Genomic DNA, 57,671 nt, shown 5'->3' with positions numbered 1-57,671 from the left:
AGAAAAGCAAATCATTGAACGTGCCCAATCAACAATCGGAACACTCCCCGCATTAAAAAATCGGTTTGATGTTTCACATCTCAATCATCTTAACGATGAACAGCAAAAAGCAGTTCGCTATGTAATGCAATCAAGAAATATGGTCAATATTATCAATGGCGGTGCAGGAACAGGCAAAACCACACTTCTCAAAACCATTGTTCCAGAGATTGAAAAACAGGGTAAAGAAATCTTTCTGTTTGCACCGACAGCAGAAGCATCAAGAAACGTCTTAAAGAATGAGGGATTTGAGCAAGCCGATACATTATCAAAATTATTAATTGATAAAACAATCCAAGAAAAGATCAAAGGTCAAGTTGTATGGATTGATGAGGCAGGACTGATCGGCGCGGATGATATGTTGAAACTTTTTGAGCTTGCACAAAAATTAGAATTGCGTTTAATGCTCTCAGGCGACACGAAACAACACACAGCCGTGCAAAGAGGCGATGCGTTACGCCTTTTGCAAGAAATCGGACGTGTACCTTATGCTTCGGTTGATACGATTTATCGACAGAAAATAGCTGAATACAAAACCGCCATCCATGAAATCAGTCAAGGCAATATCATGCTTGGATTTGAACATCTTGATAAAATGGGCGCAATCCATGAAGCTGATTACGCAACAATTAATCAAGCCATATCAGATGATTATTTAGAAGCCAAAACCGAGAAAAAATCCATGTTGGTTATCACGCCAATGCGAGAAAAAGTCAAAACACTCAACCTTGATATTCGTGATGTTTTACAAGTAAAAGGATATATTGAAAAGAAAGAGCGCAGTGTTACAGTCTTTGATAATTACCATTACAGCGTGGCACAAAAGCAAGATACCAGAAATTATTATCAAGGGCTCATTATTCAAAGCCATTTCAACCTAAAAGGAATAACTAAGGGGAGTGTGTTAAGAGTTGTTGATATCGGGGAGAATGAAATTATAGGGGAGGACAATCAAGGCACAAATTTTACGCTTAATCTATCCGATGCTAAAAATTTTGATCTCTATAAAACCCGAGCAGTTAAACTCGCCAAAGGCGATGAAATTCGTATTAATAAAAACGGGCGTGATCTTAATGGGAAACGTCTTGATAACGGAACAGTTTTAAACATTAGGGGCTTTACATCAAAAGGCGTTGTTAAAGCATATCGAAATTCGGGCAAAAGACGTGTTGAATATTTATTAGATAAAAGACACGGAAATTTTGATTATGCTTACGCCAGTACATCTTACAGCGCACAGGGTAAAACTGTTGATAAAGTTATCATTGCGCAACCCGCATCTGCTTTTCCTGCAAGCAATCAAAATCAATTCTATGTCAGCGTTTCTAGAGGTCGTGAGGCGGTCACAATCTATACCGATGATAAACAAGAACTTCTTAACGCGATCAAACAATCTGGTGACCGAAAAGGTGCGTTGGAGCTGGTGGGGTCATAAGTGGTTATAGTTGAAAATCTTTACCAATTGCGGAAAACCGTAAATTTTAATGCATTGCATTTGTTAAATTGATTAAAATTATAATTTAAAATGAAACAGATACTAACAGATTTAAGCATTGGAGTTCTTGCAGGCTTAATAATACTAATTGCTCAAATTATAATAAGAACGATAATTAAAGTACGAAGAAGAAAAGGGCAAAATGATTCAGAACTATCAGCACTAATAACATTAGGAAGGATAATGTGGATTGGCTTATTTGGTATTATTATTTATGGTTTTATCACTAGACCTATTTTTTCAAAACAACAAATGCGTGATGAGGTAGCAGTACTCAAAAAAGGACAAATGATCTTTTATGATATAGATTTAAGACATGGAAGCAAAGATGTAATTACTTTAGAATTTGAAGTAATAGAGGGAAATTCTGTAGATGTTAGATTAATACCAATGCCGCCAAAAAACACTACTAAATTAAGTAATGAGCATATTCCTAGTTTTTCCATAAATTCTGCACAATCTGGTAGTAAGTCAGTCAGAGTAGAACCTGGGTTATGGTCTATAGTAATTAATCCAGTTTATGACGGTACATCAAGCATAACAAAAGTTGATGTTAAAACTTACGTTTCGAGATCAAGGTTTTTTCAGACAATTAATCAGACTGTACCTCGCTAATATAAATTTAAGAAAATCAAATATGAAAAAAGTGTCATTACTACTTTTTGTAACTATTATTCTTATTAGTTGTAAAGAGATTAAGTATAAAGAAGAAGTATCAAATCTAAATATTGAAATCAAAACAGAAAAAATATCTAATCAAGAAATTAAAACTTTTATCACGACTAATTTTCCTGAAAATACTGCCTTTACAATAACTGTTTCAAGAGATTATAAGCGACAAAATAATGGAGAACAATATGCAGGTGAATTGTATTATACTTATAATTCTAATGTAAAAAATAGTTCAATAGAATTCACATTTGATATAGATGACATGAAATGGATAAATGAATATAAAAAAATACAAAAGCAGAATGCTGAATTTGATAAATCTTTGACTGATATTGATTTTTCTTCAATCAAAGATTCAATTGAAATAAATGTATTATTTACACCAAAGGCACAACAAAGTAATAATGTTAAGGAATTATTGGGTGTGAATGGAGAAAATCTCAAAGGAAAAGGAACTGAGGATAATGGAAGTTTCAAAATTTTCACTAAGACCATAAAAATATATGATAAATTTAAAATTCAATTCTAGGGAACATTGTCAAATAACGTACTCACAAACCAACCCGTTTTATAAATTCATATAAATGTTCCATTGATATATATGACACAATGAGTGAAAAACTATTATCTCAGTCATACTAGCGAAACCGTTTTACGGAAAAGAGTATTATCTCATTGTTTCTTTTTCTTACCTTTGATAGATATAATTAAATAAAAAATAATAGTAAAATCTAACTTATTATAAATAACAAATCATTTTTCGTGAAAATTATTTAGTTAAAGTTCGGATAAAAAAGTAATTTACAAATGAGCTCACATAGCGCTATTGGACCAGCATTAGGATATTATTATCAGGCAATATATGCGTTGATATGTCTTTTGGACTCTCAAAACGATGATGCTTTTGTTAGCTTGGAGACCTTAGATGATGTTTATCATGAAGACGGTGATACAAAAAATTTAACACAGTTAAAGCATAAAACGATTAGTTCTAAGATTTCTATAAAACATGATGACTTATGGAGCACCTTAAAAGTCTGGTGCGATTTTATACAATCAAATGATCCAAGAGATGGTATTTTTACACTTTCGACTGTCGCATCTGTTAATGATGATAGTGTTTTAAATGTTCTTAAAGAAGAATCAAGTGATAGAGATGAACTTGAAAAAGAGCTACTCAATGAAGCGAACAGAGTTATCAGTGAAAGAGTTAAAGTAAAAAAAGAAAATCTTGATTTACGGAAAAAAGGAGAAAAAGAAAAGCTATTACCTTATGGTAAAAAGTATAAAGGCTGTGAAGCTTTTACTGAATTAAATAAGCAAAAAAGAAAAAACTTATTAAAAAATATTAGAATTAATACTGATACATTTTCTATAGATCAATCACAAAATGAAGTGATTAAAAAAATTAGAAAAAGCACAAAAAAAGAAAATCAAATTAGCCTTGCAGAAGCAATCATCTCTTGGTGGGACAGGGAGGCGGTAAGGTCATTAACTCGCGAAAGAAAAGAGTGCATATATTTTAGTGAATTACAAGAATTTATTTCCAAAAAAAATTCAGAGTTATATAGTGATGGTTTTACAGATGATATTGATGAAATGGAATTACCTGCTCCTGATTGGAATCATAAAATTCATTTAGCACAGTTAGATATAATTGAAGCTTCTGAAACTCAAAAAAGGCGTTCTTTTAATACAGAAGTTAAAGCAAGGATTCAAAGAGAAAATTGGATGAAGAATTTTTCTCTTATTCCCAAGTTAAAAAAGTATGATGAAAAATTGATAGATGAATGGTCTTATAAATTTGATGAAGTGGATAAGAATATTTTAGAAGAAGAGAAAAAATCAGTAGGAAGATCTTTGCTAGACTGGAGTCATACAGAAGCCATCAATCAAGTTAAAAGTATTTCAAGAAACTATAGAAATCCCGATTTAATTCGAGGTAGTTATCAAATGCTATCAAAAGATAAGAGAGTTGGTTGGCATCGTGATTATAAATCATTAATTTCAGAAGACGAAAATGAATAAAATTAGTATAGATGTTTTTGCTGAAACTAACCCAGCATTTTGCTCATTGATAATTTTTAATTTTTGTAAAGGATATCATAGTGAAGCAAAATTGGGAGTTCCTTTCCCGCTTCTTATTCTGCCTTTACCACTTGTTTTATCTTATGAAATAGAAAAAACTTTTAGAGGAACTAACATAAAAACTGGCTTTTTTAGATGGATAGAGAATAATCCTGAAATACAATTAAATCTCACATCAAGAATAAATGAATCCAATGAATTTTTAAAACCAGCAATTGAGTTTGCCATATTTAAAAAGACTCTTCATTTGGATAGTTCAGGATTGTTGATTCCTATAGAAAAAAATGTTGGGAAAAATAAAAGCCTTGAACTAGAGAGTTTATTTAAATCGGCTGATAGATTAGGCAAATGGTTAGGGCAAGTGAATTCTATAAAAACAATATATAATCATTTAGGGCTTCAATTATGAGTAGATGGAATATTAGTCATGTAGTATATTATAGTCAACATGGTCAAAACAGGCTCTTAGAATTTGAACCTGAAAACGTAACAATTATCACTGGTGCTTCTCGAACTGGTAAAACATATATAATTGAGACTATTGATTATTGTTTATGCTCTTCCAGTATTGCTCTTTCCAATTTAATTAAAAAGAAATTATCTTTTGTTGGTATTAAGCTAATAAAAGGAAGTACAGAAATATTGATTGTTAGAGAGATTTCTCAAAAATCTTCTAATGCTTCAAGTAAAATGTTTCTTGAAATTGGTAATGATATTGAAATACCTGAAAATTCCAAAGATTTAAAAGGCAAGATTAATTCAACTCAAGCAAAACAATTACTGTCTGAGCGTTTTGGTTTAATCAATTTTAAGGACTACCAAAAAGATGAAAGTTCAAAGATAAACAGTATTTCTATTAGACAGTTAACTCCATATCTTTTTCTTGATAAAGAAGTAATTGATAGTAGAAAAAATTTACTTCACGGATTAGACGATGTCAATTCAGCTAAGCATATAATTCCGTCATTACCTTACTTTTTGAATGCGATTGACCTTGAAGAGTTACAGGCATTAAAAAAATTAAAAGGCTTAAAAAGAGGTATTGAGACTGAAGAAAAGAAAAAATCAACATTTGAACAGTTTAAAAAGCAATCCATTGAGAGTTTAAAAATGCTTTTTAATGAAGTTGTTCAGGTGGGGTTATTAAAAAAAGAAGAGTTTGTAGATGATGTAAACTCAATAAAAAATACTTTAAAAGGTGTGTTGAACTGGCAACCTAATAAGATTATTTTTGAAAATGAGAAATTACTTTATGAATTACAGTCTTCTAAATCTTCAATTTTATCTGAGATAAATAGGCTAAAGAGAAAAAGAACTTTAGCCATTCAAAATCAATCAAGTAGTTCAAAATTTAAAACTGTAACGAAAAAGCAAGCATCAAAATTGAACGTAATTGATTTATTTAATTTAGAAAGATCTAATTGTCCTATTTGTGATTCTCATTTAGAGAAAACGTCTGATATTATTTCTCAAATAGAAAAATCATTTGACATACTGAAAAAAGAGAGTGTAGTTGTTGACGAATATAAGCCGAAGTTGGATGGCTACATTATTGAGTTAGATGAACTAATACAAAAGAAAACCAAAGAAGCTTCTAAACTTGAATCACAAATTCAAAATTTAATTAAAGAATCAAGTATTGCAACTAAACAAAAAAACAATAATGATATGATATTGAGGACTATAGGGCGGGTTTCTTATTACCTCGATAATTTCAAGGAAGCAGAAGAATTTGATTCATCTAGATTGACTAGATATAAAGAGGAGTTTGATGCAATAAATGAAAATTATAGCATTGAGCAAAGACAAAAACGAATTGAGGAAGCAGAAACTTTTATTTCTAATAATGCCACAAAAAATTTAGCTTATTTACCTATAGACGAACATTACAAAGATGATAGTATTAAATTTACATCTAAAAAGCCAACAATTGAGCTTTACAATAATGACTCTGGAGCAATAGAAAGTTTTTCATCAATTGGTTCAGATGAAAACTACCTTAGTATTCACTTGGCTTTGATATTTGCGTTTCATAAGTTTTTTGAAATAAAAAAGAGCCCAGTTCCAGGTTTGATAATTTTAGATCAAGTTAGTAGACCTTATTATCCAAAAGACCAGATAGATCAAGATATTATTATAGATGAAGATAGAGAAGCGTTAAATAAGCATTTTGATTTTATATTTGATCAAGTTGAAAAGCAAAATGGCTTGCAAGTCATAGTTTTAGAGCATGCATATCTACATAAAAATGAAAGGTATAAAAAGGCTACTAAATATAGATGGCCTAGAGATGGAGAAGAAAGGTTAATTCCTCAAGATTGGCCAGATATTGAATAAAGTTTAATATCATATTCTCATTTTTTCTTTACATTTTTTCAATCTTATGCTACTGTTCGCGCATAAGTAGACAACCAAATTTAGTTAAAAATTATTTTAAAAAAGTATTTAGAATCAGCGGGTTAAAAGAGGTAAATATTCCTCGTAATTCCTTCTAAGCAATAGGTTGCAGGTTCGAGTCCTGCTGGGCGCGCCATTTTTTACGACTTCATGTGCGTACATATTGTTTTCTAAGTATCTATTATTAAAAGAAATTTTTATGACCGAATTTCTTTTATAGGGGGTATTTGCCTTTCATGCAAAAACATACGATTTCATCAAATAACAGACCAAAAGTAGACAAGTACGTAGACAAGTTGAAAAGACACAGTCAAAAAAACAGCTCAAAAACTTCCATAATACTGTCAAATTTAGCGATTGAAAAACTCAAACCTTTACCTGTAAATACAATTTATTGGTTTCGTGGATTAAATGGTTTTGGTATTCGTATTTCACCAAAAGGAATAAGAACATGGATTGTCCAATATCGCGTAGAAAATAAGAATAAAAGAATGAGTATTGGTCGATACCCGCAGATGTCGCTTAATGAGGCACGTAAACGGCACACTGATATTAAATTTATTGTTGAGTTTGGTGGCGATCCTTTAGAAGAAAAGCGATTGATTAGAAAGAACAAGAAAGATGACAAAACTGTTTCTTATTTATTGGATTTATATGTGGAGCATTCTAAAAAGGCAGGAAAAAAAACATATAAGAATGAGTATTATATTATTCGCAATGGATTAGGGGACGAATTATTGCAAAAACCGATAGCTCAAATCACACCAAGAGAAATTTCGAATGCAGTTAGAGCAAAGATTAACAATGGTAAACCAAGTGCAGCGAGGCACTTATTGAAATACACCAAGCGATTATTTAATTATGGAGCAGGGTTATTTCTACTTGAACAAAATAATAATCCTTGTATCGGACTTAAAGTAGATGTGCCAAAGAGAAAACGACAACGTCACCTTAGCCCTAAAGAAATCTATAAATTTTGGCATGGTCTTGAAAAACTTCCCGTATCGCCAAGTTTAATACTCGCTATTAAGTTTTTACTCTGTACAGCGTCTCGTTCTGTTGAGGTTCGAAATATGCAATGGGATGATGTAGATCCATATAGTCGTGTTTGGACAATGCCTACATCAAAAAATGGACGGATGCACCGTGTTCATTTAAGTAACTTAGCTATGACGCTGATTGATGAGGTTAAACAATACACAGGACATAGTGATTGGGTCTTTGGTAGTGCAAGATATAACGGTAGGTGTCAAATTATTGACAAAACAATTAAACCATTTAAAGTATGGACACTTTCACAAGTTTTTAGGCGTCATTTTAAGAAATTTCAGATTAGCAAAGAATTTTATCCGCATGATCTACGACGAACAGGAGCAACTATTGTTGCGGGATTGTTTGGTCGGCGTGATTTTGCCTCTCTTTTACTTAATCATACTATGTCAGATGTGACAGGAATTTATGACCATTACTCTTACGATAAAGAGAAAAAAATGGCAATAAACGCTCTCAACAAAGCCATTGAAATTATTATCAAAAGTCCAAACGTTGAGAGCGTGCCAAGTTTTGAGCAGTTACGCGAAAAGGTTTTTAATAAAGCTAATCATTCGACTGTTGATACGAAACAGGATTTTCAAGCCAGTTTTTCAAATCCTGTATCTTATACGCTTTCCTATATCCATGATGGTTAAGTCTGTAAAGTTGGGGGAAACGTTTTTCTTTACGCATGCGGTATTGCGTGACTTTATCCAATGTTGTGGCAATTTCTGCTGTTTTAATCGACACAAACGCATTCATGGATAAAAGCAGTTCTGCAACAACTTTTGATTCCTGTTCGGGGTCTATCAATATCACATCATTATTATTAATCGTTTTAATCATATCATTTCCTTTGGTTAAAGATTTACGATGAAATAAGACATACAAAATATTTTTTAAAGCCACTACGCACAGGCTTTTCACACAATGATATGAGAAGTTTTATGTGCGTATTACACAAGATTTTGTGTGCATATTCTTTGCGACAATTTTCAGTTACAAAATTGTCGAAAGGAGACAAAACTCATGAAAATAAATTACCCTTATAAAACCCGCGATGACTTTTTAAAAGATGTTGTGAGCCAGCTTGTCACAAGAAGAAAGGAGCTTAATCTTACCCAAGATGATGTCAATGATATCTTAGGTGTTGCAGATCGCCTGGTTGGCAAGTGGGAGTGTGGTGTGCGAACACCAACAGCATTTCATCTACATTGTTGGATAGATGCGTTAAACTCACATATCAAAATTCTTGATAATGCCAACGATAACGAACCACCAAAGAAATAAACAAAAAAATAGCCTCTCAAATCCGAGAGGCTATTTTCTTAATAAGTTGGTTTATTTACAACTCAAATTTCACAATCTTCTTTTCAATTTCTTCTTTGCGGTGAAGTAATGTGTCTTGTAAATGATTAGTCACAAGTTGGATAAGATTGGTATTCGTGGTTTTAAATTCTTCGCCATTTTCATCACGAATTAAAAATACACATGAGTCGCCATTATTGTATTTGAACTTAGTTAAGCTCGTTAAAGTTGTCATGAGCCGTGTGCGTTGATTGGCTAAACCGTTAAGTTTCTCAAAGTTATTCATACGGTCATGTAAACTAATTGGTTTTGTGACTGGTGGAATTACTTCTTGAACAAGTTTCTTAGTTGCAGATGTTGCTTTTGCCTTTTCGGCTGTTTTTACGGCTCCTGTTGATTGCGTTTTTTTCGCTGTTCCATTTTGTTTTACTGTTGCTACTGCCATAATTTTAAATTTTTAAGATTAAACATTGTTTTTAAGTTGAACCCTTTTGGCATGTTGGGTTTCGAACAATGCTTCATCTGCCGATGCGGAGGTAAAGGTCAAGACAACATCGGTTATTTTTCTTTTTAGAAAAATGTTCGTGTTCCCGCAGGGTTTGGTCTTGCAAGCGCGCAAAGGCAAGAGGCGATATTTGCAATTGATCGATAACACCACATGTCACTAAAAGTGTGAGATAACAGTGTTTAATTGGGAATTTGGAATGCGTTAAAGCAACGAGTTAAATTGAATTGATGGAAAAACACTTCAAATGCGGAAAACCGTAAGGAGATGAACTAAACTTAGCTTAAATTTCCTATTATCAATTTAATAATAAAAATGAACGAAGATACTGCTTATAAAATTTTAGGTGTAAAACCCAATAGTGATTTTCAAGAAATAAGAAGACGATATAAATTATTATCTAAAAGGTATCATCCCGATAATATTGATACTGGAGACCATAATAAATTTATAACAATTTCTGTTGCTTATACAATATTGCAATCAAGCTTCCTTAATGTTAAAAGTAAGAAAAAGGTAGATGATGATATTCAACTAGCTATTGATTTAAAAGAGAACTTAGAGATTTATTTCAGTGAAATAGAAGAAAGATATTATGATCTTCGTTCACAGCTAGAAAATGACTTAATTGATTACATAAGGAGAAAAGTTCATTCAACGGGTTCTTCTAAAGAATTAAAACAAGTAATTAAAAAAGATATTGCTTACAAGATTATTGATACAAATACTAGATTAAAAAGATATTTTAAAAGAATAGAGAAAGCGACTAAACTAAATAGTGCTGACTTATTATTTAGTTTATTTAAGGATATGTATGCCGAAAGAAGAAAATATTGGCTCCTAAATTTATATAGAAATCCAATTTTACTAGGAGATGCAGTTGCAGTTTCATTTGTTTATGCTGTAAAAGAATTTCCTTTTTTAAGAGAAACATTCCCAAGTTTGTTAAAATTAGCAAATTTGTGGTGGTTTCCCCTTTCTATTGCTTTGATAGGAGTATTGGCTTTGTTGCTACAATATATCCTAATGAACCCAAGAAGACAATTTGTAACTCCTTCATTTTCTATAGGCAGTACTCATAGTTTAGTAAAAGATAGAGCTTCTGAGGCTGTTGAAACTTATGATAAAGCATTCACATGGGGTGGGGCGGCGGCAGGAGGAATAGCAGGAACTTTTCTACTTCCCGGGATTGGAACAATCATAGGAAGTTGGCTAGGTTCTTTGCTTGGCGCACTTTTCAAATCTTTAGATGATATCAAATTTGAAATAATCTATAAATTTTCTAATGAAATCCAAGACAGGTTCAAACAATTAGATGATATTTTTGATGACTGGATTGAGCAATCAAAAGAGTCAATTACAAAAGCGACCTTTCAAAGTTATAAAAACAATTTAAAGAAAGTAACTCCATTACTAACTGAAGAGAATGAAACAGTTAAGTTATTGACTGGTTAAAAAATAAAACCCAAAATGTTTTAGGTATGTTTTAGGAAAGCAAAAAAGCTAAGATTCAGAATCTTAGCTTTTCTAGTGTTTATAGGTGTAGCGAGATCGGGAATTGAACCCGAGACCTCCGGGTTATGAATCCGACGCTCTAACCAACTGAGCTACCTCGCCTTGTTTGCGGGTGCAAATATATAAACTATTTTTTTTTGAGCAAATATTACACAAAAATTATTTTTTTTGTTCTTTTCTTTTAAACTTATCAATTAATGTATATATTGTCAAAACATAATCAAGAAATACAGTATGTCAGATAAAATTAAATACGAAATTGAGTTCCCTATACAATCTTCACCACAGCTTTTGTTCCAATATTTGTCTACACCTTCAGGATTATCCGAATGGTATGCAGATAATGTGAATTCCAGAGGAGAGGTTTTTACCTTTATTTGGGACGGTAGTGAAGAAACAGCTAAGTTACTAGGGAAAAAAAATAATGAACGCATTCGCTTTCAATGGGAGGAAAATGAAGATACATCGTATTATTTTGAAATGAAGATCGTAGTTGACGAAATTACGAAAGATGTCTCCCTTATCGTAATCGATCATGCAGATGACGATGAAGAAGTTGAAGAAGGAAAAAGACTTTGGGAAAACCAAATTGCAAGTTTGAAACAAGTTTTAGGTTCTCGCTAAGAAAAACCATTTTTAAAAAGTATATTTGCCTTGAGAAAATCAAGGCTTTTTTTATGATTAATTTTAATGGAAACATCAGCGACGAAACAACGACCTTAGATGTTGAAAATAGAGGGCTAAAGTACGGAGACTCATTGTTTGAAACCCTCAGAATTGTTGCTAACAAAATTCTTTTTTGGGAAGATCATTATTTCAGATTAATGGAATCCATGCGAATACTAAGAATGGAAATTCCAATGAACTTTACGATGGAATTCCTAGAAGCAGAAATTCTTAAAGTGTTAGCAGCGAATGATTTGAAAAATGCACGTGTACGTTTTACAGTATATAGAGGAAATGGCGGATTGTATTTGCCAACTTCTAATGATATAGAATACATGATCACGGCAAATTCGCTAGCATCTCCATTTTATTTACTTTCAGAAGAAGCCTATGAAGTCGATTTGTACAAAGATTTTTATGTCAACAAAGGATTGCTTTCTACGTTAAAGACCAATAATAAAGTTATAAACGTATTAGGAAGCATTTACGCGAAAGAAAATGACTTGAACAACTGTTTGTTAGTAAATGAAGATAAAAGCGTCATAGAAGCTTTAAATGGGAATATTTTCTTGGTAAAAGGAAACACAATCAAAACACCACCAATTACCGATGGATGTCTGAAAGGAATTCTAAGAAAACAATTGATAGAAATTCTAGAAAAAACATCAGATTATGAATTGAAAGAAGAAAGTATCTCACCTTTTGAAATTCAAAAAGCAGATGAATTTTTTATCACGAATGTAATTCGAGGAATTGTACCCATCACAAAATACCGCAAAAAACAGTTTGAATCTACCGTTGCGAGAGATTTAATAGCAAAATTGAATGTCAGAATTCGACTAGGAGCGTAGCTTTAATTGTGACTCGGATCTTCAGGCGCATTTGACCAAATCAAATATTCGCCTCCAAATTCCATCATTTTATTACGCCAAATCGATTTGCATGATTTTGAAATGATTTCTTTCTTAAATTCATTTTCAACAATGATCCAAGAATTAGAATTCAATTCTTCACTCAGTTGATTGGCATGCCAGCCCGAATAGCCTAAGAAGAACTTAATGTCATCTTGCTGTAGTTTATCTTCCTCCAATAATTTAATAATAGAAGAAAAATCGCCGCCCCAATAAATCCCCAGCGAAATTTCTATACTATTAGGTACCAAATGTGGTATTTTATGAATAAAATATAAATTATCTTGTTCTACAGGTCCGCCATTATATACTTTAAACGTGGTTTTAGCGTTTGAAAATTGCGGAATTAAGTCTGAAAGATCAACATTTAAAGGTTTGTTTAAAATAAAGCCAATAGATCCTTCATCAGTGTGGTCAGCAAGTAAAACAACTGATCTGTTGAAAGATACGTCTCCAATAATAGATGGTTCAGCAATTAAAAGATGTCCTTTATCGGGTTTTAAGGCTATCATTTATGATTTTTTAGGTTAACTAAATCTATTAAAAAAAAACGGAATAATCAAATACAGTGCTTTTTTAATACACTTATAAAAACGAAAAAGCACTCAAATTTGAGTGCTTTTTGTCTAATTTATGTATAAATACAATTAGTTTACTGCTTTTCCTAAATCAGATCCTGCTTTAAACTTTACTACTTTTTTAGCAGCAATTTGGATAGTTTTTCCAGTTTGTGGATTTCTTCCTTCTCTTGCAGCTCTTTCTGAAACTGACCAAGATCCAAATCCTACTAGAGAAACTCTGTTTCCATTTTTTAAAGCTCCTTCTACATTTCCTAAAAATGATTCCAATGACTTCTTTGCTGCAGCTTTAGAAATTCCTGCGTCAGCAGCCATTGCGTCAATTAATTCTGTTTTGTTCATAATCGTTGAATTATTAATTGTTGGTTAAACATTATTTTTAAAAGCACTACAAATTTATACGGATTTCTTTGCCATGCAAGTAATAGCGCGGGAAAAGCGGGTTTTTGTTAATAACTTATTACGATTGTTAATAAACACAGCTATTTTTTATTGTTTTTCTCTCGTATCAGTAAATATAAGGGTTACGAGACTTTTGCCTCTTTTTCGAAAGTAAAACCGTTCAATAAAGCGCTAATTTCCATGGAACGCTTCCCCGGAAGCTGTAAAATACTTACAATGATGTACCCTTCTTTTACCGCGATTTTGACTTCCTTTTTAGTGCTAATCACACTTCCAACAGGAATTGAATGCGATTCCAACACCTTTGCAACTTCATATATCTTTATATTATAGGTGTCCTCTCCATTATATAAAGTTGTCCAAGAAGCAGGATATGGACTCAAACCACGAATCTTATTATATATATTGTCTATAGTATCAGTCCAATCAATTTTACAAGTTTCTTTATGAATCTTATAAGCAGTCTTTACATCTTCTGAATTTGGCTGAATGGTCGTCGTAACTTCATCCTTTTCTATCTGTTGAACTGTTTTAACCACCAAACCGCTTCCAACATTCATCAACTTGTCATGTAAAGAACCTGCATTTTCTGTTGGGTCAATGTCAATTTCTTCCTGAAAAATCATCGCGCCCGTATCAATCTTTTCATCAATAAAGAAAGTTGTCACGCCCGTTTTTGTTTCTCCATTTATAATTGCCCAGTTAATGGGTGCTGCACCTCTATAATTAGGAAGTAAAGAAGCGTGCAAGTTAAAAGTTCCGTATTCGGGCATTTGCCAAACCACTTTGGGTAACATTCTAAAAGCAACTACGATTTGTAAGTTTGCGTTTAATGCTTTTAATTCGGCTACAAATGATTTTCGCTTCAAGTTGGTAGGTTGCAATACATTTAAGTTATGCTCCAACGCAAACTTTTTCACAGCCGATTGATGTAACTTGCGTCCACGACCTGCAGGTTTATCGGGCGCAGTAATGACACCAACCACATTATAATTGGCGTCCAACAATGCTTTTAATGTTGCAACCGCAAAATCGGGCGTACCCATAAAAACGATTCTCAAATCTCTCATATATTATATGGTATAAGTGTTTGTTTCTGTTAATTTAATTTTTTCTGCCTCCAAAAGTAATTGAATTATCTCTAATATGAGGTTTTCTCTGTAGGGTAAAACAACGCAAATTTCTGTTGAGGTCATCGGCTTTTGTCGCAATACTTTTAAAACATCATCTCTTACGAGTAATTGCAAATCATTATTTGGAGTTGCAGTTTTTTGAGTTTTACATACAGAGCAAATTCCGCAAGCAGTTTGTGTCTTTTCTCCAAAGTAGGAGAGAAGCTGAATATTTTTACAAGTTTCTGTATCTTTTATGTATTTGATGACAGCTTGCACACGTTTCTTTTTCAATTCATTTTGTTGTCGAACTTCTTTTGCGATCGGATGAATGGTTTTATCATCTTCACGTGCGACTAAAAAAGTGACTTCGGCATCGGTTTGCAATTCATCCAGAATAATGATTTCATCTTTTGCCAACTGCTGAATGGTCTCGTTAATTTTACCTTTTGGAATGCCTAACTTTTGAGCTAAGAAATGTGTGTTGATATTTATTTTCTGTTCAAAAGCACCGCCATACGTTCGTAAGATGGCTTGAGTAATTAAACTTACGTTCGCATTTTTATCTAAATAATTCATGAGATTGAATTGATCTACGATGAATTGTAAAGAAGTCTTCCGATGAAAGTTCTGCGAAAGCTGAATCACGCTATGTCTATCGAGTAATTGTAACGCTGTATACGTTTTTTGTGTTGGAAATTGATATGCTTTGCAAAATTCATAAAAAGCCAAGGCATGTTTGGTATCATAACCTTCACCGTAGGCAACTTGGAAGAAGCTACACAGTTTTCTAAACACAAGTTTTAAAAAATCGATGCTTGGTAAGTTATGAATAAACTGTTTTTGTAAAATATCAATATCATTGGCATCTGTTAGAATAATCGCGTTTGCATATTCGCCATTTCGTCCTGCACGACCCGCTTCTTGATAATAATTTTCCAAACTATCAGGCAATTGCACATGAATTACATTTTTTACATCAGGTTTGTCAATCCCCATTCCAAAAGCATTTGTGGCCACAATGGTTTGTACTTTTCCGCTCAACCATTTTTGGAGATTGCCTTTTTTTTCTTCTGACGAAAGTCCACCATGAAAAAATACACTCGTAAATCCTTTTCGTGAAAGTGCTTCATGAATACTGATGGTGCTTTTTCGATTGCGCGTATACACTATACATGATTGTGGATATTTGCGCAAAGTTTTTTCGATCGTCAAGATTTTGTGTTCAGTTTCTAACACGGTATACGCTAAATTTTCACGTGTAAACGACTGTTGAAACTTCTGAACCTCTTTTAAATGTAAACTTGCTTCAATATCATTGACAACCGTTGGCGTTGCAGTCGCAGTAAGTGCAATGCAAGGTATGTTTGGCAATAATTCACGTAAGGTATTGATGTTTTTATACGCTGGACGAAAATCGTTTCCCCATTGCGAAATACAATGCGCTTCATCAACAGCAATTAAATTGACAGGCATTTGCTTGATGCGTTCCTGAATGATTTCCTGCTGTAAACGTTCGGGCGATAAGTACAAAAACTTATAATCGCCATACATGCAATTGTCTAGCAAATCGCTCAGTTCAGTCGTTTTCAATCCGCCAGTTAAGGCAATTGCTTTAATTCCATTGGCTTTTAAATTCGCCACTTGATCTTGAATTAAGGCAACTAAGGGAGAAATCACAATACAAATTCCATCCATTGCCAAGGCAGGAATTTGAAAGCATACCGATTTTCCACCGCCAGTTGGTAATAAAGCTAAGGTATCTTTTTGTTGAATAACCGCGTTTATAATTTCTTCTTGCAAAGGACGAAACGAAGTATGTCCCCAATATTTTTCTAGAAGTGCAAGCGGTTTGGTCATTCGTGAGTATTAAGTGTATTTAGGATGAATGAAACACGTTCTGAAACCGTTCCGAAAGGGACATCAATTAGTTGATAACCATAACTTTCATACGCCGTTGTCAAATACTTCTGAATGGTTTCTGCCTGTTCAAAACTCTCGTAACGTTCATTGTCTTGCTCGTAAATTTCTTTCCACGGCGCTAGCATAAAAGCCACATCATACAAATGTTCTTTACAAGCATCTCTAAACATATCAGGATATTCATCTCCTGTATAATCCATGTATGCAGCTACATCCGGAATTCCACGGTCGTAAAAAGCGAACGAATTCTTGAGTGCTTCGGCATCTTTGAATTGTTGAATTCTACCTTTTAATAACAATTCGCTAAACAGCAAAGGTTGTGTTAAAAATAGTTGTTCAATGCCTTTCTTCTGTGCAGCAGCTGTTACTTCTCTCGAAATTTCATGGAAGCAAACATGTCCTTTTTCTTCCAAAGCTGTAATCAATGTAGATTTTCCTGTGCCAGGTCCACCAATAATAAGTACTCTTTTCGTGTTCAATCTGAATAATTTATGGGGTAAAATTACGCAAAATGATAGGAATATGAAATTTTTTGTTTTTGCTTGATGGTTCGATTGTAAAAGAAAATCACATAAATAAATTAATTCGTCTATACGGTTTTGTAAACCTATAAGAATGGAAAAACTCATAGATAATATTTTATTTATGTTTTATAAAAACGCAATTGATCTTTTATAAAACACCAATTACATTCCTTTTTTTATTGGCATCAACACATTTACTTTGATTCAACATTTATTCAAAATATGTACTGTCATAAAAAAATATTTCAAAAGAAAAAGGATGTTGAGTTAACGAGAAAAACTTCTACCCAAGTTCGGAAAACTAATAGAGCAATCTAAAACGAGAAAACAGCAAAACAATATTTCATTTTTAGTATGCGCTTAAAGAGAGTTTACAAAAATGGATTGCTAAGAATCAAACAAGAATATAGCTATATCACATTTAATATTAACATTAAAAAACACACATTATGAAAAAACAAAATTTAAAATCATTAAAGCTTAATAAGAGATTAGTTTCCAATTTTCAGTTTACACAATTAAAAGGAGGTTACAAAGGTACAGAAGATGTTACTAATTGTATGGGAGTTAATTGCCCAAATGAACAACCAAAAAGTCTTGATGGCTGTGACACTTTTGGAACACATACAAGTAGAAACCCTGAAGGAGGAGTACCTACTAATTGTGATGTTGGTGGTTAAAAAACGTTTTAAGCGAACTTCGGTTCGCTTTTTTTCTCTCTATTCTAAAAATACATATACATACAATTAGAAATGCTTTTAAAATATAACCATACCATATTTAATATTAAAATAATCATTATGAAAACAAAAAATAATTTCCTCTTAATAATATGCTTAATCTTAGTAAACTTTACTTATTCTCAAACAAATATATTTCCAGATGATGGGAATGTAGGTATTGGGACTATAACTCCAACAGCAAAAACAGATATTATTCTTCCTGAAGATGCAACAATGGAATCAGGTTTAAGAATAACGAGTCCATTTACATTTCTTGCTGGTAGTAATATAAATACATTATTACATCTACGAAAATCAGGATTTAACCAAGGCTCATATTTTAGTCAATTTGTAGTAAGAACTAATGGAAGAGTGGGAATAGGAGAGGAGAATCCCAATAGTAAGCTTCATGTCCATAATGGTAGAATTCAAATTACAGGAAACAATTCTTATGGCGGACCTATGATGGTCTTTGGAGGTGATGTCAGTGCTCCAAATGGTCAATGGGGAATAGAGTATATGTCTAACGGTGTTTCAGGACTTAATTTTTGGAAACCAGATGGAAGTACAAATGGAAATAATGGAGGTGGTTTTGGAAATCATTTTTTGTTCTTGGCAGATAACGGAAAAGTAAGTATTGGACTTGATCCAAATAATCCAAACAATTTCCCAAGAGCTACTTTATCGGGAGATTACAACTTATATGTAGGAAGAGGAATTTTAACTGAAAAAGTGAGAGTAGCCGTTAGATCAAGTGATGATTGGGCCGATTACGTTTTTAAAGATGATTACCATTTATTAACACTTTCTCAAGTCGAAAAACACATTCAAGAAAAAGGACATTTACCAAATGTTCCAAGCGCAGAAGAAATTGCAAATTCAGGAATTGATGTTGCTAAAATGGATGCCAAACTCATGGAAAAAATAGAAGAGCTAACACTTTATGTGATTCAACTTAAAAAGGAAAATGAAGAAATAAAAGCCTTATTAAAAAATAAAGACATCAAATAATATTGAGCAATTATGAAAACAACATATAAAATACAAGTTGTAATTTTCTTGCTCTTGTTTCAAGTTTCTTTTGGTCAAAATACCTCAAAAGAAGGTAGAGAGAATCCAAATGAACCCTATCAATTTATTTTGGGAGAAAATAATTTTACCGATATAAAAAAAGAAGGCTTAGAATTTTACAAAAAAAAGATTGAAACTTATGGAATTGAGCGAGTGGCAACAGAAGGTAGTCCATACATTGATTTTATGAGATTTATTTCAGATTGGGAAATAAAACTAGCAAGTTATGATTATAGTTTGAAACGTTATTTTTCTTCGTTAGATAGTAAATCAGATATTAAGGATTTACCTGTAAAAGGATGCGAATGGGAAGAATTTGGACCAGTAGTAAAATCTTCTGGAAGTCAATCAAATCCTACTACAGGAACTGAAACTCGTTTAAATGGAATAGGTCATACCGAATTTATTAGAATAGATATGAATGATCCATTAAGTATGTTAGTAGGATCTACATTTGGTGGTCTTTTTTATAGCAGTAATGGAGGTGAGTTATGGACTTGCGTTAGCGATAATTGGGATACTTCTGCAGTGGCATGGGCAGAATTTTCTGAAGCCTACCCTGGTACTATCGTGGCTGTTTCAACATTAGGAGGTGACCTTAATGGAAAATCTCATCGTTTAGGTGTTGATGGGGCAATTTTAATTTCTAGAGATTATGGGCAAACTTGGCGTAAATTACTATCTGCTGAAATAGTATCTTATGGTAAGATAAATAAAGTAATCTTTAATCCAGATAATCCAGACGAAATTTTTATTGCCAAGTCCAAAGGGTTATATAAGTATACCGATATTAATGATCCTAATAACCCGAATAATTTGGAAGAAGTATTTATTCCTTCATCTCCAAATGGTTTTAGTATGATTGAATGCCTCGATGTAGAAATTGTAAAATCTGACGAACTATTTCCAGATGGAAATTTTTTTGCAACTAGTTTTCAAATAATAGAAAATTTTGGTTCTGCAAGCGTCTCTAGTGTAAAGACGTATGTAACACAAAATGGTTGGCAAACAAGTCAAGAAGTATTTAGTTCCATTGAGAAAGAAGCAGCGACATTTGAATTTTCCCCATCTAATTTATCCTCAGCCGCAGATCCATACAAAGCAAAGATCCATTGCAATATTAAGACTAGCAATTTGAAACAAGTTTGGTCTTTACGATTGTTTAATCTTTCAGAAGATATGTTACAATCTGAAAGTGAAGGTTCATCAAATTTCGGTGCTTGTTTTGCTTTTGCTGTAAATCCATTTGATGATAAAAAAATTATTTATTCTTTTCAACTAGGATTATCTGGAACCAATAATGGTTTTGTTAATAATATAGGGAAACCTACAAATAGCGGACTACATGATGATAAAGAACATTTTTTATGGCATCCACATCCTCAACATCAAAATGAAGTATGGGTGGCGCATCATGGAGGCATATCCAAATCTGTTGATAATGGTGTAACATGGGAAAGTAAAGACTTAGGGCTAGGAGTTGGCATGGTTCAAAAGTTTGATCATAGTGAAAATGATCTGAATAAAATATTACTTTCTTTAGATCATGATGGTACTACCAGATTAAATAGTTCGTATAACCAACCGAACTTAACCCATGACTGGAATATGTTCTCTGGCATATCAGATGGAGTTGGTGCTACTATAATAGATGAGGATGAATATCAATTTTATTTTGCCAGTGGTCAAACAGGAACAACAGATTTTGTTTCGGCAAATTATTATGCTCCATCTGTAGATTTAGATTTTCCATCGGCTTATTCAACTAATTATAATGGATGGTATGAACCTGCTCAGGATGGAACTGTATTATATACGCATGGAGTGGAGAATAATGTTAACTTTGGGAATGTTTATAAAACTGAATTGATTCCTGGAGTTATTCCAACAACTAGAACCAAAATATCTAACTTTTCTCAATTTTTACCCAATGGTAACGACCTTGTACTAACACAACTAAGTGCTTCACAAAAAAATGATAATGTTCTATTTGCAAATGGTGTAGAATTTACTCCAAATGGAGGTAACCAAGTGTTGTTCTATTGCAATAAAGCTAATGATTCAGATCCTCAGGTAGCTATGAATAGCTGGGTTGAAATTAAAATGCCTTATGACACAGGACAGCCTATTATTAACACAGCGTTCGGAAGTGTAAAAGAGAGCCATTATATAGATGACAGGTATTATTTTACCACTAGCGGTAATACTGATGCTTCTTATTCAGAGTATAGAGCAGTTATGCTTGATATAAATAGTCAAGGAGATATGATATATACTGACATTACTGGTAATTTACCTAAATGTGGTGTTAAACATGCAAATGATTATAATATCGCCATTGAAAAAGGTACTCACGAAGGAATTTATGTGGTTCAAGATTGTGGTGTTTATTATTTACATGGAAGTGATTTAGATGCAGGAAACTACAACTGGACAATAGTAGGAACTGGTCTTCCTAATATTGAAAAAAGAGGTATAAAACCATACTATACACTAAATAAGTTGCGAGTAGGAACTTTTGGTAGAGGACTTTGGGAAGGATGTTTTGTTTGTCCAGAAGACGAAATATTTTATGAGTCTGGAACGTATGGTAACTCATATGTTTTTAAAGAAGCTCGTAGACAAATTCATTCAACTGCAACAATACAAGTTGAACAAAATGTGAAATACAGAGCTGGAGATTTTATTGATTTAAATCCAGATTTTATTGCTCAAAATGGAAGTGTATTTGATGCATTTATCCATCCCTGTGAACCTAACAGGTCAAATAGTTTTAAGGATGAGCCTATAAGTCCTTGGGAAAATTTAGTCTATAACTCAGATGAGAGTAAAAGTAGAACCTTAGAGGCTGCATCAGAAAGTCTTTCCTTGTTTCCAAATCCAGCCAAGGATATAACAACAATTTATCTTGAGAATTTTGATGGGCAATATCAGGTAGAAATAATTAATTTTCAAGGACAAAAAATTGAAACCTTTGAAATGAAAGCCCCAAAATTAGAGCTTGATGTAAGTAATTTGAGTAAAGGAGTTTATTTAATTAAAGTCTCGAACGGAGTACATACTCACACGGTTAAACTACTTAAGAAATAGACGAATTAATTACAAATGTAAGTGGATAATAAAAGCTTTGCTAGTCACTAGTTGCTTGGTTATGACTTCTTCTTGATATTAGTTTATTCCTACACAAAGGTAATTCTATCCGTTTTTTAAAAACAAGCAATTTCTACGGATAAAAAAACGAATAATGATAGCATCTTTGAATTGTTGTAAAGATCAAATAATGAAGTAGTTATTCTCTTCTTTGGTTTTTGCAGGCGTAACCCGAAAAGCCAATTTTAAATAGAGTAGGAAACTTTAAAATTATAAATTATGAACAATTTTGTTATAGCAACGAATTCAGACGGACGTGTAGAAGCTTTTTATATTGATGAAGCTAAAAACGTAGCGCATACTTGGCAGGTAGAAGTAGGAAATAAATTAGTATGGTCTCAAGCAGAGGCGCTTTTCGGAGTTGTAGGAGGTTCAAAGGTACCTCTAGCTGGAGCTGTGAGAGTAGCTGCAACAACGGATCTGCAAGGTCAAATTCAAGTAGTTGCTGTTACAGAAGCTGGCGAATATTTTATATGTTATCAAATAGATGGAGTATGGAATGGCTGGTTTCGAATTGAACAACAATAAATAAGATTATAATAGAATATAAATTTAGTTTAAAGACAGGTTGCATATAATACTTCAGTATTTTGCAATCTGTCTTTAGTTATTGTTTGAAGGAAATAATGTGAAATCATTAATAAAAGTGATCTATTACTACGATAGATTTTTTTAAGAGTTTATTTACTTCCGTTAGATTCGAAATTCACACCTTTATATGTGAAAACAATTCAAGCTAACTCAAATTTCTCTTTTTTGTGAAGGAGAACTCCAGTTTTTAGTTTTCATAATCGTTTTTACTTCGTCGTAGGATAACGGATAAAAGTCATGACAATCAACACCAATATCAAAACACAAACGATCTTCTAAGTCTGGTAAATTACCGTGGCTATGTCCATATAAATGCCAACTTCCTCTCGAATCACTTCTCCACACGCGCATGGCATAATGAAATAGAATGATGTTCTGATATCCGTTTTTACAATCAGCATCTTTCACCTTCAATTCAAAATAATCTTTTATCCAAACAAATTTATCAGGGTTTTGTAGTGCTGGCTTTTCATGATTTCCCACAATTAAATGAATCTTTCCATTCAATTGATCTAAAATAGAAGCAATATTTTCCTTGTAACCATAACCAAAATCTCCTAAATGATATACAGAATCATTCTTTTTAATTTTTTCATTCCACCTTTCAATTAGTACTTGATTCATTTCCCGAACATCTTCAAATGGACGATTACAGAATTTTATAATATTATCATGCCCAAAATGATGATCGGATGTAAAAAATAGTTTCCCCATTCTTGTTTTTTTATCAAATTAAATCAAAAAATCTTGATTCTAGAGTTTTTAAAACGAAAGTGATTTAAAATTCAATACAAATCATCTTATAAATAACCTTTTGCAAGTCGTGAAACTTTACCTACATTTGAAATATACCACTTTACCTATGAAAACTAACATTACCTACATTTTATCTTTATTCTTTATGCTCAATAGTTTTGCACAATCGTACACATCGTATCGAACAGGAAGCGCAACAAGTATTGAGGTTATTCCGTTAGGCGGATCGTGTCTCATGGGCGGCGCATCCGAGTCAGATGAAGCCATGCAATGGTTTTTACAACGTGCCAATGGAGGCGATGTTTTAGTACTTCGCGCCAGTGGGTCTGATGGTTATAACAATTATATGTATTCAGATTTGGGTGTAACGGTGAATTCTGTGGAAACGATTGTTTTTAATAACAGTACCGCAAGTACTGATGCCTACGTGCTTCAAAGAATTCAAGAAGCAGAAGCCATTTGGTTTGCTGGTGGCGATCAGTGGAATTATGTGTCGTATTGGAGAGATACAGAAGTACAAAATCTAATTAATCATGCCATAAATTTTGAAAATTTAGCCATTGGAGGAACGAGTGCAGGAATGGCAATTTTAGGCAGATTCTATTTTTCTGCTGAAAACGGAACAATTACTTCTGCACAAGCCTTGGCGAATCCGTACGCAACAAATCTGACAGTTCCGAATACACCTTTTTTAGGCAATTGGTTTTTGAATGATGTCATTACTGATACACATTATGATGATCCAGATCGTAGAGGTCGCCATACTACATTTTTAGCACGCATACTAATAGATTATGGAAGTGCAGGTTTTGTAAATGTAAAAGGAATTGCGTGTGATGAATATACAGCAGTTTGTATTGATGAAAATGGTGGCGCAAGAGTTTTTGGCGATTATCCATCTTTTGATGACAATGCCTATTTTATTCAGGCAAATTGCGAACTTACAGACATGACTCCTGAAATCTGTGAACCCAACATACCACTAGACTGGAATAGAGGAGGAGAAGCGTTAAAAGTATACAAAGTAAAAGGAACCACAGAAGGAAGTAATGCGTTCGATTTAACGGATTGGCGTACTGGAACTGGCGGAACTTGGGAACATTGGTCTGTAAATAACGGAACACTTGTAACGCAACCGGGCACGCAAATCAATTGTATATTAAGTGTAGATGAGGTAGCGGAAGCTGCATTGCAAATCTTTCCAAATCCTGTAAAAGATCAACTTTCTATAATTTCTGAAAAGCCATTGCAAACGATTATTTTACTGGATAGTTTTGGGCGAATTGTACTGCAAAAAGAACTCTCAAATGTACGTGAAACAACGGTTAATGTAGCACAACTAAGTTCAGGAACGTATTTTTTGAAAGTTCAAGTAAACAATACCATCACAATCAAAAAAGTAATAAAATAGAAGAAACTGCAAAAGTTTTCTAAGAAGCAGTATCTTTGCCGTTCACTAAGAAAAAACGAGAGCATGAGTTTAAAAAACGACCCTGAAGCGTTTTATGCAAAACTAAAAATACAATTAGAAGATACCACACAGTTTCCAGCATTATACATGTACAAATTCATTGTGCCTTCTAGTGATGAAAAAATAAAAGAAGTACACCAAATTTTTGATAATCTTGGTGCCGTAATTGATACTAAGAAGTCTTCAAAAGGAACGTATACAAGCGTTACTATTACTGCAAAGATGAAAAGTGCAGACGCCGTTATTGAAAAATATAAGGAAGCAAGTCAGGTAGAAGGTATAATTTCTCTATAACTACGAAGTTATCTAGATTTTTTTTACTATTTTGCAATCACAAAATAATCTTCACACGAACTTTATTTTACTTCAATAACATACCTTACAAATACATTTTATTTTGATTGAGCAGCTAGAGTATAATACAGAACGTCATAGATTGATTATTCCTGAGTATGGACGTCATATTCAAAAAATGATCAACATTGCCGTAGCTACAGAAGATGCAGCAGAGCGAAACAAGCAAGCAAAAGCCATTATTGGTGTTATGGGAAATTTACAACCACATTTACGTGATGTGCCTGATTTCCAACATAAATTATGGGATCAATTATTCATCATGTCCGATTTTAAATTGGATGTAGATTCGCCATTTCCAAAGCCTTCTAAAGAAGTATTGCAAGAACGTCCAAATCCACTTGGATATCCACAAAACTTTCCAAAATATCGTTTCTATGGAAATAATATCAAGCGAATGATTGATGTGGCAAACAGCTGGGAAGAAGGCGAAATGAAAGAAGCTTTAGAGTTTGCAATCGCCAATCATATGAAAAAATGTTACCTAAACTGGAACAAAGACACTGTTGAAGATTATGTAATCTTTAAGCATTTGTTTGAGTTGAGCGATGGAAAAATTGACTTAGCAGCTAAAGAGGAAGACTTATCAGATTCTTCAAATCTTTTGAAACAAAAGAAAAAGTTTTCGAACAAAAATCAACAACAACGAAATAATAAAAATCGTAACAACAGAAAACGTTACTAACAAAATTCATTATCATATTTTATGGGGACTTTTAAGATTGAAGGTGGTCATCAGTTAAAAGGAAGTATTCAACCACAAGGTGCAAAAAATGAAGCATTGCAGATTTTGTGTGCAGTTTTATTGACACCTGAAAAAGTGACAATTAGTAATATTCCTGACATTGTTGACGTCAATAAATTAATCATGCTTTTAGGAAACTTAGGCGTGAAAACTCAAAAAAACGGACCAGGATCCTATACGTTTCAGGCCGATGATATCAATCTTAAATATCTAGAGTCAGAACAATTTAAAGAAGAAGGACGCGGACTTCGCGGTTCTATCATGATTGTTGGCCCTTTATTAGCACGTTTTGGAAAAGGATATATTCCGAAGCCTGGAGGAGATAAAATTGGTCGTAGAAGACTCGATACACACTTTGAAGGTTTTATAAAACTCGGTGCAAAGTTTAGATACAATAGAGAAGATTATTTCTATGGAGTAGAAGCAGAAAAATTGCAAGGAACGTACATGCTTTTGGATGAAGCTTCTGTAACTGGAACTGCTAATATTGTCATGGCAGCTGTTTTAGCTGAAGGAACTACAACCATCTATAACGCTGCTTGTGAGCCGTATTTACAGCAATTGTGTAAAATGCTGAACCGAATGGGCGCAAAAATTAGCGGAGTTGGTTCAAACTTATTACGTATTGAAGGTGTTGAAGAATTAGGCGGAACAGAACATAGAATGCTTCCAGACATGATTGAGATTGGAAGTTGGATTGGATTGGCAGCAATGACACGAAGCGAACTAACAATCAAAAATGTAAGTTGGGACGATTTAGGTCAAATTCCAGATGTATTCAGAAAATTAGGAATCACAGTAGAACGTCAAGGAGATGATATTCATGTTCCTGCACATGCTGATGGGTACGAAATTCAAAACTATATTGATGGTTCTATCTTAACCATTGCCGATGCGCCTTGGCCAGGATTTACACCAGATTTATTAAGTATCATATTGGTGGTAGCTACGCAAGCACGCGGAAGTGTTTTAATTCATCAAAAAATGTTTGAAAGCCGTTTATTCTTTGTAGATAAACTAATTGATATGGGTGCAAAAATCATTCTTTGTGATCCGCATAGAGCCAGTGTAATTGGTCATGACTTTAAATCACAGTTAAAAGCTACGACAATGGTTTCTCCAGATATTAGAGCGGGAATCTCATTATTAATCGCGGCTTTATCTGCCAAAGGGACTTCCACAATTCACAATATTGAACAAATTGATAGAGGTTACGAAAATATAGACGAACGTTTACGTGCTATTGGAGCAAAGATTGTACGTTTGTAACTAAACTCGTTTCAAAAAAATATAGGAATGAATCATTTTATGAAGATAAGATGATTCATTTTTTTATGGAAATATGTGAACTATTACACTTTCGTGATCATAATTTCTACACGTCTATTTGCACCACGATCACGTGTTCCTTTTTCTGGAAAGCGAAGCGGTAATTTAAAACCATAGCCTTTATAACTAAGGCGTTCTCTAGAAATTCCTCTGTTAATAAGGTATTTGTAAATAAAATGTGCCCTGTCTACAGAAAGCGTTTCCATGCCGGTGTCACTATTTAACGCATCAGAATCGTCGTTTCCGCCACAACAAACATGACCTTGTACTTCTACATGAATATTTCTGTTTTTCTTTAAAAAGCGAACCAGTTTTTCAAGTTCTTTTTTGGATGATTGTACAAGCGAAACTCTTCCAGTTTTAAAATTGATTTTTCCCATAGAATACGAAGTGCCTACACGTAATTTTTTAACTGGAACTACGTATATACTTTGTTTTTTCTTGACAATTTTTGGTTTGTGATCATTTTTAGAAACAACAATAGATACCTTTCGATGCATTTTAACACCAACACGCTCGTTTCGTTTCTCTTCTTCAGTAGGCAATTCACCTTTAGCTTCTTTCTCAATAGAATTAATTAACGAATTGTAATTGTCTTTAAGGAAGGTTGTGACAGAAGTCGCTCTGCTTTTTGATAATTTAAGGTTGAAATTTTCGGTATCTACAAAATCAGTATAGCCTTTAACAACAAAATTGTAGGTTGTTGTGCTATCTAAATCTGCAAGTTCTTGATTTATTTTTTTAGCATGTTTGGTAGATACTGTAAACTTTCCGGAATCGAAATAAATATCAAACGCAATATCTTGCGCATTACAAAAACTGATACTACACAACAATATGATAAGTAGTTGTCTCATGGGTTACCTTTTGGGATCAAAAAGGTACAAAATTATATCAAAAAATAAGGGTAACTAAATAATTAGTTACCCTTACCAGTCTTAAAAATGGTTTTTTTGAATCTAATACACCTAATTTAGATTCTGTAATATAACCTTATTAACAACATGAATTACACCATTCATTGTCTGAACGTCAATGACAAAAGTCACTGGTTCTATTGTGATAGTTCATAGAATCATTTAAATTCTATCAACTTTTTAATTGTCAAAATATTGAGTATAGAACTAATTCGGAAATCGTTCTTTAGTTGTATACTATTCTAAACTTGGTAAAATTACTTTATCAATAGCGTGAATTACTCCATTCACTGCCTGAACGTCTGTTACTATAATATTACCAGTTCTTCCGTTTAAATCAGTAAACGTTGCACCGTTAGTAGTGTTGATTGTAAAATCAGCTCCTAATGTGCTTACCATCATACCATCAGTTAAAGTAGATGCTAAAACATTTGCTTGTGCTACAACATGTGTGTTTAAAGTAGCTTCTAAAGTAGCTGTTGGAATATCAGCTAAAGAATTTACACCATCTAACTCAGCTACTAAATCAGTAAATGCTTGATCTGTTGGAGCAAATACAGTAAATGGAGCTGGAGAAGTCTTTGTACTTAGTGTTGCCACATACGTAAAAGAACTTTCTCTTGTCAATGCTGCTACTAAAGATCCAAAAGTTGAATCTGCTGTTGCAAATGTTACTACAGTAGGTAAATCAATTACTGAGTTTACAGCATGAATTACACCATTATCAACAGAAACATTGGCTGTTGTCACAGTAGAAACTCCATTTAAAACCACACCATTACTTGTATTTACATACATGCTTAATGTGTTTTCAGTTGTAGCTTCTATAGCTAATGTTTTAATGTATCCTGTACTTAAATCTGAAGAAGTGTTGATTCCACTAACAACATGATTTAATAAAACTTGTGTTAAAACATCCGTTGGCACTGCTTCTAAATTAGCAAAACCATTAGCTGTTAAAAATGCGTCAAATGCAGCATTGTTTGGAGCAAACACTGTGTAATCAGTTGTTCCTGCCAATACTCCAGTTAAGCCTGCTCTGTCAAGTGCAGCTCCCAAAGAACTAAAATCAGAATTTGCAGCTACAAAATCTGCGATAGTGTTACTCGGGGCAACTACGTTATTATCATCATCGCTACACGAGGTTAGGGTGAATAATGAGATAACAAAAGCGACAAGGATAAATGTTTTTTTCTTTTTCATAACAATTTATTGCTTTTTGTGATTAATTGTTTTTAACGATCACACAAATATAATTATTTTGTTTAAACAAAATTAAAAATAGTTAAACAAAAATGTTAATTGTTTGTTAAATAAGGTAAAACGTTAAACAAAATACGGTTTGTTTTAGCTCTCAATTCCGCTCTTGTAGGTTGCTAAACAGCGTTCACGCGCATGCTTATGTTCCACAATTTGAGTTGGATATGTAAATTCTTGATAATCGGGAACCCATTTTTTAATATAGACATGTGCTTTATCAAATTTTTGAACTTGCGAAGTCGGATTGAAAATTCGGAAATATGGAGAAGAATCGCAGCCAGTTCCGGCAACCCATTGCCAATTTCCAACATTTTGTGCCAAATCAAAATCCAATAGTTTTTTAGCAAAATAAGCTTCGCCCCATCTCCAATCAATTAATAAATGTTTGCATAAAAAGCTGGCGGTAACCATTCGAACTCTATTGTGCATATATCCAGATTCATTGAGTTCGCGCATGCCAGCATCAACAATTGGATATCCAGTTTTTCCTTCACACCATGCTTTATAATCGGCTTCATTATTGCGCCACTTGATGCCATCATATTTTGATTTGAAATTGTTTGTGACAGATTTAGGAAAATGCCATAGAATTTGCATAAAGAATTCTCTCCAAATCAATTCTTTTAAGAATGTATTTTCTTCTGATAACAATCCGTTTTGCACACATTGTCGTACACTGACTGTTCCAAAACGCAAATGTGGACTTAATTTAGAAGTACCTTCAATAGCTGGAAAGTTTCGAGTTGCTTCATAATTTTCAATGATATTCTCGGCCATTGTATACGGAAGTACTTTAATGGAAGAAGTCGTAAACCCAATTTCTTCAATGGATGGAAAGTCAAACGATAACTTTGCAAAATTTCCATAATGCGCAGCACAATCAACGCTTTTATAGTCGCTATCCTTAAGTGCTGCCAACCATTTTTTTGAATATGGTGTGTATACCGTATATGGTTTTCCGTCTGCTTTTACAATATCACCACGTTCAAATATCACTTGATCTTTGAAACTGTGAAATGCAATGTTTTTTGTAGTCAAAAATTCTGTTACTTGTGTATCTCTTGCAATCGCATACGGTTCGTAATCGTGATTGGTGTATACAGCAGTAATATTGAATTCTTCACTGATTTTACGGAAAATTTCAAGAGGATTTCCATGTTGTACCATCAGCGAAACACCATAGCTTTTTTGAAGCGTAGTGTGTATTTTTTCTAATGCTGAATGAATAAAAGTAACACGGGCATCGTCTTTTGGTAATTTATCCAAAATGTCTTTGTCAAATATAAACAGCGGAATGACTTTATCACCAGAAGTTAAAGCTTTGTGTAAACCAATATTATCTTCGATTCGTAAGTCTCTTCGATGCCAAAAAATCGCGTAATTATCCTTCATAGGTTCCAAAGAGTTCAGTTAATTTTTTAGTTCGGTATTCAAATATTTCTTTCAGTTTTGGCTTCACTAAAATAGGATGCATCAATCGTCCCAAGAAGCCAAGCGGAATTTTATAATCAATAATATCTTCCATTTCTACACCACCAGGAATTTCTTTTATAAAATGCTTGTGATGCCACATAGAATAAGGTCCATAACGTTGTTCATCAACAAAGTAATGCTGGTGTTCAACATGTGTAATTTCGGTCACCCAATGAGTTTTAATATTAAAAACGGGCGTTACAATATATTGTATAATTTGACCTGGATACATTTTCCCAAGATTTTCCGTAAGAATGTCAAAACGCATATACGCAGGTGTAATGGTCTTTAAGTTTTTTGGATCCGATAAAAAATCCCATGCCTCTTCAAGAGATATGGGAAAGTTTTGTTTGCTGTGTAGTCTGTACACAATTCCTTTCGTGCTAAATTTTTGCATAAAACATTAATTAGTATATAAAATATAGCCGTTTAAAGAGTTGGCGACTATCAGCCATAAAAAGTAGGGCAGTATAAATATTGTATATATTTTTAATTGTGGTCTAAATTTAATTGTCATGACGGCTATCAATCCGAATAAAACAATCAAATTGATCATTCCTAAAGATACGTCGTGCTGATTGAAAAAGACATAATTCCAACTTACATTCAATACAAATTGTATGGCAAATAAAAGTAATATGATTTTGTTGTTTTTTGCTTCTGTGAGTTTTGCCATATAGATTGAAAAACAAATCATTACAGTTGTCCAAGCAAAACCAAATACCCAACCTGGAGGCGTCCAAGGAGCTTTGTCTAAGTTTAGATACCAATCTGTTCTTGGACCATCATTCATTAATATAGTACCTATCCATAATGCACCAAAATTGATGATTAAGAAAAGGACTAATCGTACGTAAAAATTCATATTTATAGTTTTAAACTCACAATTCCACAATCCATTGTAAATATTTGTCCTGAAGTAGATCGTGCTTTATCAGAAATCAGAAAATCAGCCATATCAGCTACTTCTTGTGGTTGGAGGAATTTTTTTAAAGGATGACGTTCTGATATATTTTCAATCATTTTATCATTTCGTAGCAATTTGCTAGCAAGTCCAGTATTGGTTACCGTTGGCGCAATTGCATTGACACGAATTGTTGGGGCAAACTCTGCAGCCAACGTTTTTACCAAACCTTCTACAGCAGATTTTGCAGCAGCTATACTCGCATGAAAAGGCATTCCTAAATGCGTAGCAACTGTGCTGAATAATAATATATTTGGATGTGTACCTTTCTTTAAAGCTGGTAGATATTTTTGAATTGCTTTTACGGCACCGATGACATTGATTTCATAATCATTTCTGAAATCGTCAATTTTAAGTCGTGATACAGGCTTTAAGTTGATACTTCCCGGACAATAAATTAGTGTATCAACTGCTTCAAGGTCGGGAAGTTCATCTTCAAGGATATTACAACTATAGTGCGTTAAGTTATTGGAAGTTATTTCTGGTGCAGTTCTGCTAATATTGATCACATTGTGATGATTGATTTGGGAATTTACTATAGCAGCGCCAATACCTTTACTACCTCCAATGACTAGAATATTTTTCATTTAAATGGGTTGGATAGGTTATTTATCTTTAAATAATGCATTGCAATGCTAACAATTAAGAATCATTAGCATTGCGTAACATCTTTTTTGGGAAAATTTATCGTAAACGTTTCTCGTATTTTCTTTTAAGTGTCGTCAAACGTTTCATGATTTCCATAATTGCAGGATCTTTTTTCTGCTTATAGATTTCATTCAATCCTAAGATCAAACGTTTAGCTTCACGGCTTGCAGTAATTTTGTCGCTTCTTGATATGAACTTTGTTTTCTCAAAGTCCGTTACTTCTGAAAAAATAGTTGCCATAATTTAATTGTTTAAAAAGTTTTGTAATTCTAGAATTTTTTGGGGTGAATTAAAAGCACCACCATAATATGATGTAATTGTTGTAGAAGAGTCATCTTTTACTCCTCTAGATGAAACACATAAATGTTTTGCATCTATAATTACAGCTACGTCATCAGTTTGTAATATTTCGCATAATTCCATCGCAATCTGGTTGGTCAAGCGTTCTTGAACTTGAGGTCGCTTTGCATAATATTGAACAATTCTGTTAAGTTTCGATAATCCAATTACCTTTCCTGAGGAAATATACGCCACATGTGCTTTCCCCATAATAGGGACAAAGTGATGTTCGCAATTGGAATAAAATTGAATGTTTTTCTCAATAAGCATTTGATTGTATTGATATTTATTATCAAACAATGCTACTTTTGGTTTGTTTTTTGGGTCAAGCCCTGAGAAAATTTCTTCTATGTACATTTTAGCAACTCGTTTAGGAGTTCCTTTTAATGAGTCGTCAGTTAAGTCAAGACCTAACGTTTCCATAATTTCTTGAAAATGATAGGCAATTTTTTGTTTCTTTTCCTTATCTGGCATTTCGAAAGCATCTGTACGCATGGGAGTTTCCATACCTGTAAGTAGGTGTTCATCCCCAATTTCATGATGATCAAACCCATTTAAAGAGATGGAAGATTCATGTAATTGGTTTAAAACGTCAGCAGTTTTCATATAGTTTTTAAAATGTTTAATTATTTATTTATAAAGTTAAACAAAATAAGAAACAAAAAAAAGATTCTTCCCTCTTTTTATTGATACTTGTATAAAAAAAAATTATGATTGGGTTATCGTTTCGAAATCTTATTGTTGTTAATAGTGCGTTGACGCGAGCATTTGAAGCGTCCTTTGATAAAATCACGCTTTTTTTCATGCTTGGTTTTACGACCTGAAACACGCTTTCTCCACATTTTAAAACTCGATCTTTTCATATGTGTACGCATCAAATCGATAACATCTTGCTCTTTGAGTCCAAACTGAAACTGTATGGCGTCAAAAGTAGTTCGGTCTTCCCAGGCCATTTCTATAATTCGATCAACCTGTATTGGGTCTAAGTTGTGTTTCATCCTTGATAATAATCTGTAGTATTGAGTACGGTGTTTTTTTGTGTCTGCATTTTTTCTATAAATGCTTTGTTCTCTTTATAGAGTTTATTTTTTTGGAATTGAATAAAGTTTCCATTTGCATGAATGCTGAAAAAAGAGGAATTGTAAATCTGCAACCTGTAATAAGGAATAACCCAAGAAAAGCTATTCAATTTTTTATGTATGTGCACTAAAATACCTTTAGGACGCAATTCAATACTTCCGTAATTCAAATCGTCTACAGTATTTAAGTATTGTTTCATTTTTGGACTCACATTGTTGATAATCATTCGTTTTGAGCCAATTCCTTTCATCTTGATACGTTGCATAAGCGAAAAAGCTTCTCCTAAATGTGAATCAATTAGTTTTGCCGTTTCTTTATTTCTGTAAGTTGTGTTGATAATCATTACGAACTTCTTTTGCGGTTTTTTAAAGTATGCTTTTTTAAAATTCTGAAGTTTTCTTCAATCACTGTCGTTTCATCTTTCATATTCCATAAAATATCACTGGCGTATTTTCGTGTTTCTTGCAAATTGACAATGGGTTTTGGATAGTTTTTACCCACAAAAAAATTAGCCATTTGTTGTTCCATAGGAGTCATGCGAGAAGGTTCGTGTACAAAAGCAGTATCCAATTCGGCTAATTCGGGAACCCAAGTTTTGATAAAAACACCTTCTGGATCATGCGCAATACCGTTTTTTGTCGGATTGTACATGCGCAATAAATTAATTCCTGTTTCTCCAGCTTGCATTTGAATCTGCGGAAAGTGTATGCCAGGTTCAAAATCTAAAAAATATTGCGATAAGGTAACCGTTGCTTTTTGCCAAGGTTGCCATAAGTTGTGTGTAAAAAATGAAACTACGAGCGCACGCATTCTAAAGTTTAAATATCCAGTTTCTTTCAAACATCGCATGCAAGCATCCACTAGTGGATACCCTGTTTGTCCGTTTTTCCAAGCTTCAATATAACGTTCAGAAACTTGCTTTTTCAGTTTTTGATATCCTTTATTCAAACTCAGAAACTCCATTTCGTCTTCCATTTCAAATTTTTGAATGAAATGTGCTTGCCAGCGCAATCGAGAACCAAAAGATTCCATTTGTTTTTTATGAATGTTTTGATCAATACAGCGCACCGTTTCTTGAATGACTTGCCGTACAGACAAATTTCCCCAAGCTAAATAAGGCGATAAACGACTACAGCTTCTTCGCGCTAATAACGGTTTTGAAATATGTGCATTGTAATTTTTCCCACGATCTCTAAAAAATGTATTCATATACTTAAGCGCCATCGTAGTTCCTCCTTTTTGAAAAGGAGTATCAGGATTGGTTTCTAAATCTGGAAGCTGAAAAAAAGTTGCCAAATGTGCAACTTCTTCTTTGGTAAATAATTGATCTTTTTTTGGACGAAAGGTGAGGAGTGATTGATTCATAAAACCTTCCCAGAGTTCAATCCAATTTTCACGATCTTTCAATCCTCTAAATACACCGTTATTTACATTTTCCACCCAAGTGATCATATTATTTAATAGAAAACGCTTGAGTCCTTTATCACGATCATAGGTAACTTTTAAACCTGTTTCTTGATGCGAATATAAGTGTGTGATTTTATAGGTTTCCTGAATGATCTGCAACGTTCTATTTATATTTGATCGTACAATTAATATCTCACTATTATATGCAATCAAAGAATTATTTAAGTCGATTAATGATTCTTTAATAAAGTTCCAGTGTCGTTCACTGTAGTGCGGATCATTCAGGAGAATATCTTCAAAAACAAAAACAAACAACGTTTTTCGTCCGGAAGAAAGCGCGTTGTGAATGGCTTCATTATCTTGAAGTCTCAAATCACGCTTAAATAAGACGACGTTTATTTCTGTTTTGTTTTGAGTATTCATGTATGTTATTAATCTTTTTTGACAAGTTTGTTAATCATTCCATTGAATATAAAACCGTGAAACGGCAATACAGCATACCAATACAAGCGTCCCCAAATTCCTTTTGGTCTAAAAATAGCACGTTGTAGTAGTTGATCATTTTCTATTTTAAATTCTAACCAAGCCTCTCCTGGTAAACGCATTTCTGCGAATAATAACAAGCGTTTTTCTTCCTTATTGGCATATAAAACTCGCCAGAAATCTAATGGATCGCCAGCATTCAATGTTTTTTGATCTCTGCGACCGCGACGCAATCCGATGCCGCCAAACATTTTGTCTAGATAACCGCGAATTTTCCACAAATAAGTTGCATAATACCAGCCATTTGTGCCGCCAATTGCCCATATTTTATCAATGGTTTGTTGTTCGTCAATGACTTTTCGTCGTTTAATATCTTTAAAGCAACCATATTCCGGAACTTTGATGTAGCGTGAAATTTTTTCGCGAAAACGTCCGCTTATCAACGAATCTTTCCAACTAGAAACGACACTGTTTTGCTCAATTTTGATGAATGCTTTTTGTACAGCTTCTTTGTATGACATTGGTTGAATGTCCAAGATTTCATTGATATTGCTTTGCTTACCAATGACTTCGACTTTCATGCTATCCACCAAGTTTTTTGCAAGCTTATAGGAAGTTGTGGTGATAAAATACAACCAGTACGAAGAAAGTTTTGGAGTCATCACAGGAACAGAAATGATGGTGCGCTTTAACTTCCGAACTTCTGCAAACTGCAACATCATGTCTTTGTATGTTAATGTATCTGGTCCAAAAATGTCGTATGACTGATTTTGCACTTTTTCATTACCAATCGCTTTGGTCAAATATTCCAATACATTTCTAATGGCAATAGGTTGCGATTTTGTTTTAATCCACTTCGGCGCCACCATAATTGGAAGTTTTTCTGTGAGATCACGAATAATTTCAAATGAAGCACTTCCGCTTCCCACAATAATTCCTGCACGAAATGTTGTCAGCGCATACGATTTTGACGCTAATATATTTTCTACATTTTTACGAGATTGTAAATGCTTGGATAACTGTTGATCATTGACAATTCCGCTTAAGTAAATAACTTGCTTTACTTTGGTCTTTAGCATGTAAGTTTTAAAATGCACAGCACAATCGCTTTCCAATTTTTCAAACTTCATAGAAGATGACATGGAATGAATTAGGTAGTATGCAACATCAATATCGGTTGGAATTCGGTAGAGACTTCTCAAGTTTAAAAAGTCAACTTCAATAACATCAATACGATCGTGCGCAATGATTTCTTCAGGAACACGTTGTTTATCTCTCACACAGCAAACCAGCGAATGTCCCATTTCCAATAAAATTGGAATCAGTCGTTTTCCGATATATCCTGTTGCGCCTGTGAGTAGAATTCGCATAATTTCTGTTATTTGGGACGTTGGTACGGATAGCGTGTTTGTTGTTGTGGTATTGCATATCCGTCAAGTCCGTTAATGGTAGCCGTTGCTGCTTTCGCAAGATTTATAAAACCATCCGTTTCTAAAATATCGTCATTAATATGTAAGTGTTCAATTTTACCAATGACTAAAATGGTATCATTTTCTTCAATTACGTATTCATTCATATACCGCATGCCAATTTGCACATGGCAACCTTTTACATAAGGTGCTGCAAAACCATCTAAATATTCAGTTTCCAATGCTGTTTGATCGAACTCTGAAACCTCTTTTGGATATTTCGCAGAAGTATGATGTGCATCTTGCGTTATATTGTGATGAATATGATTGATCGTATATATTCCTGTTTTTTTTATGTTTTCATACGTATTCCTTGGAACAACTGCAGGTCTTGTAATAAATCCTAATAATGGCGGATTGGAACCTAGATGTGTCACAGAACTAAACACAGCAACGTTTGTAAAACCATCAGCTGATTGTGTGGCAATTAGATTTGCTGATTTATACCCAGAACAACTATTGATCAAGTTGATTCGGTATAACTTTTCCATGGCATCAATATCTGTTCTCGTGATGGTGGCCATTATAGATTTTTAAAATTATTAATGATTACATTTTCTGCTTTCAAGTCATGTAATAAATTATAGAGTCCAAAAAACGTTCTATTCATATAAATAAAATGTTTAGAACCTCTATTTCCATTCATACTGCGTAATTGTGTATTTTTTGCATAACGTTCACCGATATCTGCAATTTTTCCGAAAAACTCTTCATCCGAAAAGTCAAAAACTTCGGTGTTAAAAGGAGTTGTAAACAATCCTAGCAACTCGTGAAACATCTCTGTAAAGAATTCCAATTCTTCCTTAGAGTCATCTTCGCGAAGAATTTCTAATTCGTATAATTTCTTCGTAAACAATGCTGGATCATTGATCGTTTTCTGATCTGCTAACTCAAAATAAGGAACGTAGAAATCTTCTGGAATGGCTTTCATACAACCAAAATCCAAAGCAATCAATTCATGATCTTTAGAGACTAAGAAATTCCCAGGATGCGGATCTGCATGTACTTTGCGATATTCATGAATTTGAAACATATAAAAATCCCAAAGAGTTTGTCCAAGTAAATTGGCTATCTCTTGATCGGTATTTCTAGCGGTAAACTCAGATAAATGCTCGCCTGTCATCCAATCCATCGTTATGATTCGCTCCGAAGAGAGCGAATCATAGTATTTGGGAAAAAGTAAATTTGGCAAATGTTTACAAGCTTCCGAAACATCTTTACTTTGTTTAATTTCAAGTAAATAATCCGTTTCTTCAATCAATTTCTCTTCCACTTCTTTAAAATATTTATCAGAACCTTTTCCGGTAATGTTAAACATTCGAATCGCGATAGGTTTTACAAGTGCCAAGTCAGTGGAGATGCTTTTCGCAACGCCAGGATATTGGATTTTCACAGCAAGTTTTTTCCCGTCTTTTTCGGCAACGTGTACTTGTCCTATACTAGCGGCATTTACAGAAGTGGAATTGAATGTGTCAAAGATTTCATTTGGATGTTTGCCAAAATATTTTTTAAATGTTTTTATGACTAAAGGAGGCGATAATGGTGGTACTGAAAATTGTGATAATGAAAATTTTTCCACATACGCACGTGGTAAAATATTCTTTTCCATACTCAACATTTGCGCTACTTTTAAAGCGCTTCCTTTTAACTTTTTTAAGCCGTCATAAATATCTTCTGCATTCGATTCGTTCAATCGTTCTTTTGCTTTTTCTTCAGAATTTATGAGCTTATCACCATAATATTTTAAATAATTCACGCCAACTTTTGCACCTGTAGTTACAATTTTACCTGCGCGTTGGATTTTGGTGATTGGAATTTTATCGATTGTTTTCATTAAGCTCTAATGTCTAATTTTTCTTTTAGGATGAATTTCCCAAAATCTATAATACTTTTTAATGGTGTATTGTCAATTAAATCGAAACTTGCGTTCACAGACTTTTCAATGTATTGATCTGTTTTATCAAAACTTGGCGAGGTATCATCTAACCAAAATTTCATGGTCATTAAAAATTGAATCCAAGCCGTTTCATTGATCGCTCTGTTTTGAAACTTTTCTATACGTTCCTGATTTAAATCAAGAGTTTTCAAATCTAAGTTCTCTACAAAATCAGTAAATACTGTTTTCAAGCCTTTTAACAATTTCAGAGATTGAAGCTGATTTTTGCTAGCAGTCAAACTATGTACTACATAACTTCTATTGGCAGTTACTTGCTCAAAAAAGGTATAGTAGAAGCTTAATAATTTGTTGCGTGCATCAAAAGTTGCAAACTCTTCACTATGCGCTAAAACTTCAATAGTATTTGTGCCAAATGTTGTAAAGATGTTTTCTTCTAATGCTTTAAAAGAACTGAAAAATTCGTAAAACTTTGCTTCGTCAAAATTATTGTCTTTCGCAAAAGAATATACATTTTTAGGTGGCGCTCCATGTTCTAAAATAGAGTCCATGTAAGCGGAAATAATAAAAAGAGGTGTAATATTTTTTTTCTTTGCCATGGTGTATTATTTAAACAGTATAAAAATACAAATACTGTTTAACTTATTTTTGAATTAGTTGAACAAAAAAAATGAAAGCATTGTTAAAGTTTTCTTAAAAAGGATATTAAGAAATTTAAATATGGATAAGAAATGAAATGTTTTTTGTGGCTAACAGTCAGAATCACAGCAGTTTTCAGCTTTTACAAGCTTGCAACTTACGACAGCTGCCAACGCTCCTAAAATTGGCGCAACAATGTATAACCATAAATGTGTAAGCTGTCCAGAGACTAATGCAGGACCTAAAGAACGCGCAGGATTCATAGAAGCTTTGGTCATTGGACCTGCAAACATAGCTTCTAAAAGCACGATTCCACCAATAGCAATTCCTGCCATAGTTCCTGTTTCTTTGCTTCCCGTAGATACATTAATAATGGTAACCATTAAGAAAAAGGTGAGTAAAAATTCTAAAATCAGTGCTTTCCATGGCACTATGGAAGGTATTGTGGCACCGAGTGTTTCGTTGCCAGGCCAAAACATATATACAAGTAAACTAGCACAAATAGCGCCCAAACACTGTGATAAAATATATTTTGGAACTTCTTTCCAAGGAAATTTTTTAGCATACGAAAAGGCAATCGTCACGGCTGGATTAAAATGTGCACCAGAAATCTCTCCAAATGCATAAATCATTCCCATGACAATCAATCCCCAAGTAATAGCAACGCCAGGATGCGTAATTTCTCCAGTAATATCATTGACAACCATCGCTGCGGTTCCGCAAAAAACCATGGCAAATGTCCCTAAAAATTCCGCAATATAATTTTTCATGTTTGGCGTTTTTTTATAAAAATCAAAAATACTATTTCTTATTTTAAGTATTTGTTAACATTTACTCGTAAGGTTTCTGCGTAAATTCGTCGAAATATAAAAACTCTAAAATAACAATACAGATGAAAAAACTACTTTTGGCATGTTTCTTAGCAGCAGGAATTAGTGTTCAAGCACAAATAGAAACGCCTCAACCTAGCCCAAGCGCAAAATTGACGCAAACTGTTGGATTAACTGAAGTAACTTTAGAATACTCTAGACCAGCAATGAGAGGAAGAAAAATATTTGGAAACTTAGTTCCTCACGGACAAATGTGGAGAACTGGAGCCAATGCAAATACGAAAATTACATTTAGTGACGATGTTACTATTGGAGGAACTTCTGTAAAAGCAGGATCGTACGCTATTTTTACAACACCTGGAGCAAAAACTTGGGAAGTTGTAATATATAATGATACTAACAATTGGGGAACTCCAAGAAATTGGGACGATGCTAAAGTAGTAGCGAAAGCGGTTGCTCCTGTAAACACAATGCCTTACAATACGGAATCATTTACAATTGATATCGCAAACCTTAAGAACAATGGTGCTGACCTTGTTTTCATGTGGGAGAAAACATTAGTTGTTGTTCCTTTTGTAGTGCCAACAGATAAAAAAGCAACTGCAAGCATTGAAAAAATGATGGCTGGACCTGGAGCAGGAGATTATTTTTCTGCAGCTAGATATTACCTAGAAGAAGGAAAAGACATGGACAAGTCTAAGATGTGGATTGACAAAGCGATCGAAATGACAAAAGATCAACCAAGATTTTGGTACTTAAGACAACAATCTTTAATCTATGCTAAAATGGGTAAAAAAGCAGATGCAGTTAAAATTGCTAAAGAATCATTGGCATTGGCTGAAAAAGCTGGAAACAAAGATTATGTAAAGATGAACAAAGAATCTATCAAAGAGTGGTCAAAGTAATTTGAGACTCTTTTACATACAAAATTGCCTTTCCAAAACGGAAAGGCTTTTTTTATACAGCGTATTTCTGGTACAATTCTCCGTGTTTTTTGTGTGTAGTTGTTAAAAATGAATTAATTTCATAGTCTTAAAACAACAACCTAACAACATGAGATTTTATTTACGAGCGCTGCTTATAGTGCTTACTATTACTATGATATCAACTTCCTGTTCTAATGAACAATTGGATGATACTATAGTACCGACAACGCCAGTGGTTACGAATGAAATTACACAAGTAATTCTTGATTGGAATCAACTTTGGTGCGAATTAGATAGATATGCAACGGGCATGCGACCCAATGCATCTACACGTGCATTAGCCTATATTCATTTGGCAGCTTTTGAGGTTTGTGTGGAAGATATGATTAGTTATACGTCTAATAAAGATCGATATGCAGAACTTGAAATTGATTTTTCGCAAAGACAACCGAATGTAAATGTAGCCATTGCTTTAAATGCTTGTTATGCAACCGCGATGGATCATTTTATGTATAATGTGCGACCAGATATTGATGCAAAGATTGCAATTCTGCGCCAGCAAAAAGAAACAGACCTAACCCAAGGAATTAGCGCAGATGTGGTTTTAAATTCTCAAGAATGGGGAAATTATGTAGCACAACAAATTATTGCATATAGTTTGACAGATACGGAAGCGGAAACGCAAATTTTAAGTCCGCAACCAACTTCATACGAACCGCCAGTTGGTGAAGGATTTTGGACATATAGTGATGAAGCTGAACGCGGATTGTTTCCATATTGGTCTTCTGTACGTACGTTTGTAATTTCTACCGAAGAAACGTCTACAATTCCGCCAGCTTTGGTCTACAGTGAAGATACTTCAAGTGCTTATTACACTGCTATGGAAGAAGTATATGATGCAAGTGAAGCTGCACGAACAACTGACACAGAAGGATTGTGGATTGCTGAATTTTGGTCTAATGATGTAGAAAATTTGATGATGAGTCCGCCAGGAAGACAAATTTCTATTGCCAATCAACTGATTACGCAATACAATGTAGATCATGAAACAGCATTGATTATCTTATTAAAATTAGGTTTTTCATTGAATGATGCTGCCGTTTCTACATGGGCAGATAAGTATGAATATATGGTAATGCGTCCAAGTGTGTACATTCAGGAGTTTATTGATCCAGATTTTCAAACGAATTTGTTTCCGTTCATTTCTTGGCCAAATCCAACATTTCCGAGTTATCCATCTGGACATTCGACGTTTGCTTCCGCTGCAGCGGGAATTTTTATTCACCATTTTGGAGACAATACCAACTTTACTGATCGTTCACATGAAGGAAGAACTGAGTTTCGTGGCGATCCAAGAACCTATGCAACATTCTCCGATATGGCAGCAGAAAATGCATTTTCACGTTTGCCTTTAGGAGTTCATTTGCGAATAGATTGTAGTGAAGGATTGCGCTTAGGATATGAAATTTCGGATGCGGTCAATAATTTTGATCTTTCGCACTAAGGATCAATTGATAAAAAATAAATACAAAAAGCTTTCTAACATATAGAAAGCTTTTTTTTGTTTTTAAAATATTGATTATTAGTAGTTTGTTTTCTTTTTCAAAAATTGAAAGATCTCTTATTATGACTCCAGATTTTGTTATTATTTTGTTAAAACAAGTCTTTTGCACAAGTTTTATTTTTTTTCAGTCACTAAATACAAAGTAACCCATACGATTGGTGTACTATAAAAACAAACTCCAAAAAATATAACTATGGACTAGAATTCTACTCTTTTCAACATTTTATAGCGGCCGAATATGTGTTTGAAAAGGCAAGTACTTCAACGAAACATTGAAGTGATGCTTTTTGTTTAATTAAATTCACACCTAACTATGGAAACAGTAAATTTTAGAATTGTACTGCTTTTAGCATTGCCTTTTGTATTTTTAAATTCATGCGCCAATGATGCAGATGACATCATCACGGATACTTCTTCAGAAAACCCAATAATTGTAACGGATATTACAACACAAACCATTACCGAATGGAATGATTTATGGCTAGAGTTGGATCGATATGCTTCTGGGATGCGACCAAATGCAACTTCAAGAGCATTGGCATATATTCACTTGGCTGCGTATGAAACCGCAGTCGCAAATATGGATGGTTATACTTCCAATACCGATAGACTTCAAGGGTTTAATATCAATTTTAATAGGAGAGAAGATGATATTGACCTAAATCTAGCACTGAATGCTTGTTATGCGACCGTAATGGATCATTTTATGTATAATGTACAAGCTGATGTAGATAGTAAAATAGCTGTTTTACAGGATGCTAAAGAAACAGCACTTTCTCAAAATTTGACAAATGAAGTTGTGCAAAATTCTATTGAATGGGGAAATTACGTGGCACAACGTACAATTGCGTATAGTCAGACAGATACCGAAGCGGAAGCTCAAATAGTAGATCCGCAACCGAGTTCGTATGAACCGCCAGTAGGAGAAGGATTTTGGACCTATAGTGCCGATGAAGAACGCGCTTGGTTTCCATATTGGGCATCGGTACGAACTTTTGTGATTTCTGCTGATGAAACCTCAAGTATTCCGCCACCAATATCATATAGTGAAGATACAACGAGTGATTTTTACGCAGAAATGCAAGAAGTATATACAGTAAATAATACTGCCAAAAGTACAAATAATGAGCAGTTATGGATTGCAGAATTTTGGTCAGATGATGTAGAAAACTTGATGATGAGTCCGCCGGGAAGACAAATTTCGATCGCTAATCAATTGATAGCTCAGTATGATTTGGATTTTGAAAATTCGTTAGTATTATTATTAAAACTAGGCTTTTCATTGAACGATGCTGCCGTTTCTACATGGGCAGATAAATATGAATATATGGTGATGCGACCTAGTGTGTATATTCAAGAATTTATCGATCCAGATTTTCAAACCAACTTGTACACGTTTATTTTTTGGCCAAATCCTTCTTTTCCAGGATATCCATCAGGACATTCTACTTTTGCTTCTGCTGCAGCAGGCGTTTTTATTGATGAGTTTGGAGACACTATCGATTTTACAGATCGATCGCATGAAGGAAGAACGGAGTTTAATGGAACACCGAGAACGTTTGATACTTTTACAGATATGGCTGAAGAAAATGCGTATTCAAGAATTCCATTAGGTGTTCATATTCGGATGGATTGTACCGAAGGATTGCGTTTGGGTTATGAGATTTCTTCCGCAGTAAATAATTATGATTTATCCCAATCTACACAGTAGTGAAATTGTTAAAATAAAAAGCCTTTCCACAAGTACGGAAAGGCTTTTTTTATAAAATTATATTTTGAGTTTATTGACTACAATTGCCATTAATGATATCTTGTGGAGTGGGATTGTAGGCGTTATTTTCTATGAATATTTCAATATTTGGATCCGTTCCATTACCGTTTACAAACAAGTTTTGTAATGCACAAAGGTCTGTTAAATCAGGATTAGGAGCTGCAGCTGGAGGACTATTTGCTCCATTGAACCTTACTCCAATATATATTTGTGCAGAAATTGAATTGGGTTCAACATATACAAGATTTTCCAATCCATTTAGACTCATTAATCCATTATTATCAGCGATTCTGATAATTTCTAATGCTGTAATTTGTTCTAATCCGACTAGGTTTGTTAATGCGTTATTACCTTCAATAAATAATTTTTCTAAAGATGTTAAGTTTTGTAATGCAGAGATTGAAGTCAGTCCATTATTATAATCAACTTCTAATGAGCGTAAACTGGTAATTCCTTCAAGACCAGCTAAGGATACTAATGAGTTACATTCGGCAACAGAAAAGCCAACATCAATAGTTGTTAAATTACTCAATCCTGTAATTGATGTTAAGGCAGGATTGGTTACAATAACTAAGTTCCGAACGTTTGTCAAGCTAGATAATCCATCTAAATTTGTTAAACTTTCATTATTAGTGATGCCAGAAAAACCATCAATCGTTGTTATATTATGTAGTCCATTTAGATTTTGTAACAAAGGGTTGAATACAACATCCAATTCACCAAATATATTTTCTAAGGTTGCTAAAGGAGTTAAATCTGTAATATTTGTAGATCCGTCTAAGGAATCACGTATAAGTAAATTACCGTCAATACTTGTAAAACCAAACAAGCCAAAGTTATTTACATCTTCTTGACTTACTAAGACAACATTTCCATTGTAAGTACCACCTGTATCATCACAAGTACTTATGGTTCCTAAATTCACAGCATTGCCATTTACGGTAACGTTATTTATAATTGCCCATGTTCCTGTATCGAAATCTAACACTTGAATAATAATTGTTTCAGGGGAACAATTTAAATATGCAATATCAATTGTGCCATCGGTAATACTAAATGTATTTGCGCTGTCTATATAAACATATCCATTAATAATTGGATCACCATCACAATTTGTAGCGATTCCAGTTATGGATGTAGAAGTAACTTCTTCAGTAAAAGAAATATCAACAGTAGTATCAGTGGTATAACCACCAAGTGTTTCAGAGTGTATTAGTTCAGTGTTGCAGGTTTCGCTACTACTGTAAATGTTTATTGAAATTTCTTCATTGTTAGGCACTAAGCCACATTCTACATTGTAAGCATATATATCTCCTGCATAGATTATCTGATTATTGGACACGCGTGTAATCACTACATAGTAAGGTATTGTAGCGTCTGTATGTAGTGGATTTATAGAAAAACAAAAGTCAATGGAATCAAAAGGAATATCGCAGTTCCACCATGTAAAGTGTGTTACTTCTGCCACATATTTGTTTCCTTCTTTTACGGCTTGCCCTTCTTCTTTCCAGTATCCGTTTTCTTCATCAAAATACCATAGATTTATAGTTTCTGGCGCAATATTGGTTTGACTTTCATCCACTGGAAATTCAATCCTTGCTGGAGTATTACTGTTGATATTTAATGCTTCTCCAGCAGGAGAAAAAAGATTTACAGAAAGCATTCCATACGTTTCTAAAGCGCTGGCTTCATTGGTAGCTGTTTGTGCAAATAAACTTCCAGGCATTTGTGTAAATGTTTCTTCTGAATTTGGAGTTATATAGTGTAAAACAACGTCTACAGGACCAGTATACGCTTCTCCAGTTGCTGTAGTGAAATCGCCACCAAAATTGACTTCTGCACCATTTGGTAAGGATACTTGCGAAGTTTCTCCAGAATTAACCGTTGCAACAACATCTTTTTGAAAAAGTACAATGTTTATAATATTTACACCATCCGTTTTTGGTAATACAACTCTGGAACCGTTGATGTAGCCTTCTTTTTGCGCTTTGATGTACGCGAAATTTTCAAACACATCTACATCATTTAAAATAAAAAGTCCATTGTTGTTTGTTAACGTTGTTGTATTTCCAATTATGATTTGTACGTTTTCTAATTTATTTCCAGATGTATCGGTAATGGAACCAATGAATTTTGCAGTAGTGGCATTTCCGAAGTTCTCTGTTTTGAATTGTTGATCCCTGACAGCTTCTGTTTCTGAACTAGTAGTATCTCCTGTAGTATTGAAGTCGTCATCTTTACAATTTTGTATGCAAAGTATACATATCAATGCAAAGATTAGTTTGGTTAGTTTTTTCATAGTTGTTTTCTAAGGTATATATTATGGATACATAAATCTTGAAAAGGTTGCGTTAAAAACTAACCAAACTCCTTTTATAGTATATTATTGACTGCAATTTCCGTCCATAAAATCTTGCAATGTAGGATTGTACTCGTTGTTTACAATGACTGCACATTGATTGGCTCCATTATTATCCCACTGACCAGCATTTATTAATGTTTGTATTGCACAAAAATCAGTCAAATTTGGATTAGGACCATCAATGTAAGCATCACAAAAATTCTCCCATTGTGATGCTCCAATGTTTATAAAATTGAAACCACCTGGAGATAATGTTACTAAATTGTCAAGTCCGTTTAAGTTTTCTAATGCTTCATGATTTATTATAATCAGGCTTCTAACTTCCATGAGCTGTTCTAATCCTACTAAAGTAACAAGCGTGTCATTATTATTAAGATATAAATCGAGTACTTGTGTTAAACTTTCGAAAGCAGCCATTGAGTTTAATGCGTCGTTATCTTCTATCGTTAAAAATCGAAGTTGAGTAATGTTTTCAACGCCTTCTAGAGACATCAAAGCATCGTTATTGGAAATTCGTAAATCATTTTCAGTAGTTAATCCTAAAGCATCTATACCTTGTAATGAAGTTAAATTTGAATTGTTCATAATTCGTACTTCTGATACTACAGAAAAGTTATTATGAATGCCTGCTAATGATGTTAATCCATTATTTCCATCAATTGTTAGACTAGTTACACTTAACAGATTTGTAAATCCTGCAAGCGATGTTATCGCAGGATTATTTTTGATTAAGAGTTGATATCCTTCAACACTTGAAATATTTTGTAAACCTTGAAAGCTAGTTAGGTTTTCATTGCCTATAATTGCCAATCTGCCTGTAATCTCTGTAATAGAAGCTAAAGGAGTCAAATCTACAATATCTGTCAAGGCATTCGGATTTCCAATAATGAAGTCCCCATTGACTCCAGTAAGTCCAAAAGCACCAAATTCATTGACTTGTTGTTGACTTAATAGTGTAACGTTTCCATTAAAAATACCGCCAAAATCATCACACGTACTTATAGTGCCTAGATCAAAGTTTTGCGAATTAAGTGGGACATTATCTATAATTGTCCACTGATTTGCATCAAAGTCAAATAACTGAAGTGTCGCAGTTTGCGATTCGCAATGTTGTAATCCAATATTAATAGTTCCATCTGTGATAGAAAATGAATTGTATTCATCGACATACAAATATCCGTTGGTAATTGGGTTTCCATTACAATTATTGGCAGTTCCAGTAATATTGGTTGTTGATAAATTTGATCCTTCAGTAAAGGAGATTTCAGTGGAAGTGTCGGTAGCATAACCACTAAACGTTTGTGTATCTATGAGTTGCCCGAAACAAGAGCTCGCGACTTGAAAGATAGAAACAGTAATTTCTTCATTTATTGGAATTAATCCACATTCAAATCCTCCTGAATAAACATTCCCAGAAAATATTAATTGATTGTTTGAAGCTCTATTTATATTTACATAATAAGGTGTGCTTTGCGTAGCGCCATTAGGAGCTAGATTGAAACAAAATTCAATAGAGTCAAAAGGAACATCACAATTCCACCAAGTAAAGTGTGTAACTTCAGCAGTATAGAAATCGCCAGATTTTACAGCTTGACCTTCTTCTTTCCAATACCCTTGTTCTTCATCAAAATACCATAGATTTATAGTTTCTGGCGCAATTGAAGTTTGTGTGTAATGAACAGGAAATTTAAGTGTTGCCGGACTGGTTTCTTCTATGTTTAGTGATTCTCCAGCAGGAGAAAATAAATTTACAGAAATCATTCCGTAGGTTTCTAAATTGCGTGCTTCATTAGCTTCGTTTTGTGCTAATAAACTCCCAGGCATTCGCCAGAAAGTAGCAACAACATTCGGAGCAGCATAGTTTAATACTACTTCAACTTGACCATTATAAGTGCTTCCGTCTTGTCTTACAAATCCACCACTAAAACTTACTTCAACTCCATCGGGTAATGTCACGGTAGAAGTTTCTCCTGAATTGACAGTTTCAGTGACTACTTTTTTAAACATCACAATGTCAATTTTATTAGTTCCATTGGTTTTAGGAATCACCACGCGTGAACCGTTTATGTAGCCTTCTTTTTGAGCTGTTATATAGGCGAAGTTTTCAAAAACAGGAACATCATTTAAAATAAAAATTCCGTTACGGTCTGTAAGTGTTGTAGCATTTCCAATAGAGATTTGTACATTTTGAAGCAGATTGTCAGCGTCATCTACAATTCTACCAATAAATTTACCTGTCGTAGCATTTCCAAAGTTTTCATCTTTAAATTGTTGATCTCTCAGCGATTCCGTTTCCGTTCCTGGATTATTTCCAATTCCGCTGTTAAAATCATCATCGTTACAACTTTGTAGGCATACAATGCATGCGAATGCAATAATTAGTTTGTGTATTCTTTTCATAGTTTTGGTTTCGGTTTATACATCAATGATGTAGATAAACACAAAAGGTTGCGTATAAAATACAAAAAACAGTATTATTTGCTTACAATTACTGACTGCAATTGCCATCAAGAAAATCCTGTAACGTAGGGTTGTAGGCATTATTTACAATAACCGCACATCGGGAATTTCCATTTATATTCCACTCGTTACTATTTATTAACGTTTGTATAGCACAAAAATCGGTCAAATTTGGATTAGGACCATCTATATAAGCATCACAAAAATTCTCCCATTGTCTTGCACCAATATTTACTATGCTCAAAATATTTGGAGTTATGGACACTAAATTATCAAGTCCATTTAGGTTTTCTAAAGCATCATTGTTTGATATTAATAAGATTCTAACTTCTGTTATCTGTTCTAGTCCAACTAATGTGGTCAGTGCATCATTATCATTAATATCTAAATCTACTATTTGTGTTAAATTTTGTAGAGCGGTTAACGAGTTTAATGCATCGTTATGTTCAATACTTATAGATTGTATTTGAGAAATGCTTTCAACACCTTGTAATGATTCTAATGCATCATTATTAGAAATTCGTAAGTTTTTTTCAGAATTCAATCCAAAATTTTCGATTCCTAGTAATGAAGTTAAGTTGTTATTATTGAAAATATTAAGATTCAGATCTATTGAAAAAGTACTTGAGAAACCAACAAGTGATGTGAGCGCATTATTATTATCAATAGTCAATGTATGAATACTTGACAAACCATCAAATCCAGCTAATGATGTTATTGAAGAATTGTTTTTAATAAGGAGTTCATCACCTTCAATATTCGTAATATTTCCTAAGCTCTGTAAACTTGTTAGATTTTCATTTCCAGCAATTTTCAAATCACCAGCAATATATACTATAGTCGTTAATGGGCTTAAATCGACAATGTCTGTGTTATTATTTTCATTTCCAATAGTTAAATTTCCATTGATAGAAGTAATTCCAAAAGCACCAAATTCGTTTACCTCTTGTTGTGTTGATAATATTAGATTCCCATTGAATATTCCTCCAGAAGCATCGCAAGCACTTATATTTCCTAAGTTAATAGGTTCTTGAGTAAGTGTTATGTCTTCAATGATAGTCCATTGATTAGAGTCAAAATCAAATAGCTGAATCGTTGCTGCTGTATCGTCGCAATAAGGAACTGATATATCTATAATTCCATTATCGATCACAAAAGTATTTATGTCATTTATATAAATGTAACCGTTGGTGATAGGGCTTCCGTCACAACTAGTCGCCATTCCGGTAATATTTGTAACTTGATTTTCTTGATGTGAAAAAGAAACATTGATAGTTGTATCTGTTGCATATCCGCCAAGTGTTTCAGTATGAATTTGAGCGCCTCCACAAATCCCTAAGGATCTGTATACTTCAACTCTAATTTCTTCATTTCTTGGAATTAAACCGCATTCAATTCCTTCATTGGCAGTCATAACTCCATAATATAAAATTCCAGAACCTACCGCACGTTTAATAATGACATGATATGGTACTGCATCATCCGTGTTTGTTAATGATAATGAAAAGCAGGCATTTATGAAGTCTAATGGTAAATCGCAATTCCACCATGTAAAATGTGAAACTTCGGCGACATACATATTTGAGAATCGTACAGCTTGTCCTTCTTGCTTCCAAAAACCTCTTTCTTCATCAAAATACCATAAAGGTATAAAGTCAGGAGCATTAGTTGTTGTAATAGGAAATTCAAGCGTAGCACGGTTGAATTGATTTATATTTAATTCTTCTCCAGAAGGAGAAAATAAATTGATAGACATCATGCCTAAGGTCTCTAAGCTTACAGCATTGTTTTCTGTAGTTTGCGCGAATAAACTTCCGGGCATACGCCTAAATGTATTTACTGAATTTGGTTGTAGATAGTTTAAAACCACATCCACTTGTCCGTTATACGTAGTTCCATTTTGACGCACAAAACCACCACTAAAGTTTACTTTTGTTCTATTGGGTAAGGATACAGTTGAAAATTCTCCAGAATTTATAGAAGCTACAATTTCCTTTTTATACATTGAAATTATGACCCTATTTTCCCCTTCAAGTTTAGGAATAACAACTCTAGAACCATCAAGATAGCCTTCTTTTTTTGTTTTGATGTATGCGAAGTTTTCGTAGACATCTGCATCTTTGATCAAGAAGATACCATTACGATCTGTAAATGTAGTTTTGTTTCCAATAGTAACTTGTACATTGTTTAGTCTTGCTTCATTTAGATCTTGAACAACTCCAAAGAAGTTTCCAGTGGTAAATCCTCCAAAGTTTTCAGCAATGAATTCTTCATCACGTAAAATGTCTTCTTGGGTTTGAAGATTTGGTACAGTACGTGTGTCAAAATTATCATCGTTATTACAACTTTGAAAGCATGTAATACAGATTAATGCAATAATCAGTAGGGTTCGTTTTTTCATAGTTTCGGTTTCGGTTTACACATCAATGATGTTAATAAACACAAAAGGTTGCGTTGAAAAAATAAACTATTTTTTGAACATGCACTAATTTAGGCTACTTTCTTTTTCATGGATTGTAGTATGATTGCAATGAACATTACGAGTGCACAACCAACTAAATTTAACCATAAAAACGGCATGATGTCAATATACCAAATGCCGATAATGAGCACTTGCGTAATTAAAGCCGCCGTAAAAACAGCATTTCCTTTTACCATCTTAAAGAAGAAAGCTAATAAGAAAATTCCAAGGACATTTCCATAAAAGATAGAACCGATAATGTTTACCAATTGAATTAAATTTTCGGCCAAACTGGCAAAGCAAGCAATGATAATAGCCACAATTCCCCAACCTAAAGTAAATAGTTTGGTTGCCTTTACATAATGGGCATCATCTTTTTCTTCCGTGAGATTTCGTTTGTATAAATCCATAGAAGTAATGGTTGCCAATGCGTTAATTTCTGATGCTGTAGACGACATGGCTGCGGATAAAATTACTGCTAATAATAACCCAATAAGTCCGTGTGGTAAATATTTTAAAATGAACGAGATAAACATATAATCACGGTCATTGGTTTCATTGTCTTTTGCGGCATCTTTATATAAAGTCTTTAGTTCCGCTTTTTTCTCTTTGTATGCTTCACTGCTAGGATCTTTTTTGAGTTCAGCGACTTCTGCAGAAAGCTTATCATATTTAGCACTGTATTCTGCATCAATGGTACGCTTGATAAGGTATTTTGATTCTGCACGATGGCTTTTTTCAATACTATCTAAACGTAATAATTGTTTCTTATCAGCGTCATTGTATGACTTTGCTAATTGAATGCTTACTGTTTTTTTCTGATCGAATAATACAGCTTGCTTTTCCTGCAATATTTTGTATTCATCGCTATATTCTGAAGCCAATACTTTTTCAGTGGAAGCATCAATAAAGTTTAAAGGTGCAGGATTGAATTGATAGAATACAAATACCATAATTCCCACCAATAAGATGAAAAATTGCATTGGTACTTTCAACAGTCCGTTAAACATCATTCCCCAACGCATTTCTTTGACAGATTTTCCAGAAAGATAACGTTGTACTTGACTTTGATCGGTTCCGAAGTAGGAGAGTGCCAAGAAACTTCCTCCAATAATTCCCGTCCAAATAGTATATCTATTGTCTAAATCGAATGAAAAATCTAAGACTTCCATTTTCCCACTCGCACCAGCAATATCAAGCGCACTTGTAAAGCTTATTTCATCCGGAATTAAATCTAAAATGATAAAAAATGCAGCAAACATTCCCGCAAAAATGACAAACATCTGTTGTTTTTGCGTTACACTTACGGCTTTTGTTCCACCTGAAACAGTATAAATAATTACTAAGATTCCAATGATAATATTGAGCGTAATCAGGTTCCAACCTAGTACAATTGACAAAATTATGGCAGGAGCAAAAATGGTAATTCCTGCGGCTAATCCACGTTGAATTAAGAATAAAATTGCGGTTAAACTTCTGGTTTTTAAGTCAAAACGATCTTCTAGGAATTCATACGCTGTATATACTTTGAGTTTGTGATATAGTGGAATAAACACCATACAAATAATCACCATGGCAATAGGAACTCCAAAATAGAATTGTACAAATCCCATTCCGTCACTAAAGGCTTGTCCTGTAGTTGATAAAAAGGTAATTGCACTTGCTTGGGTTGCCATTACCGACAAACCAATCGTCCACCATTTTGTAGTGCTTCCACCACGTATATAATCTTCGGAGTTTTTACTTCCGCGTGTTTTCCAAGTTCCATAACCAACAATTGCGGCCAATGTTCCTATTAATACAGTCCAGTCTAATGCTTGCATATGATGAGGTTAGGAGAATATATTCATGATTAGATAAAAGAAAAGGATATACGCTAAATTGGCTACCAAAATGATCGTATACATTTTTTTCCAAACGAATTTTTCAGTGTTCATGGCTTAGTTTTTTAGTTGTTTTTTTGACACAATTTGCCCTTTACCGATAGAAATCATATTGGTAAATAATTTGTAAGCACCAGGAACACCTGCGGGTAATTCACGGAAGAAACTCAATCCTGTATAGATATAGTTTCCTTTTCCATATTTGGCAACTAATAAACTTCCTTTTTTGGCTGTTTCTCCTTTGTCATGCATAGAAAGAATTGGCGTAAATTCGCTTGCCCAACTGTTTGGAAAGTACAATCCGCGTTCTTGCACCCAACCTTCAAAATCTTTAGCTTCTATTTTGTTTGGAAAGTTTACAAGAGAATGATTTTTAGCAATCACTTCCACCTTTGCGTTTTCGTCAGTAACACGATCTCTGGAAAGTTGTAAACTATACGGAGCCAATTCGTCGCGTTCTACTTTGATACGACGATTGGTATTGTACTGAACAATTACGTTTCCACCATTTTTAACGTATTCTAAAATATATTTTTGTTTGAATTTTAATTCGTCAACAGTATTGTAAGCACGAATTCCCACAACAACCGCATCGTATCTTTGCAGCGACTCAGCGTTGATTGTAGCTGGATTGATCACTTCTACATCGTATCCAATTTGACGTAAACTCTCCGGAATAGCATCACCAGCACCTTGAATATATCCAATATATTGTCCGCCTTTCTGAATGTTTAAACGAACTACTTTCGTCTCCGCTGGCAATAAAACCGATTGTTTCGGAATGTGATCGTATTCAATTTCATTCAGCGCTTGTGTATATTTTTTATCGTCAATAAATACTTCTGGAGTTAATACACCTTCACTTTGTGTAGATGGTGGCACTACCGTAAACATTAAAGTTACTTCGTCTCCTTTTTGTTGAATATTCACTTTTTGCTTTGCAGGATATACTTTCCAACTATACGGATGTTTGATAGAAACATATCCGTCAATATTATCTTTTCCAGCTTTTACTGTTACTGGAATTTCTTTGGTTTTGTCATCTGAGAAAATGATAACTTTATCCTTAAAATTAGCTGTAACTTCTGGTAAAATTTCAAAAGGCTGATACAATTCACCTTTGTCTGGTTTTGAATAACGATAGACTACAGGTTTGGTAATCGTAATTGGCTTTCCTTCAATTTGTAGATTGAATTTTACCATGGCAGGTCTTGGAGTTTCTGGCAATCCACGTAATTGTTGATCGGCTACGTTGTACATTCCCAAAGTTCCTTTTTCAAATAACCAATATGGAGCTGAAAACTCATCTGTAGCTAAATTTATATCTAGGCTAAGATTTTCTCTTTTATTGGCTGATAAATCTAAGTTTTGTGCAGCAGTTTTTTGATCACTTGTAGAAGTCATTGAAACCAATTTGATAGATGATGTACTTCTGTTTAATGCTTCAATATTAACTGCGATTGTTGCTCTTGGTGTAGCACTTGATGCTGTTGCAGAAGCTTCTAAGTACAATCCGGCGCAAGCCTGAATAATGTTTTCAATTTCAGCAAGCTTAATCGTTTTCCAGTGCTCATCTTCTAAGTTTTGAATCATTCCATACGCTTTCATCAATTGTGGTAAATGAGAAGCAGGATTTACAAAGTCAAAATCTTTTTCAATCGCAACTAAAATATTTCCAATGGCTTTTCCGCCTTTTACACGATTCCAAGAAGTATCAATTCCTGAAAATATATTGCTTTTATCTTTTGGAAAATCTCCTTTTAAAAACTCTACATATTCTTGCTGAGTTCCACGCGAAGTCAATCGTCCAAAACCTTGACATAAGTGTTGACTGCTCGCCATAGAAGCCAATTCGTTATTAGATAATCCTTTGAGCGGATAATATACACCAATATCAAAATTCAGCATTTTGCTTTTATCTGCTTTTTCAAACTTTTCACGACTTCCATAAAACCACCAAGATGTGTTGAAAAATAAGCGTGTTGGTTGCCAAGCTTCGTAGTCGGAAAGTTGAGAAGTATATTTTGTTTTATCGCCTGCCAAATCAAAAGCTTCCATGCTCAACATTGCAGACGTTGTGTGATGTCCGTGTGTTCTTCCCGGCGTTCTATGATCAAAACGATTGATAATAACGTCTGGTTTAAATTTTCGAATTGCCCATACTACATCGCTCAACACTTCATCTTTATTCCAAATATCCAACGTTTCATCAGGATGTTTAGAATAGCCAAAATCATTGGCGCGTGTAAATAATTGTTGTCCGCCATCTACACGACGCGCTGCTAATAATTCTTGGGTACGAATAACACCTAATTGTTCGCGAATTTCAGGACCAATTAAGTTTTGGCCACCATCACCACGTGTGAGTGATAAATAGGCAGTTCGCGCCTTTACTTGATTGGATAAATAGGCAATCAAACGCGTGTTTTCGTCATCGGGATGTGCTGCGATATAAAGTGCAGAACCTAAGAAGTTCAATTTTTGTACTTTCTCGTAGATTTGGTTGGAGGAAAGTTTATCTGGTTTTTGTGCAGAACTAGTAGAAACTATGGCACAAGTCACGAAAATAAACAGTAATAATTTTCTCATTAGGACATATTTGGTTCAGTTAGGATCAAAAATAGAAAAGTTCATGTATTGACGTCTATTTTTAACGTTCTTTAACTTTCGTCGAAATGGATTTGAAAAACCAACAGATGTATTACTAGACAATATATCAATCGTCAGTACAATGTTTTATTTTGCTTTTTTTGACTTCTATAGTTATCACAACTTAAAAAAAGATAGTATGAAAAAAAGAAAATTAAAATTTTGAATATCAGACTATTACAAGTGGAGTTAGTCCTGTGAAAAACAAAACGTGTAGAGGAAAAGTAACTTGCTTTTTGTGTAAGTACCCTTGAAACTATCTTTGGATCGCTTTTCTTTTTAGTATAAAAAAAGCGAACCGAAGTTCGCATTTTGTAAAATATTGATAGCTAAATTGTTTTAATTACAAAGTCTTGGATGAACAGTTACACAACGCGGGTCCCAGTAACAAGCTGTAAGGTTTTGTTCAGAATAACATTGTCTGTTGTTAGATTCGCGTCCACCAATTGATGTATGCGTTTTCAAATTTGAAATAGACTTTTTGTTGAGCTGTAAGTCTTTAAGATTTCTTTTTTTCATCTGTTTTCGTTTTAAAAATTAATTTGGTTATCTTTCTTAACAATCTTCCCAATAACAAGATCCGCCAGAACCACAATTTGCCTGTGTAGGACAGCCGTTAGTATTATTTCCACCGCCACCGCCACCATTGTAGGGACAGTAACAATCGCTCATAAAGTCAGGATCATTCGACGGACAATCTTGCCAAAAGCAAGAACCATTATTAGATTCATACCCACCTTTTACAGCAGTTCTTTCCAAGTTAGAAATGGAATTTTTGTTAAGTTTTAATACTTTAAGATTTCTTTTTTTCATGGTTTTTAATTTAAATATTAGAA

General features: G+C 33.8%; 51 protein-coding genes and 1 tRNA gene (1 of these 52 only partly in view). 22 read left to right on the top strand and 30 right to left on the bottom strand.

The window, feature by feature from the left end; translation table 11 throughout:
- From mobF to Q0845_RS06750, 8 genes are all read left to right on the top strand, one after another.
- On the top strand, positions 1–1,474 hold the 3' portion of the coding sequence (gene mobF, locus Q0845_RS06785; RefSeq protein ID WP_298511037.1) for a MobF family relaxase. 1,139 nt of this gene lie to the left of the window's left edge; 1,474 of the gene's 2,613 nt are visible here — the last part of the coding sequence; its start codon lies off the left edge, out of view; it ends in the stop codon at positions 1,472–1,474.
- Between the two features lie 90 nt (positions 1,475–1,564).
- Positions 1,565–2,149 carry a hypothetical protein gene (locus Q0845_RS06780; protein ID WP_298511035.1) on the top strand — a complete coding sequence of 195 codons (585 nt, stop codon included), beginning with the start codon at positions 1,565–1,567 and terminating at the stop codon, positions 2,147–2,149.
- A 22-nt stretch (positions 2,150–2,171) separates the two neighbouring features.
- On the top strand, positions 2,172–2,735 hold the full coding sequence (locus tag Q0845_RS06775; RefSeq protein ID WP_298511033.1) for a hypothetical protein: 564 nt from the start codon (positions 2,172–2,174) through the stop codon (positions 2,733–2,735).
- A 278-nt stretch (positions 2,736–3,013) separates the two neighbouring features.
- Positions 3,014–4,234, top strand: coding sequence for an ABC-three component system protein (locus Q0845_RS06770; protein ID WP_298511031.1), 1,221 nt, complete (start codon positions 3,014–3,016; stop codon positions 4,232–4,234).
- The gene (locus Q0845_RS06765; RefSeq protein WP_298511029.1) at positions 4,227–4,703 is read left to right on the top strand and encodes a three component ABC system middle component; all 477 of its coding nucleotides are present in this window, start codon (positions 4,227–4,229) and stop codon (positions 4,701–4,703) included. The genes Q0845_RS06770 and Q0845_RS06765 overlap by 8 nt, the downstream gene beginning before the upstream one ends.
- Complete coding sequence (locus Q0845_RS06760) at positions 4,700–6,631, top strand: DUF3732 domain-containing protein (protein ID WP_298511027.1); 1,932 nt, start codon at positions 4,700–4,702, stop codon at positions 6,629–6,631. Before Q0845_RS06765 ends, Q0845_RS06760 begins: the two co-directional genes overlap by 4 nt.
- 296 nt (positions 6,632–6,927) lie before the next feature.
- On the top strand, positions 6,928–8,379 hold the full coding sequence (locus tag Q0845_RS06755; protein ID WP_298511025.1) for a site-specific integrase: 1,452 nt from the start codon (positions 6,928–6,930) through the stop codon (positions 8,377–8,379).
- Positions 8,380–8,752: 373 nt separating this feature from the next.
- Positions 8,753–9,013: a helix-turn-helix transcriptional regulator gene (locus tag Q0845_RS06750; RefSeq protein WP_298511023.1), complete on the top strand. Its 261-nt coding sequence runs from the start codon at positions 8,753–8,755 to the stop codon at positions 9,011–9,013.
- Between the two features lie 55 nt (positions 9,014–9,068).
- Here the strand turns inward: Q0845_RS06750 and Q0845_RS06745 are convergent, their stop codons facing one another.
- Positions 9,069–9,476, bottom strand: a complete 408-nt coding sequence (locus Q0845_RS06745; RefSeq protein WP_298511021.1) for a hypothetical protein — start codon at positions 9,474–9,476, stop codon at positions 9,069–9,071.
- A gap of 375 nt (positions 9,477–9,851) precedes the next feature.
- On the opposite strand from Q0845_RS06745, the gene Q0845_RS06740 reads away from it, so the two are divergent.
- Positions 9,852–10,991, top strand: coding sequence for a J domain-containing protein (locus Q0845_RS06740; RefSeq protein ID WP_298511019.1), 1,140 nt, complete (start codon positions 9,852–9,854; stop codon positions 10,989–10,991).
- Positions 10,992–11,079: 88 nt separating this feature from the next.
- Here the strand turns inward: Q0845_RS06740 and Q0845_RS06735 are convergent.
- A tRNA-Met gene (locus Q0845_RS06735) sits at positions 11,080–11,153 on the bottom strand.
- Positions 11,154–11,285: 132 nt separating this feature from the next.
- Here Q0845_RS06735 and Q0845_RS06730 point away from each other — a divergent pair.
- Both Q0845_RS06730 and Q0845_RS06725 read left to right on the top strand, forming a co-directional pair.
- Positions 11,286–11,675, top strand: a complete 390-nt coding sequence (locus tag Q0845_RS06730) for an START-like domain-containing protein (RefSeq protein WP_298511017.1) — start codon at positions 11,286–11,288, stop codon at positions 11,673–11,675.
- Between the two features lie 53 nt (positions 11,676–11,728).
- Positions 11,729–12,568: an aminotransferase class IV gene (locus Q0845_RS06725; RefSeq protein WP_298511015.1), complete on the top strand. Its 840-nt coding sequence runs from the start codon at positions 11,729–11,731 to the stop codon at positions 12,566–12,568.
- A 2-nt stretch (positions 12,569–12,570) separates the two neighbouring features.
- Here Q0845_RS06725 and Q0845_RS06720 read toward each other — a convergent pair whose 3' ends face one another.
- From Q0845_RS06720 to Q0845_RS06700, 5 genes are all read right to left on the bottom strand, one after another.
- Positions 12,571–13,140, bottom strand: a complete 570-nt coding sequence (locus tag Q0845_RS06720) for a YqgE/AlgH family protein (protein ID WP_298511013.1) — start codon at positions 13,138–13,140, stop codon at positions 12,571–12,573.
- Between the two features lie 135 nt (positions 13,141–13,275).
- The gene (locus Q0845_RS06715) at positions 13,276–13,551 is read right to left on the bottom strand and encodes an HU family DNA-binding protein (RefSeq protein WP_298511385.1); all 276 of its coding nucleotides are present in this window, start codon (positions 13,549–13,551) and stop codon (positions 13,276–13,278) included.
- Between the two features lie 179 nt (positions 13,552–13,730).
- A complete protein-coding gene (gene fmt / locus Q0845_RS06710; protein WP_298511011.1) occupies positions 13,731–14,678 on the bottom strand; it encodes a methionyl-tRNA formyltransferase in 948 nt (315 codons plus the stop codon).
- Between the two features lie 3 nt (positions 14,679–14,681).
- Positions 14,682–16,580, bottom strand: a complete 1,899-nt coding sequence (locus tag Q0845_RS06705; RefSeq protein ID WP_298511009.1) for an ATP-dependent DNA helicase RecQ — start codon at positions 16,578–16,580, stop codon at positions 14,682–14,684.
- Entirely contained in the window at positions 16,577–17,122 is a 546-nt protein-coding gene (locus Q0845_RS06700) for an ATP-binding protein (protein WP_298511007.1), read from the bottom strand. The genes Q0845_RS06705 and Q0845_RS06700 overlap by 4 nt, the downstream gene beginning before the upstream one ends.
- Before the next feature lie 494 nt (positions 17,123–17,616).
- Between Q0845_RS06700 and Q0845_RS06695 the strand changes: the two genes are divergently transcribed.
- From Q0845_RS06695 to Q0845_RS06680, 4 genes are all read left to right on the top strand, one after another.
- Positions 17,617–17,847 (top strand): hypothetical protein, encoded by a 231-nt coding sequence (locus Q0845_RS06695; RefSeq protein ID WP_298511004.1) that lies wholly within the window; start codon positions 17,617–17,619, stop codon positions 17,845–17,847.
- A gap of 120 nt (positions 17,848–17,967) precedes the next feature.
- Positions 17,968–18,900 carry a hypothetical protein gene (locus Q0845_RS06690; RefSeq protein ID WP_298511002.1) on the top strand — a complete coding sequence of 311 codons (933 nt, stop codon included), beginning with the start codon at positions 17,968–17,970 and terminating at the stop codon, positions 18,898–18,900.
- A 12-nt stretch (positions 18,901–18,912) separates the two neighbouring features.
- On the top strand, positions 18,913–22,050 hold the full coding sequence (locus tag Q0845_RS06685; protein WP_298511000.1) for a T9SS type A sorting domain-containing protein: 3,138 nt from the start codon (positions 18,913–18,915) through the stop codon (positions 22,048–22,050).
- A 279-nt stretch (positions 22,051–22,329) separates the two neighbouring features.
- Entirely contained in the window at positions 22,330–22,638 is a 309-nt protein-coding gene (locus Q0845_RS06680; protein WP_298510998.1) for a hypothetical protein, read from the top strand.
- Between the two features lie 213 nt (positions 22,639–22,851).
- On the opposite strand, the gene Q0845_RS06675 is transcribed toward Q0845_RS06680, so the two are convergent.
- On the bottom strand, positions 22,852–23,415 hold the full coding sequence (locus Q0845_RS06675; protein WP_298510996.1) for a metallophosphoesterase family protein: 564 nt from the start codon (positions 23,413–23,415) through the stop codon (positions 22,852–22,854).
- 148 nt (positions 23,416–23,563) lie between these two features.
- On the opposite strand from Q0845_RS06675, the gene Q0845_RS06670 reads away from it, so the two are divergent.
- From Q0845_RS06670 to murA, 4 genes are all read left to right on the top strand, one after another.
- Positions 23,564–24,868: a T9SS type A sorting domain-containing protein gene (locus tag Q0845_RS06670; protein WP_298510994.1), complete on the top strand. Its 1,305-nt coding sequence runs from the start codon at positions 23,564–23,566 to the stop codon at positions 24,866–24,868.
- A gap of 63 nt (positions 24,869–24,931) precedes the next feature.
- Positions 24,932–25,222, top strand: a complete 291-nt coding sequence (locus Q0845_RS06665) for a DUF493 family protein (RefSeq protein ID WP_298510992.1) — start codon at positions 24,932–24,934, stop codon at positions 25,220–25,222.
- 103 nt (positions 25,223–25,325) lie between these two features.
- Complete coding sequence (locus Q0845_RS06660; RefSeq protein WP_298510989.1) at positions 25,326–25,967, top strand: DUF4290 domain-containing protein; 642 nt, start codon at positions 25,326–25,328, stop codon at positions 25,965–25,967.
- A gap of 21 nt (positions 25,968–25,988) precedes the next feature.
- Complete coding sequence (gene murA, locus Q0845_RS06655; protein ID WP_298510987.1) at positions 25,989–27,296, top strand: UDP-N-acetylglucosamine 1-carboxyvinyltransferase; 1,308 nt, start codon at positions 25,989–25,991, stop codon at positions 27,294–27,296.
- Between the two features lie 83 nt (positions 27,297–27,379).
- On the opposite strand, the gene Q0845_RS06650 is transcribed toward murA, so the two are convergent.
- The 16 genes from Q0845_RS06650 to Q0845_RS06575 all read right to left on the bottom strand — a co-directional run bounded on the left by Q0845_RS06650 (position 27,380) and on the right by Q0845_RS06575 (position 40,729).
- Positions 27,380–28,213 carry an OmpA family protein gene (locus Q0845_RS06650; RefSeq protein WP_298510985.1) on the bottom strand — a complete coding sequence of 278 codons (834 nt, stop codon included), beginning with the start codon at positions 28,211–28,213 and terminating at the stop codon, positions 27,380–27,382.
- Between the two features lie 297 nt (positions 28,214–28,510).
- Positions 28,511–29,476, bottom strand: a complete 966-nt coding sequence (locus Q0845_RS06645) for a fasciclin domain-containing protein (protein WP_298510983.1) — start codon at positions 29,474–29,476, stop codon at positions 28,511–28,513.
- A 144-nt stretch (positions 29,477–29,620) separates the two neighbouring features.
- Complete coding sequence (locus Q0845_RS06640) at positions 29,621–30,925, bottom strand: deoxyribodipyrimidine photo-lyase (RefSeq protein ID WP_298510981.1); 1,305 nt, start codon at positions 30,923–30,925, stop codon at positions 29,621–29,623.
- Positions 30,915–31,403, bottom strand: a complete 489-nt coding sequence (locus tag Q0845_RS06635) for an SRPBCC family protein (protein WP_298510979.1) — start codon at positions 31,401–31,403, stop codon at positions 30,915–30,917. Before Q0845_RS06635 ends, Q0845_RS06640 begins: the two co-directional genes overlap by 11 nt.
- Before the next feature lie 6 nt (positions 31,404–31,409).
- Positions 31,410–31,871 (bottom strand): TspO/MBR family protein, encoded by a 462-nt coding sequence (locus Q0845_RS06630; RefSeq protein ID WP_298510976.1) that lies wholly within the window; start codon positions 31,869–31,871, stop codon positions 31,410–31,412.
- Between the two features lie 2 nt (positions 31,872–31,873).
- A complete protein-coding gene (locus Q0845_RS06625) occupies positions 31,874–32,557 on the bottom strand; it encodes an SDR family NAD(P)-dependent oxidoreductase (RefSeq protein WP_298510974.1) in 684 nt (227 codons plus the stop codon).
- Positions 32,558–32,654: 97 nt separating this feature from the next.
- A complete protein-coding gene (locus Q0845_RS06620; protein WP_298510972.1) occupies positions 32,655–32,858 on the bottom strand; it encodes a hypothetical protein in 204 nt (67 codons plus the stop codon).
- 3 nt (positions 32,859–32,861) lie between these two features.
- Positions 32,862–33,563: a GTP cyclohydrolase I FolE gene (gene folE / locus Q0845_RS06615; protein WP_298510970.1), complete on the bottom strand. Its 702-nt coding sequence runs from the start codon at positions 33,561–33,563 to the stop codon at positions 32,862–32,864.
- Between the two features lie 113 nt (positions 33,564–33,676).
- The gene (locus Q0845_RS06610; protein WP_298510967.1) at positions 33,677–33,955 is read right to left on the bottom strand and encodes a TIGR03643 family protein; all 279 of its coding nucleotides are present in this window, start codon (positions 33,953–33,955) and stop codon (positions 33,677–33,679) included.
- Positions 33,952–34,380, bottom strand: coding sequence for a hypothetical protein (locus Q0845_RS06605; RefSeq protein ID WP_298510965.1), 429 nt, complete (start codon positions 34,378–34,380; stop codon positions 33,952–33,954). The genes Q0845_RS06610 and Q0845_RS06605 overlap by 4 nt, the downstream gene beginning before the upstream one ends.
- Complete coding sequence (locus Q0845_RS06600) at positions 34,380–35,867, bottom strand: cryptochrome/deoxyribodipyrimidine photo-lyase family protein (protein WP_298510963.1); 1,488 nt, start codon at positions 35,865–35,867, stop codon at positions 34,380–34,382. Before Q0845_RS06600 ends, Q0845_RS06605 begins: the two co-directional genes overlap by 1 nt.
- Positions 35,868–35,875: 8 nt before the next feature.
- Positions 35,876–37,297: an SDR family oxidoreductase gene (locus Q0845_RS06595; RefSeq protein WP_298510961.1), complete on the bottom strand. Its 1,422-nt coding sequence runs from the start codon at positions 37,295–37,297 to the stop codon at positions 35,876–35,878.
- Positions 37,298–37,305: 8 nt separating this feature from the next.
- On the bottom strand, positions 37,306–37,920 hold the full coding sequence (locus Q0845_RS06590) for a flavin reductase (protein ID WP_298510959.1): 615 nt from the start codon (positions 37,918–37,920) through the stop codon (positions 37,306–37,308).
- Positions 37,920–39,230, bottom strand: a complete 1,311-nt coding sequence (locus tag Q0845_RS06585) for an AarF/UbiB family protein (protein WP_298510957.1) — start codon at positions 39,228–39,230, stop codon at positions 37,920–37,922. Before Q0845_RS06585 ends, Q0845_RS06590 begins: the two co-directional genes overlap by 1 nt.
- On the bottom strand, positions 39,230–39,889 hold the full coding sequence (locus Q0845_RS06580) for a TetR family transcriptional regulator C-terminal domain-containing protein (RefSeq protein WP_298510955.1): 660 nt from the start codon (positions 39,887–39,889) through the stop codon (positions 39,230–39,232). Before Q0845_RS06580 ends, Q0845_RS06585 begins: the two co-directional genes overlap by 1 nt.
- A 150-nt stretch (positions 39,890–40,039) precedes the next feature.
- Positions 40,040–40,729, bottom strand: a complete 690-nt coding sequence (locus Q0845_RS06575) for an MIP/aquaporin family protein (protein ID WP_298511383.1) — start codon at positions 40,727–40,729, stop codon at positions 40,040–40,042.
- A 92-nt stretch (positions 40,730–40,821) separates the two neighbouring features.
- Between Q0845_RS06575 and Q0845_RS06570 the strand changes: the two genes are divergently transcribed.
- The 3 genes from Q0845_RS06570 to Q0845_RS06560 all read left to right on the top strand — a co-directional run bounded on the left by Q0845_RS06570 (position 40,822) and on the right by Q0845_RS06560 (position 44,960).
- Positions 40,822–41,664 carry a DUF2911 domain-containing protein gene (locus tag Q0845_RS06570; protein WP_298510953.1) on the top strand — a complete coding sequence of 281 codons (843 nt, stop codon included), beginning with the start codon at positions 40,822–40,824 and terminating at the stop codon, positions 41,662–41,664.
- 148 nt (positions 41,665–41,812) lie between these two features.
- Positions 41,813–43,189, top strand: a complete 1,377-nt coding sequence (locus Q0845_RS06565) for a vanadium-dependent haloperoxidase (protein WP_298510951.1) — start codon at positions 41,813–41,815, stop codon at positions 43,187–43,189.
- Between the two features lie 373 nt (positions 43,190–43,562).
- The gene (locus Q0845_RS06560; RefSeq protein ID WP_298510949.1) at positions 43,563–44,960 is read left to right on the top strand and encodes a vanadium-dependent haloperoxidase; all 1,398 of its coding nucleotides are present in this window, start codon (positions 43,563–43,565) and stop codon (positions 44,958–44,960) included.
- 70 nt (positions 44,961–45,030) lie between these two features.
- On the opposite strand, the gene Q0845_RS06555 is transcribed toward Q0845_RS06560, so the two are convergent.
- From Q0845_RS06555 to Q0845_RS06530, 6 genes are all read right to left on the bottom strand, one after another.
- Positions 45,031–47,319, bottom strand: coding sequence for a leucine-rich repeat domain-containing protein (locus tag Q0845_RS06555; RefSeq protein ID WP_298510947.1), 2,289 nt, complete (start codon positions 47,317–47,319; stop codon positions 45,031–45,033).
- Positions 47,320–47,403: 84 nt separating this feature from the next.
- Positions 47,404–49,782, bottom strand: coding sequence for a hypothetical protein (locus Q0845_RS06550; protein WP_298510945.1), 2,379 nt, complete (start codon positions 49,780–49,782; stop codon positions 47,404–47,406).
- Positions 49,783–49,870: 88 nt separating this feature from the next.
- Positions 49,871–52,243: a hypothetical protein gene (locus Q0845_RS06545; protein WP_298510943.1), complete on the bottom strand. Its 2,373-nt coding sequence runs from the start codon at positions 52,241–52,243 to the stop codon at positions 49,871–49,873.
- 89 nt (positions 52,244–52,332) lie between these two features.
- Positions 52,333–54,126, bottom strand: coding sequence for a sodium:solute symporter (locus Q0845_RS06540; protein WP_298510941.1), 1,794 nt, complete (start codon positions 54,124–54,126; stop codon positions 52,333–52,335).
- A 117-nt stretch (positions 54,127–54,243) separates the two neighbouring features.
- Positions 54,244–56,775: a PIG-L family deacetylase gene (locus tag Q0845_RS06535; RefSeq protein WP_298510939.1), complete on the bottom strand. Its 2,532-nt coding sequence runs from the start codon at positions 56,773–56,775 to the stop codon at positions 54,244–54,246.
- A 615-nt stretch (positions 56,776–57,390) separates the two neighbouring features.
- Positions 57,391–57,648 carry a hypothetical protein gene (locus Q0845_RS06530; protein ID WP_298510937.1) on the bottom strand — a complete coding sequence of 86 codons (258 nt, stop codon included), beginning with the start codon at positions 57,646–57,648 and terminating at the stop codon, positions 57,391–57,393.
- Between the last annotated feature and the right edge of the window lie 23 nt (positions 57,649–57,671).

Origin of the sequence: uncultured Kordia sp., from assembly GCF_947489565.1 — a bacterium.
In the GTDB taxonomy this organism is placed as follows: Bacteria; Bacteroidota; Bacteroidia; order Flavobacteriales; family Flavobacteriaceae; genus Kordia.
This window is presented reverse-complemented; position numbering and strand designations above follow the sequence as displayed.

What these genes read in the sequence shown, in the direction of transcription:
- Q0845_RS06620 (WP_298510972.1), bottom strand. Translation starts at nt 32,858, where the DNA reads ATGGCAACTATTTTTTCAGAAGTAACGGACTTTGAGAAAACAAAGTTC.
- Q0845_RS06740 (WP_298511019.1), top strand. Translation starts at nt 9,852, where the DNA reads ATGAACGAAGATACTGCTTATAAAATTTTAGGTGTAAAACCCAATAGT.
- Q0845_RS06695 (WP_298511004.1), top strand. Translation starts at nt 17,617, where the DNA reads ATGAAAAAACAAAATTTAAAATCATTAAAGCTTAATAAGAGATTAGTT.
- Q0845_RS06600 (WP_298510963.1), bottom strand. Translation starts at nt 35,867, where the DNA reads ATGAATACTCAAAACAAAACAGAAATAAACGTCGTCTTATTTAAGCGT.
- Q0845_RS06745 (WP_298511021.1), bottom strand. Translation starts at nt 9,476, where the DNA reads ATGGCAGTAGCAACAGTAAAACAAAATGGAACAGCGAAAAAAACGCAA.
- Q0845_RS06610 (WP_298510967.1), bottom strand. Translation starts at nt 33,955, where the DNA reads ATGAAACACAACTTAGACCCAATACAGGTTGATCGAATTATAGAAATG.
- Q0845_RS06675 (WP_298510996.1), bottom strand. Translation starts at nt 23,415, where the DNA reads ATGGGGAAACTATTTTTTACATCCGATCATCATTTTGGGCATGATAAT.
- Q0845_RS06730 (WP_298511017.1), top strand. Translation starts at nt 11,286, where the DNA reads ATGTCAGATAAAATTAAATACGAAATTGAGTTCCCTATACAATCTTCA.
- Q0845_RS06645 (WP_298510983.1), bottom strand. Translation starts at nt 29,476, where the DNA reads ATGAAAAAGAAAAAAACATTTATCCTTGTCGCTTTTGTTATCTCATTA.
- Q0845_RS06545 (WP_298510943.1), bottom strand. Translation starts at nt 52,243, where the DNA reads ATGAAAAAACGAACCCTACTGATTATTGCATTAATCTGTATTACATGC.
- Q0845_RS06585 (WP_298510957.1), bottom strand. Translation starts at nt 39,230, where the DNA reads ATGAAAACAATCGATAAAATTCCAATCACCAAAATCCAACGCGCAGGT.
- Q0845_RS06755 (WP_298511025.1), top strand. Translation starts at nt 6,928, where the DNA reads ATGCAAAAACATACGATTTCATCAAATAACAGACCAAAAGTAGACAAG.
- Q0845_RS06530 (WP_298510937.1), bottom strand. Translation starts at nt 57,648, where the DNA reads ATGAAAAAAAGAAATCTTAAAGTATTAAAACTTAACAAAAATTCCATT.
- Q0845_RS06760 (WP_298511027.1), top strand. Translation starts at nt 4,700, where the DNA reads ATGAGTAGATGGAATATTAGTCATGTAGTATATTATAGTCAACATGGT.
- Q0845_RS06605 (WP_298510965.1), bottom strand. Translation starts at nt 34,380, where the DNA reads ATGATTATCAACACAACTTACAGAAATAAAGAAACGGCAAAACTAATT.
- Q0845_RS06625 (WP_298510974.1), bottom strand. Translation starts at nt 32,557, where the DNA reads ATGAAAAATATTCTAGTCATTGGAGGTAGTAAAGGTATTGGCGCTGCT.
- Q0845_RS06670 (WP_298510994.1), top strand. Translation starts at nt 23,564, where the DNA reads ATGAAAACTAACATTACCTACATTTTATCTTTATTCTTTATGCTCAAT.
- murA (WP_298510987.1), top strand. Translation starts at nt 25,989, where the DNA reads ATGGGGACTTTTAAGATTGAAGGTGGTCATCAGTTAAAAGGAAGTATT.
- Q0845_RS06635 (WP_298510979.1), bottom strand. Translation starts at nt 31,403, where the DNA reads ATGCAAAAATTTAGCACGAAAGGAATTGTGTACAGACTACACAGCAAA.
- Q0845_RS06705 (WP_298511009.1), bottom strand. Translation starts at nt 16,580, where the DNA reads ATGACCAAACCGCTTGCACTTCTAGAAAAATATTGGGGACATACTTCG.
- Q0845_RS06720 (WP_298511013.1), bottom strand. Translation starts at nt 13,140, where the DNA reads ATGATAGCCTTAAAACCCGATAAAGGACATCTTTTAATTGCTGAACCA.
- Q0845_RS06535 (WP_298510939.1), bottom strand. Translation starts at nt 56,775, where the DNA reads ATGAGAAAATTATTACTGTTTATTTTCGTGACTTGTGCCATAGTTTCT.
- Q0845_RS06590 (WP_298510959.1), bottom strand. Translation starts at nt 37,920, where the DNA reads ATGGCCACCATCACGAGAACAGATATTGATGCCATGGAAAAGTTATAC.
- Q0845_RS06685 (WP_298511000.1), top strand. Translation starts at nt 18,913, where the DNA reads ATGAAAACAACATATAAAATACAAGTTGTAATTTTCTTGCTCTTGTTT.
- Q0845_RS06560 (WP_298510949.1), top strand. Translation starts at nt 43,563, where the DNA reads ATGGAAACAGTAAATTTTAGAATTGTACTGCTTTTAGCATTGCCTTTT.
- Q0845_RS06550 (WP_298510945.1), bottom strand. Translation starts at nt 49,782, where the DNA reads ATGAAAAGAATACACAAACTAATTATTGCATTCGCATGCATTGTATGC.
- Q0845_RS06640 (WP_298510981.1), bottom strand. Translation starts at nt 30,925, where the DNA reads ATGAAGGATAATTACGCGATTTTTTGGCATCGAAGAGACTTACGAATC.
- Q0845_RS06770 (WP_298511031.1), top strand. Translation starts at nt 3,014, where the DNA reads ATGAGCTCACATAGCGCTATTGGACCAGCATTAGGATATTATTATCAG.
- Q0845_RS06540 (WP_298510941.1), bottom strand. Translation starts at nt 54,126, where the DNA reads ATGCAAGCATTAGACTGGACTGTATTAATAGGAACATTGGCCGCAATT.
- Q0845_RS06565 (WP_298510951.1), top strand. Translation starts at nt 41,813, where the DNA reads ATGAGATTTTATTTACGAGCGCTGCTTATAGTGCTTACTATTACTATG.
- Q0845_RS06665 (WP_298510992.1), top strand. Translation starts at nt 24,932, where the DNA reads ATGAGTTTAAAAAACGACCCTGAAGCGTTTTATGCAAAACTAAAAATA.
- Q0845_RS06650 (WP_298510985.1), bottom strand. Translation starts at nt 28,213, where the DNA reads ATGAGACAACTACTTATCATATTGTTGTGTAGTATCAGTTTTTGTAAT.
- Q0845_RS06690 (WP_298511002.1), top strand. Translation starts at nt 17,968, where the DNA reads ATGAAAACAAAAAATAATTTCCTCTTAATAATATGCTTAATCTTAGTA.
- Q0845_RS06780 (WP_298511035.1), top strand. Translation starts at nt 1,565, where the DNA reads ATGAAACAGATACTAACAGATTTAAGCATTGGAGTTCTTGCAGGCTTA.
- folE (WP_298510970.1), bottom strand. Translation starts at nt 33,563, where the DNA reads ATGAAAACTGCTGACGTTTTAAACCAATTACATGAATCTTCCATCTCT.
- Q0845_RS06750 (WP_298511023.1), top strand. Translation starts at nt 8,753, where the DNA reads ATGAAAATAAATTACCCTTATAAAACCCGCGATGACTTTTTAAAAGAT.
- Q0845_RS06680 (WP_298510998.1), top strand. Translation starts at nt 22,330, where the DNA reads ATGAACAATTTTGTTATAGCAACGAATTCAGACGGACGTGTAGAAGCT.
- Q0845_RS06775 (WP_298511033.1), top strand. Translation starts at nt 2,172, where the DNA reads ATGAAAAAAGTGTCATTACTACTTTTTGTAACTATTATTCTTATTAGT.
- Q0845_RS06580 (WP_298510955.1), bottom strand. Translation starts at nt 39,889, where the DNA reads ATGGCAAAGAAAAAAAATATTACACCTCTTTTTATTATTTCCGCTTAC.
- Q0845_RS06595 (WP_298510961.1), bottom strand. Translation starts at nt 37,297, where the DNA reads ATGCGAATTCTACTCACAGGCGCAACAGGATATATCGGAAAACGACTG.
- Q0845_RS06765 (WP_298511029.1), top strand. Translation starts at nt 4,227, where the DNA reads ATGAATAAAATTAGTATAGATGTTTTTGCTGAAACTAACCCAGCATTT.
- Q0845_RS06570 (WP_298510953.1), top strand. Translation starts at nt 40,822, where the DNA reads ATGAAAAAACTACTTTTGGCATGTTTCTTAGCAGCAGGAATTAGTGTT.
- Q0845_RS06725 (WP_298511015.1), top strand. Translation starts at nt 11,729, where the DNA reads ATGATTAATTTTAATGGAAACATCAGCGACGAAACAACGACCTTAGAT.
- fmt (WP_298511011.1), bottom strand. Translation starts at nt 14,678, where the DNA reads ATGAGAGATTTGAGAATCGTTTTTATGGGTACGCCCGATTTTGCGGTT.
- Q0845_RS06555 (WP_298510947.1), bottom strand. Translation starts at nt 47,319, where the DNA reads ATGAAAAAACTAACCAAACTAATCTTTGCATTGATATGTATACTTTGC.
- Q0845_RS06630 (WP_298510976.1), bottom strand. Translation starts at nt 31,871, where the DNA reads ATGAATTTTTACGTACGATTAGTCCTTTTCTTAATCATCAATTTTGGT.